The organism is Streptomyces sp. MNU76 (assembly GCF_020982545.1).
In the GTDB taxonomy this organism is placed as follows: Bacteria; Actinomycetota; Actinomycetes; order Streptomycetales; family Streptomycetaceae; genus Streptomyces.
In genome coordinates this window covers 56120-105939 of the sequence record NZ_JAJKLK010000011.1, presented here as the reverse complement: position 1 = coordinate 105939, position 49820 = coordinate 56120, and the positions used below count along the sequence as shown (strand labels likewise).

At 70.7% G+C, this 49820-nt stretch carries 44 protein-coding genes and 2 pseudogenes (1 of these 46 cut by a window edge); 41 read left to right on the top strand and 5 right to left on the bottom strand.

From position 1 onward, the window contains the following. The first annotated feature begins 805 nt into the window (after positions 1–805). From E4N62_RS25295 to E4N62_RS25215, 17 genes are all read left to right on the top strand, one after another. A complete protein-coding gene (locus E4N62_RS25295) occupies positions 806–1375 on the top strand; it encodes a hypothetical protein (RefSeq protein WP_230218100.1) in 570 nt (189 codons plus the stop codon). A gap of 71 nt (positions 1376–1446) precedes the next feature. Next, positions 1447–1731: a hypothetical protein gene (locus E4N62_RS25290; protein WP_230218098.1), complete on the top strand. Its 285-nt coding sequence runs from the start codon at positions 1447–1449 to the stop codon at positions 1729–1731. 118 nt (positions 1732–1849) lie between these two features. Further along, on the top strand, positions 1850–2494 hold the full coding sequence (locus E4N62_RS25285; protein ID WP_159056182.1) for a hypothetical protein: 645 nt from the start codon (positions 1850–1852) through the stop codon (positions 2492–2494). 247 nt (positions 2495–2741) lie between these two features. Then, positions 2742–6752 (top strand): DUF3560 domain-containing protein, encoded by a 4011-nt coding sequence (locus E4N62_RS25280; RefSeq protein ID WP_230218096.1) that lies wholly within the window; start codon positions 2742–2744, stop codon positions 6750–6752. A 93-nt stretch (positions 6753–6845) separates the two neighbouring features. Continuing rightward, a complete protein-coding gene (locus tag E4N62_RS25275) occupies positions 6846–7103 on the top strand; it encodes a hypothetical protein (protein WP_059084984.1) in 258 nt (85 codons plus the stop codon). A 94-nt stretch (positions 7104–7197) separates the two neighbouring features. Beyond that, entirely contained in the window at positions 7198–8223 is a 1026-nt protein-coding gene (locus E4N62_RS25270; RefSeq protein WP_230218088.1) for a hypothetical protein, read from the top strand. A gap of 132 nt (positions 8224–8355) precedes the next feature. Beyond that, the gene (locus E4N62_RS25265) at positions 8356–9243 is read left to right on the top strand and encodes a methyltransferase (protein WP_230218086.1); all 888 of its coding nucleotides are present in this window, start codon (positions 8356–8358) and stop codon (positions 9241–9243) included. A gap of 93 nt (positions 9244–9336) precedes the next feature. Next, on the top strand, positions 9337–10473 hold the full coding sequence (locus E4N62_RS25260) for a DUF6573 family protein (protein WP_230218084.1): 1137 nt from the start codon (positions 9337–9339) through the stop codon (positions 10471–10473). Positions 10474–10530: 57 nt separating this feature from the next. Then, positions 10531–10815, top strand: a complete 285-nt coding sequence (locus tag E4N62_RS25255) for a hypothetical protein (protein WP_059084982.1) — start codon at positions 10531–10533, stop codon at positions 10813–10815. 94 nt (positions 10816–10909) lie between these two features. Continuing rightward, a complete protein-coding gene (locus E4N62_RS25250) occupies positions 10910–12460 on the top strand; it encodes a ParB/RepB/Spo0J family partition protein (RefSeq protein WP_230218082.1) in 1551 nt (516 codons plus the stop codon). Positions 12461–12542: 82 nt separating this feature from the next. Further along, entirely contained in the window at positions 12543–13166 is a 624-nt protein-coding gene (locus E4N62_RS25245; RefSeq protein ID WP_230218080.1) for a hypothetical protein, read from the top strand. A 37-nt stretch (positions 13167–13203) separates the two neighbouring features. Next, positions 13204–14700 carry a hypothetical protein gene (locus E4N62_RS25240; protein ID WP_230218078.1) on the top strand — a complete coding sequence of 499 codons (1497 nt, stop codon included), beginning with the start codon at positions 13204–13206 and terminating at the stop codon, positions 14698–14700. 140 nt (positions 14701–14840) lie between these two features. Further along, positions 14841–15833 (top strand): hypothetical protein, encoded by a 993-nt coding sequence (locus E4N62_RS25235; protein ID WP_230218070.1) that lies wholly within the window; start codon positions 14841–14843, stop codon positions 15831–15833. 80 nt (positions 15834–15913) lie between these two features. Then, positions 15914–16789: a hypothetical protein gene (locus tag E4N62_RS25230; RefSeq protein WP_230218067.1), complete on the top strand. Its 876-nt coding sequence runs from the start codon at positions 15914–15916 to the stop codon at positions 16787–16789. Next, positions 16786–17991 carry a hypothetical protein gene (locus tag E4N62_RS25225; protein ID WP_230218065.1) on the top strand — a complete coding sequence of 402 codons (1206 nt, stop codon included), beginning with the start codon at positions 16786–16788 and terminating at the stop codon, positions 17989–17991. The genes E4N62_RS25230 and E4N62_RS25225 overlap by 4 nt, the downstream gene beginning before the upstream one ends. A gap of 228 nt (positions 17992–18219) precedes the next feature. Next, entirely contained in the window at positions 18220–19146 is a 927-nt protein-coding gene (locus E4N62_RS25220; RefSeq protein ID WP_230218063.1) for a hypothetical protein, read from the top strand. Positions 19147–19176: 30 nt separating this feature from the next. Beyond that, positions 19177–19437: a hypothetical protein gene (locus E4N62_RS25215; RefSeq protein ID WP_230218054.1), complete on the top strand. Its 261-nt coding sequence runs from the start codon at positions 19177–19179 to the stop codon at positions 19435–19437. A 159-nt stretch (positions 19438–19596) separates the two neighbouring features. Here E4N62_RS25215 and E4N62_RS25210 read toward each other — a convergent pair whose 3' ends face one another. Continuing rightward, positions 19597–19971, bottom strand: a complete 375-nt coding sequence (locus E4N62_RS25210; RefSeq protein ID WP_230218052.1) for a DUF6573 family protein — start codon at positions 19969–19971, stop codon at positions 19597–19599. 327 nt (positions 19972–20298) lie between these two features. Between E4N62_RS25210 and E4N62_RS25205 the strand changes: the two genes are divergently transcribed. The 3 genes from E4N62_RS25205 (at position 20299) to E4N62_RS25195 (ending at position 23557) form a co-directional block, all read left to right on the top strand. Next, positions 20299–21150, top strand: a complete 852-nt coding sequence (locus tag E4N62_RS25205; RefSeq protein WP_230218050.1) for a hypothetical protein — start codon at positions 20299–20301, stop codon at positions 21148–21150. Positions 21151–21237: 87 nt separating this feature from the next. After that, positions 21238–22320: a phosphoadenosine phosphosulfate reductase gene (locus tag E4N62_RS25200; protein WP_230218048.1), complete on the top strand. Its 1083-nt coding sequence runs from the start codon at positions 21238–21240 to the stop codon at positions 22318–22320. A 1-nt stretch (position 22321) separates the two neighbouring features. Beyond that, positions 22322–23557, top strand: a complete 1236-nt coding sequence (locus E4N62_RS25195) for a DNA cytosine methyltransferase (RefSeq protein WP_230218046.1) — start codon at positions 22322–22324, stop codon at positions 23555–23557. Positions 23558–23695: 138 nt separating this feature from the next. Here E4N62_RS25195 and E4N62_RS25190 read toward each other — a convergent pair whose 3' ends face one another. From E4N62_RS25190 to E4N62_RS25175, 4 genes and pseudogenes are all read right to left on the bottom strand, one after another. Continuing rightward, a complete protein-coding gene (locus tag E4N62_RS25190; RefSeq protein ID WP_230218044.1) occupies positions 23696–24142 on the bottom strand; it encodes a hypothetical protein in 447 nt (148 codons plus the stop codon). Positions 24143–24327: 185 nt separating this feature from the next. Then, on the bottom strand, positions 24328–24888 hold the full coding sequence (locus tag E4N62_RS25185; protein WP_230218042.1) for an RDD family protein: 561 nt from the start codon (positions 24886–24888) through the stop codon (positions 24328–24330). Positions 24889–25013: 125 nt separating this feature from the next. Further along, complete coding sequence (locus E4N62_RS25180; RefSeq protein WP_230218040.1) at positions 25014–26480, bottom strand: hypothetical protein; 1467 nt, start codon at positions 26478–26480, stop codon at positions 25014–25016. After that, positions 26480–27911: pseudogene (locus tag E4N62_RS25175) on the bottom strand (hypothetical protein). The gene E4N62_RS25180 and the pseudogene E4N62_RS25175 overlap by 1 nt, the downstream one beginning before the upstream one ends. 705 nt (positions 27912–28616) lie before the next feature. On the opposite strand from E4N62_RS25175, the gene E4N62_RS25170 reads away from it, so the two are divergent. The 21 genes and pseudogenes from E4N62_RS25170 to E4N62_RS25070 all read left to right on the top strand — a co-directional run. Next, positions 28617–29549 (top strand): conjugal transfer protein, encoded by a 933-nt coding sequence (locus tag E4N62_RS25170; protein ID WP_230218038.1) that lies wholly within the window; start codon positions 28617–28619, stop codon positions 29547–29549. Continuing rightward, the gene (locus E4N62_RS25165) at positions 29546–29887 is read left to right on the top strand and encodes a hypothetical protein (protein WP_230218029.1); all 342 of its coding nucleotides are present in this window, start codon (positions 29546–29548) and stop codon (positions 29885–29887) included. Before E4N62_RS25170 ends, E4N62_RS25165 begins: the two co-directional genes overlap by 4 nt. Further along, entirely contained in the window at positions 29884–30459 is a 576-nt protein-coding gene (locus tag E4N62_RS25160) for a hypothetical protein (protein ID WP_230218010.1), read from the top strand. Before E4N62_RS25165 ends, E4N62_RS25160 begins: the two co-directional genes overlap by 4 nt. Beyond that, on the top strand, positions 30456–33140 hold the full coding sequence (locus tag E4N62_RS25155; RefSeq protein ID WP_230218007.1) for an ATP-binding protein: 2685 nt from the start codon (positions 30456–30458) through the stop codon (positions 33138–33140). The genes E4N62_RS25160 and E4N62_RS25155 overlap by 4 nt, the downstream gene beginning before the upstream one ends. Next, complete coding sequence (locus E4N62_RS25150; RefSeq protein ID WP_230218005.1) at positions 33140–33490, top strand: hypothetical protein; 351 nt, start codon at positions 33140–33142, stop codon at positions 33488–33490. Before E4N62_RS25155 ends, E4N62_RS25150 begins: the two co-directional genes overlap by 1 nt. A gap of 1 nt (position 33491) precedes the next feature. Continuing rightward, positions 33492–36266 (top strand): hypothetical protein, encoded by a 2775-nt coding sequence (locus E4N62_RS25145; RefSeq protein WP_230218003.1) that lies wholly within the window; start codon positions 33492–33494, stop codon positions 36264–36266. A 48-nt stretch (positions 36267–36314) separates the two neighbouring features. Beyond that, complete coding sequence (locus E4N62_RS25140) at positions 36315–37424, top strand: C40 family peptidase (protein WP_230218001.1); 1110 nt, start codon at positions 36315–36317, stop codon at positions 37422–37424. After that, entirely contained in the window at positions 37421–38059 is a 639-nt protein-coding gene (locus E4N62_RS25135; protein ID WP_230217999.1) for a hypothetical protein, read from the top strand. Before E4N62_RS25140 ends, E4N62_RS25135 begins: the two co-directional genes overlap by 4 nt. Further along, positions 38035–40665, top strand: a complete 2631-nt coding sequence (locus E4N62_RS25130; RefSeq protein ID WP_230217996.1) for an ATP/GTP-binding protein — start codon at positions 38035–38037, stop codon at positions 40663–40665. The genes E4N62_RS25135 and E4N62_RS25130 overlap by 25 nt, the downstream gene beginning before the upstream one ends. Beyond that, a complete protein-coding gene (locus tag E4N62_RS25125) occupies positions 40656–41570 on the top strand; it encodes a replication-relaxation family protein (RefSeq protein WP_230217994.1) in 915 nt (304 codons plus the stop codon). Before E4N62_RS25130 ends, E4N62_RS25125 begins: the two co-directional genes overlap by 10 nt. A gap of 513 nt (positions 41571–42083) precedes the next feature. Further along, positions 42084–42329: pseudogene (locus E4N62_RS25120) on the top strand (hypothetical protein); the annotation flags it as partial. Between the two features lie 487 nt (positions 42330–42816). Beyond that, a complete protein-coding gene (locus E4N62_RS25115) occupies positions 42817–43182 on the top strand; it encodes a secreted protein/lipoprotein (RefSeq protein ID WP_230217992.1) in 366 nt (121 codons plus the stop codon). Continuing rightward, on the top strand, positions 43176–44060 hold the full coding sequence (locus E4N62_RS25110; RefSeq protein ID WP_230217990.1) for an ATP/GTP-binding protein: 885 nt from the start codon (positions 43176–43178) through the stop codon (positions 44058–44060). The genes E4N62_RS25115 and E4N62_RS25110 overlap by 7 nt, the downstream gene beginning before the upstream one ends. A gap of 108 nt (positions 44061–44168) precedes the next feature. Next, positions 44169–44786 carry an SAF domain-containing protein gene (locus E4N62_RS25105; RefSeq protein WP_230217988.1) on the top strand — a complete coding sequence of 206 codons (618 nt, stop codon included), beginning with the start codon at positions 44169–44171 and terminating at the stop codon, positions 44784–44786. Next, complete coding sequence (locus E4N62_RS25100; RefSeq protein ID WP_230217986.1) at positions 44786–45613, top strand: hypothetical protein; 828 nt, start codon at positions 44786–44788, stop codon at positions 45611–45613. The genes E4N62_RS25105 and E4N62_RS25100 overlap by 1 nt, the downstream gene beginning before the upstream one ends. Further along, positions 45603–47102 carry a CpaF family protein gene (locus E4N62_RS25095; RefSeq protein ID WP_230217984.1) on the top strand — a complete coding sequence of 500 codons (1500 nt, stop codon included), beginning with the start codon at positions 45603–45605 and terminating at the stop codon, positions 47100–47102. Before E4N62_RS25100 ends, E4N62_RS25095 begins: the two co-directional genes overlap by 11 nt. Continuing rightward, complete coding sequence (locus E4N62_RS25090; RefSeq protein WP_230217982.1) at positions 47099–48052, top strand: type II secretion system F family protein; 954 nt, start codon at positions 47099–47101, stop codon at positions 48050–48052. The genes E4N62_RS25095 and E4N62_RS25090 overlap by 4 nt, the downstream gene beginning before the upstream one ends. After that, on the top strand, positions 48049–48933 hold the full coding sequence (locus E4N62_RS25085; protein ID WP_230217980.1) for a type II secretion system F family protein: 885 nt from the start codon (positions 48049–48051) through the stop codon (positions 48931–48933). Before E4N62_RS25090 ends, E4N62_RS25085 begins: the two co-directional genes overlap by 4 nt. Before the next feature lie 44 nt (positions 48934–48977). Then, the gene (locus E4N62_RS25080; protein WP_230217978.1) at positions 48978–49193 is read left to right on the top strand and encodes a hypothetical protein; all 216 of its coding nucleotides are present in this window, start codon (positions 48978–48980) and stop codon (positions 49191–49193) included. A 2-nt stretch (positions 49194–49195) separates the two neighbouring features. Further along, on the top strand, positions 49196–49621 hold the full coding sequence (locus E4N62_RS25075) for a TadE/TadG family type IV pilus assembly protein (RefSeq protein ID WP_374117057.1): 426 nt from the start codon (positions 49196–49198) through the stop codon (positions 49619–49621). Positions 49622–49626: 5 nt separating this feature from the next. After that, positions 49627–49820, top strand: partial view of a TadE/TadG family type IV pilus assembly protein gene (locus tag E4N62_RS25070; RefSeq protein WP_374117056.1) — the start only. The gene runs 259 nt beyond the window's last position; 194 of the gene's 453 nt are visible here — the first part of the coding sequence; the start codon lies at positions 49627–49629; its stop codon lies off the right edge, out of view.

Sequence of the window (49820 nt, the reverse complement as noted above, 5' to 3'; positions counted from 1 at the left end):
ATGGAATTAGCCTCCGGCCATTCCATAACGTGCGTTCCTCCGGAACGAACAGCGAAATGCGGTGTGGGTGTTCCTCCGGAACGTGAATGGGCTGGTTTTGTTTGTGGGGTGATGGTGTGTTGGTTGAGGGTTCGTCATATCCGTTTCCCTGGTGGGAGTTTAGGGAATCTCCGATTCCCTTGAAAACGAGGGTATTTGATTGTATTCCGTGGAGATAAGTAAACCACGGAATACGAGAGAAGGGAAATAGGGCCCCTCCGGGGCCCTGACTCCCCGGGGTGTGGGGGTGGAGGGTTGAGGCTGCCTCCGGCAGGAGGAGACGGAGGAGGAGAGACCGGAGAGAGCTGGACACCGGTACCCCGTCCCTGGCCGCCCCGCCAGCCAGCCACCACCCCACACCAGCACGCACCACAGCCAGGGGCCGCACGGCCCGACAGCGCGACGGCCCCGCCGTCGCGCGACCAACACCAGGCCGCCCCCAATCCCCGAAGCCGCCGACCACCGCCCCCCACACCCATACCTCACTCATCCTTCAACCGGGGTGGGAAAAGTGGCAGCAGAGGGGATGTCAGACCCCCGACCACGCGCGGAACCCTTGGTTGACCTGTGGATACGTCGCCCGTCCCGGAGAGGCTCGCGCAAGAGAAGTCGCAAGAGAAGGCGCAGGAGTAGCCGCAAGAGAAGTCGCAAGAGAAGTCGCAAGGTTCGGCGTTTCGGGTGCTTCCCCAGACCGGAGAGTGTACTATTGATTTTGCAGTCAGGCGGCAACCTGACTCAGTCTCAATCACCAACACGAGGAGCCCCCTTGAACACGGAAGCGGACACCGTTGACGCGGTAAGCCGACTCACGATTCACCTTGCTGGAGAGCACGAGACCGACACATCCATCGGTCTGACGCTCATTCCCCTTCTGAAGATCCCCACGGCAATCATCGAATTCCGGCACCCTACCGGCGCGCGCGTTTGGTGGGAAGGCTGGTGCGAGGCCGCCGAAATGCTCGACCGGATCTTTCCCGAGCAGGTAGACGCGGGAGAATTGCGCGAGCCTGAACTCACCATCAATTCGTTTGTGATCCTGGACGATGCGCCCCGCCGCGCCAAGGTCCGGGCCCGCAGCGCCGCAGTGAGCCCCGACGGGATCGGCGCACTGTCCGTCACCGTCGGAGGTCTGACGATCGCGTGTGCGTCGCGCGCGGCAGTCGAGTGCCAGGTGCGCGGGTGGCGCGAGGCGTACGACATGTTCGCCCGCGACGGAGGGTTCGGGCTGCCGTCCGCCGACGAGGTGGCCGCCCGCGTACGCGCCGACCACGCCCGCAACGGGGCCGCCGAACTGGCGACAGCCGCCGAGGAGCAGCGGGCAGGCCGGACGCGGTAACGCGCCCAGGGTGGGGCGGCCACCGGCCGCCCCACCCTCCCGGAGTCGCAGCCACCAGAGAAGAGGACAGCATGACCGCCACAGGACCGATCGCCCAGGGGCAGCGGGTACGCGTCGAGCGCCGTCCCACCCGGAGCCTGGCCGCCCACGCGCGCCCGAGGACCGCGCACCGGCCCGCCCCGTGGCCCGAGGTGTGGGAAGGCACGGTGTTGCAAGTGACGTACGACGAAGGCGAGTTGACCGACGTCGAGATCTACGGCAAGCGCGAGAGCACCAGCGAGACCAAGCGCGTCGGGTTCAACTTCGCCCGGAACCCGTTCTTCCGTACGACAGTGACGCCGGTGGAGTCGCCGTAACTCGGCACGTCCGGGGGGTGATTGAGGGTTGAGATCACCCCCCGCAAGAGCGTATTATTGATTCTGCGGGTGAGCGGCAACTCACCCGCCGCCAACTCACCGACCCTAGGCAGGGGACATGAACGAGTACCGAGACCACATCCGGCAGACCCTCGAAGGGCAGAACGTTGACCCGAGCGAGGATCTCGGCATGGACGCGATGCGGTGGGCTCCCGCACCGGCCAGCGAGGACGTGACGGACGAGGCGATCAGCACCGCCGCCGAGACCGCGCACGCGTTGCTCGACCGCGCCGCCGACGCGTACCTGTCTCTCCTGAACGCTGTTCTCGGCGACGGGACGCACAACATGGTGGCCAGCGCCCGCACCCCGCACGGGGAACTCATCGAAGGCCAGCAGCTCACCATGATGGGTGACGCCCTGATCCTCAACCAGGAAGCCTCCATGCGCGTCTGCGCTGTGATCGCAGCGGGCATGGTCGGGTGCGCCTCCGGTGGACTGGTCGTGCGCACCTTCGGCCCCAACGGGTCGGAGTCGGTGCGCGGCTGGACGGTCCGGAACTTCTGGCTTCGGCCGCTCACCGCGCGGGAGATCCGGGAGGCGTACACCGTCGACCACGTCACCGGCGCGCCGGTGGCCCCGGAACCGGGAGTGGAGTACCGGCAGGCCGAGCGGGTGCCCCGCCCGGACCAGGCCCAGACGGACGGCGAGAGCGCCAGCCGCACCGCGCCCCGGGACAACCGGCCCCCGAACCGCCGCAACTGAGCACCACCCGCCGGGGCCGGTCGCCCGACCGGCCCCGGCGAACGCCCCTGCCTGCCCTGCCCTGCCTCCCGGTGTGAGCGGCAACTCACCCGGCACCAACCCGACCAGGAGTGACCCGACATGACCGCGACCACGCGCCCCGCCAGCAGCACGAGCGCCCCGCCCAGGCAGCCAGCCCCGGCCCTGCCGAAGTGCGGCGCCCACCGCCCCGCCCGCCGAGCAGCCCCACGCGGCGGACGCCCGAGGGGTGGCCCTGCCCCGCAACCTGGCCCGCCTCACCGCTCAGGCCGAGGAGGCCGGATGGACGGCCACCGTCCAGACGCAGCCCGGACACTGCGCGCTGCTGCTCACCGCCCGTCAGGAGGCCGGGGAAACCGTCCTGCGCTGCGTGTGGCGGCTCACCGCCCGGGGGCACCGCTGGGACGGCGCCACCCTCACCCGCTACGGCCAGACGGCCGTCCAGGGCATCGCATGGCGCGCCGTCGCGGACCTGGTGACCGCCGAGGCGCCCACCGCCCCCACACAGCCGACCGCGCCGGACCGGGCGGACGCTCCGGCGCCCGGTCCGGCCGAGACCGCGGCGGAGACTTCGGCCCCCCGGAAGCGTGACCGTAAGTCGCCGTCCGTGGCGGAAGTCGAGCGCGCGCGTAGGGCGGCGGAGGAGTGGCCGGAAGCGATGGAAGCGCGGTCGCTGGGCGACCGTTACGAGGGGGAGTTCCGGCACTCCGACCTGCTGTCTGAACTGTCCGTGTGCGGTGAGCGGTTCCCGTTCCGCTTCCATTTCAAGTCGGGCGGCGGACACACCGTGACCCTTCCGACGGGGGACGTACGCGGTACGTGGGGTGAGGTCACGGGGGCCGCTATCGCGTACGTGATCGCTGAGCGTCCGGCGGCGGTACTGCGGGCGACGGCCGAGACGGCGCGCGTGTACGGCATCCATGCGGAGCGCGCGGCGGAGAAGGCGGAGGAGCATGCACAGACAGCCGTGTCGGTCGGCATGGCGCGCGCTGCCCTGGACACGGTCCGTGCGTTCGCTCAGCGCATCGATTGGGACGGGCTGACGGACGAGCAGTACGACAGCGCCCGGGGTGCAGTCCGTGAGGCCGAAGAGTGCGCAGAGGGGGCAGAGTCCGCGTACGGGCTGGGCGACGTCGACACGGCCCGTTGGGAAGCGCGTGACTCTCTCGCCGTCGTGCGCTGGTTCGGGCTTGACGTGCCGTCGGCTCAGGAGTGCGCGGAGCGTGCGCCGGAACCGCGCGCGGTTGCTGGGCGGGTGCGGCCCCAGGCGTCGGCGTTCCTGCTGCGCATCACCCGCCCGGGGTGGGAGGGGCCGGCCGAGAAGACCGAGGCTCCGGCCAGCGACGCTCCAGCCGGAAGCGGCGTGACACCGGACGTTCCGGCGGAGGGGAACGAAGTCAAGAAGACCCCGGCGGTGTTGCCCGACGTCGTGTCGGACCCCGGCGGGGTGGACGGGTGGGAGACCGACGGGGGCGCGGTTGAGGTGCTGCCGGTGATCTGCCACGGCAACGGGGGCGGGGTGTTCCCGGCGGCGTTCCGCGGCCCCTATGAGGGCACGGTGCGGGTGTCGCGGGCGTGGCTGACGGAGCGCGCGCGCCGTCGGCTGATCGTGGCGCGTGAGCGGCTGACGGTGGCGGAGGAGCACGCGCAGACGTGCGCGGCGTGGCGGCGGGATGCGTACGACCTTCACCAGGAAGTACGCCGGTCGGCTGGTGTGCTGGGTGAGTGGGTGGTGGTGGATTACGAGACGTCCGGCGGGTGGTCGGAGCGTGCCCGTAAGGCGTCGTGGGCGGCGGATGAGCGGCGGATGCATGCGCGGAATGCGGTCCGGCGGTGTGAGCGTGAGCTGTCCGGCTTGGAGGTGGAGGCGGCGGAACCGGCGCGCCGGTCGGAGTCGGCGCGTGTGTTCCTGGCGTGTGCCGTGTCCGGGGATGTTCCGGCCGGTCGTGGGGCGTGGGTGTCCGCCGACGGCGATACGGCGGTGACGTTCGAGATTCCCGCAGACGTCGACGTGAACCCGGACGTGAGGCACGGGGAAGCGAACGAGCAGCGTCGGGCATTCGTCGACCTGTTGGCCGATGCCGTGGCCGCGCGGGATGAGGGCCGCGCGCTGATCGGCCGTGACCTCCCGTCGAAGAAGACGCACGGCCGTACGGCCGGGGTCGAGAAGGGGCAGGCGTCCGCCTCGGTCAAGGGGCTGGACGTCAAGCCATGGAAGGCTCCGAAGGTTCCGGCGGAGGGTTCGCCGCTGGATACCGAGACGCTCGCCACGTGGGACACGGTGGGGGATGTCGTGGCGGAGACTGAGGCGGCCCCCGGGGTGTGGCTGCCCATGGCTGCCGTGTCGTTCGCGGAAACGGCCATGGCCAACGGGTGGACGGTGGCCATGCAGCGCAGCACTGACGGGGGCACGGTCGCGGTGCGCGTCGCCGGTGTCGCGGTCAAGGACGGTGAGCCGCTCGCCTATGAGTTGCTCGCGGTGTGGGACTGCGGGGCGTTCCGTGAGGACCGTTCGGCGGTGTGGGTTACGGGTCGGCGGGTGACGGGCAAGGGCACCCCGTTGTGGTCGGCGCCGGTCCGGGTGGGCCGGTCGGGCAAGCACCAAGATCCGTCGATGTTGGCGACGGTGCAGCATGCGGCGGAGCCGGGCACGCTCGCACGGGTCGCGCTGAGCAGCTCGGCGCCTGCCCCCGAGGGCGTGAGCGACCCCGGCGGCATGGACGGGTGGGAGGGCGAGGGCGGAGCGCTCGCGCGGGATGATGACGGAGAGCTCCTCCCGCCGGCAACCCGTGACGAGCTGCCCGCGCAGGCGGTTGACGTGGTGTTCGACCCGTCCGGGGCGGACGTGTGGGAGGCAGAGGGCGGCACGGTGCCGGACGTCGACACCCCGGCCCCCGTTGCGGCAGCTGTGGCGGTTATGCCGATCGACTGGGCGAAGCCTGCCGGGCGCGGTGACTGCGCGGCGGCGAACACATGTGGCGGGTTTGGGGTGCTGCTGTGGGACGTGCCCGGCTGTGCTCTGCGCTGCGCCGAGTGCGCCGCACGGGTCATGGGACACTCACCGGCGGCACTGCGCGCGCTCACCCTGCCCGGGGACGTCGCGGAGGCGGAGGAGGAGGCCGAGGCAGCCGACATCGTCATCCGGCACACCCACGAAGACGGCACCACCGTGGAGGGCTCCGCCAAGGGTGACGGGGTGTGGGAAGCGTTGCGCCCGCTGGGCTGGACCTACCGACGTAACCCGGGGATCTTCATCCGTGGCAGCCGCTACAAGGGCGCCGACCGGTGGAAGATCAACCGGGCCGCAGACGCGGTGCGCGCACTCGGCCTGTCATGCGCTGTGGTGATCGAAGAAACCATGTCGTTCGCCGAGCGGGAGGCCGCCCGCGTGGATGCGGCCGAGGAGCGGACGGAGCGGTACGCGGGCCGGTCTGGACGTGCGGCGGCATCCTCGCAGTCGGCGCGGGAAGCCTCGGACCGGATCGGCGAACGGTTCTGGATGGGTCAGCCGATCCTGGAGGGCCACCATTCGGAAGGGCGCGCCCGCAGGGACCAGGAGCGCATGCACAACGCGATGCGCAAGAGCATCGCCGAGGGCGAGCGCGCGGGCTACTGGGCATCCCGTGCGGCGGCGGCGGACGCCTACGAGCGGTACCGGAAGAACCCGGGGCGCACGCTGCGCCGTATCGAGAAGCTGGAGGCGGAACGGCGCGGCGTTCTGCGGGAGCGCGACGGCGTTGACGACAAGGGCCGCACGGCTGATGTGTGGCGACGCGAGCCGTCCGAGGCGCGCCACCAGGAGCTGACGCGCCGTCTGGCCGAGTACGACGAAGAGCTGACGTACTGGGCGGAGACGATCAAGGAGGCGGAGCGGCGCGGCTTCAAAGTGTGGGGACGGGCCGACTTCATCAAGGGTGATTTCGTGCAGTGGCGGGGGTCCTGGTACGAGGTGACCCGGGTCAACGCCAAGACGGTGACCGTGCCGCACATCCACGCCGCGTTTGACGGCGGCGCCGTCGGCGCCGTCGGCGGCTGCCGCGTGGTCACCCGCGCGGCAACGGCGGAGACCCGGCACAAGGGCAGCACGTACACGCTCCCCTACAACGAGGTGAGTGGGCGCATGTCGGCCGAGCAGATGCGGGCCGCCCTGGCGGGCGAGGCGATCCCAGCCGACCCGCGCGACATCACGCCGGAGCCCGCCCCGACACCGGGTTCATTGCCGCCGTCGCCGCCGGCCTGACCGTCACCACACCGCCCCCACCGCCTGATCACCCCATGGCCGGGCGCCCACGGCACCGGCCGCCTCCCAGAATTCCTCAGAGGAAGCACAGCTATGCGACTGAGCAAGCGCCGAGCGACCACCCTGAACCGACGTGCACGGTTTCTGCACCAGCACCGGAAACAGCGGGGCACGTTGCCGTGCCTGGAGACCGGCGGAACCCAGGTCTACGCCTATTGGAGCTGCGGTGAAGGCCTGGTGGTGTCCGTCCATCTGGACACCGGCGAGGTACCCGGCGACCTGATCAGCCCGGATGGAACGATCTCGATCCGGATCACGGTCAACGGTGAATGTGTCTTCAGTGCCGACTGATGTTGAACCCTTCCCCGCAAGGGCGTATTATTGATTTTGCGGGTGCGCGGCAACTCACCCGCCGCCAACCCACCTCGCAGCAGAAGGACAGGGCATGGACTACATCGACACCAAGGACGTGGCCGCCGAGCTGCCCACGAGGGCGCGCACGCTGGTCGAGGCAGCGACGGCGAACGGGTGGGACGTAACCGTCACTTCCCAGGGCATCGTGGAAGATGCCCACGTACGCACGATCAACCTGACCGGTGCATTCCCGACGCCGACCACGATCGCTGAACTCACCGCCCGGTGCGTGTGGTACGGCTCCAGTTACTGGGCAGAGGTGTCCGAGCGCAACGGCCGCTATGCCGGCGGTTTCGGCGAGTTCCTCGCGTGGGTGCGTGACGCGCCCGCCATGTGCCGAGCGGACAAGGAAGCGGGATGGATCCAGCCCGGCAGTCCGCTGCCGGGTACAGAGCTGGAGACTGTGCCGCTGCCGCAGTGGTACGACGGCGCGCCCCGCGAACGCATCGTCGTCCGCGACGCGCGGATGTATGCGCGCTACACCCAGACCATTCACCACGACGACACCGGCACCCCCGTGCGGGAGGCCCCCGGATACGGTCAGCCTCACCTCAGCGGCGACGCGGTACGCGCATTCCTCGGCGGATCACTCGGATTCTGGCTGTCCAGCCAGGCCACCATCACAGACGACGAAACGATCATCTACCGCCAGACCAACGGGCATTCAGCACTCACTTTCACGCCGGACCGCGACTCCGGCGTCATCATCACCCACCCGGAGCGGTACATCACGGCCGACGCGTACCGCGTCACCGGGCACGGCCGCGTCCCGCAGGTCTGGACGCAAGCAGCCGTCCGTGAGGCAGTTTCCGAAGCCACGCGCCCGGGCCCAATCGACTGGCCGGACGGCTGGGCACTGCTCATGCCCGACGAGTCCGTGAGGTTCACTCCGGGAGGCTTCCCCTGGAAGTCCGCAGACGCGTACATCGCCGAACCCAGCGCCGCACCCCAGGCATGGGGGCCACGGTGCGGGACGTGCGGTTGGTACGTGACGGAGCACGACCCCGCGCGCGGGTGGGGCCGTTGCAGCAGCTTCCAGCCGCCGACCGACATCTGACGAACGCCTCCTGCTGGCGCGCAGCACGCACGCCGTAGCCATCACTCCCCATCGAACACACGACCGCGCCGGAGCGGTCCGGACAACCGCGTCAGAACCCCTCCCACACACCACCGCGAAAGGCGGCATGTCATGGCCGGAAAGCTCAGCAAGGAGCAGACCAAGCAGCACAACCGGGCGCGCGAACTGGTCGACATGGAACGGGACTTGACCGAGGAGGAGCGGGAATTCGTTCTCGACCACTTCCACGAGTCCGCGAACATGGGCCGCACCCTGGACGGCGCGTTCTTCACACCGGCCGAGCTCGCTGGCGAACTTCACCACGTGATCCCGGGTGACCGCATCATCGACCTGTGCGCGGGCATCGGACGCCTGGCCTGGCACGCCCGCGACTACTGGAACCGACGCTGGGAGCGTCTGCCGCCGCGCGAGATCGTGTGCGTGGAGAAGGACCCGGAGTATGTGCGGGTCGGGCGGCGCGTCCTGCCGGAGGCAACGTGGATCTGTGCTGACGTGCTCGACGTGCCGGGCATGAACCTCGGTCCGTTCGACTGCGCGATCAGCAACCCGCCGTTCGGGCGGATCAAGCGCAGCGGCAACGCCCCCGGGTACCGAGGGCCGCTGTTCGAGTTCCACGTGATCGCGGTCGCCGAGACGCTCGCCCGGCGGGGGGCGTTCATCATCCCGAGGGAGTCAGCTCCGTTCCGCATCGAGACCGGATTCGTGTCGCAGGACTCGCCCGCGTACGAGCGCTTCCACCGCGAGACCGGGATCAAGTTGCGCCCCAACCCCGGCATCCCCACGGACCTTTTCCGCGACCAGTGGCGGGACGCCTCACCGACCGTCGAAATCGTGGTGCACAACCGCGACGAGGACGAGTTGGAGGCCCAGGCCGAACAGGCCGCGCGCGCCCGGCAGTCGGCGAGCGTCCGGGTCCAGCGGCCGAGGGTCGCTGCTGGCGCCACGCCTAATGCCGCACGGGACACCCGGATCACGGAAGACGCGGACACCTTGTTCTGAAAAGGCTTGATCACCACCCGTGAGGGTGTATTATTGATTTTGGAAGTGAGCGGCAACTCGCTTCCACCACCGACTCCCACAGGAGGACGCACGATGACCACGATCCGCCGCAACTGGACCAACCGCGTTGCACAGATCCGCGCAGCGGCCCGGTCCTGCCGCGCCTACGACTCCGCGACCGGCAACATGGTGCCGGTCGACCCGGCGCGCGCATTCGAGGTATGGGAGACCAAGTCGCGCGCCCGGCTCACGGAGGACGCTCCCGGGCAGAAGTGGACCGTTCACATCCACTCGAACGAGTTCTACACCCTGACCGCCGAGGCGCCCGCCACGTCCGAGGTGGGCCCCGTGCCGACCGACGAGACCGCCGCCCCCGCCGGGGAGCCCAGCCCGGCCGGGGTGCAGGACCACCGCGCGGCCCGCGCCGTCATGCGCCGCAGGCGGACTACCGAGGAGCGCGACGGTCTGCCCGGCCATGTGTCCGCCCTGGCAGTCGATCTGGTGGGCAAGACCGTGCGCGTCAAGCTCGCCCGGGGCTACAGCCACGAGCAGATCCGGGACGAGTTCGAGCAGGAGCGCGCCGAGGCCGAGGCTGCCGGGGACACGGAGAGGGCGAACGGCCTGGCAACGATGCTCGCGGTGCACGCCGTGATGGCCGAGGAAGCCGCCGCCAACGTGCCCACCGGCCCCAGCTCCCCGCAGCAGCGGCCCGCGTCCCGGCGCGCGGCGCGCGAGGATGACGTGCTGTCGCGCATCGACTCGGTTCTGCATGACGCCGCCGTGACCGACGACCCCGACGTCAGCGACGACGCCATGCGGTCCGTCCCGCTGGCCGACCCGGGCGAGATCATCCACGCCTACACCCGCGCTCAGGCCCTGGCGGATGGCGTCCTGGTGGCCGCCGACGCCGAGTTGGCCCGCGAGGCCGGCTTCCGCGTTCCGGTCGCCCTCACCAGCGCCGTATGGGAGGGCTGCGTGGCGTGGAACGAGGGCGACAGCGAGCGGCAGGTGCCGCAGGACGAGCGCGGCCGCATGTGGGACGTGCTGACCATGACCCGCCACGCGATCCGGCGCAGCGGCGGGGGCGGTGGCCGGGTCACCGTCGACCTGCGTCGGGTTCCGCGCGACGGCCGCACCGAGCAGGCCCGCCCGGTCCAGCTCGCCTGCGCGATCGGTCCCGGCGACCAGGGCGAGCCCGTGATCACCATCATGGAGCCCGACGAGGACTGATCACCCCGCCCGCCCGGGGCGCAACGCCCCGGGCCCGCCCCGAAAGGACCGCCGCCCATGACCACCCCCGCAAGCGTGGCCGCCCGCGTCGCCGAGATCCTCGGCGACGACTGGAAGGCCGACTCCGGGCCCTGGGAGACCTACGGCCGCCTGGACGCCCCCGACGCCGACACGTACACGCTCCACGTCGACGACCACGGCGAACTGTGCCTGTGGGCGAACCTCGACCCCGGCGAGATCGCCTCGTTCCGCAAGGTGCACACGCCCGAGGGAATCGAGGCGATCGCCGAGGCCATCGCGGAAGCGATTCGCCAGCACCACACCGCCGCCGACCAGGAGTAAAGGCCCTTGCCCCCAGCCCAAAAGAGCGTATAATTGATTCTTGAGAGCAAGCGGCAACTTGCTCGACACCAACCGATCGCACGAGGAGCAATCCGTGAGCGACATCGCAACAGCAACGGCACCGATGCAGCGGGTCACCCTGCGTCTGGGCCAGATCCGCGTCAACGAGAACAACGTCCGCCAGGACCTCAACCTGGACGAGAAGTTCCTCAAGTCCGTCGCGGCCAATGGCGTGAAGGTCCCCGTCGTGGTCCTCCCGCTCGGCGAGGAGACCTACGAGCTGAAGATGGGGCACCGGCGCTACTTCGCCGCCCGGGCCACCGAGGAGACCGAAGAGGAGCAGGACACGATCGAGGTCCCCGCGTACGTGCTCGACCCCTCCCTGCGCGAGGCGGGCGAGGACTTCATCGACCAGCTCATCGAGAACGACGACGACTACCGCCGGGGCCTGACCGAGCTGGAGCAGGCCGACGCCCTGTTCGGCGCGGTCGGCGCGGGCATGAAGCAGGCGAGGGTGGCCCAGCTCACCGGCCGCTCCCGCAAGGACGTGTCCCAGGCGGTGAAGACCGCCAAGTCGGTGGGCGAGCGGACCCGTTCGGCACTCGCCGAGACCGGCACCTATGACCTCGACCTCGAAGTCCTCGGTGTGCTGGGCGAGTTCGACGACGACGGCGGCGCCGTAGACCGGCTGCTGGAGGCCCACTCCAAAGGCCGCTTCGAGTTCCAGGTGCAGTGGGAGCGCGACGACCGCGCCGAACAGCAGGCCCGCGCCGAGGTCCGCCCGCAGCTCCAGGCGGCCGGGGTGCGGCTGGCCGAGGACTCCGACGCCCTTCCGTCGACCGCCGAGCAGCTCGCCGAGTTGGACGGTCCGGACGGCGAGCCGCTCACCGCCGAGGCCCACACCCGGTGCCCGGGCCACGTGGCGACCTGGGCCGAGAACCCCCAGGAGCCCGGCGAGGTGGACTACTTCTGCACCGACCCGGACCGCTTCGGCCACCGCCCGCCCCAGGAAGACGCCGTGGAGACGGACGACGAGGCAGACGTACAGCCGACCGAAGCGGTGGAAGAGGCCAAGTCGTCGGAGCCGTCGCGCGAGTACATCAAGGCGGGCAACAAGGCCTACCGCGCCGCCGAGAAGGCCCGGCAGGCGTGGCTGAAGGACCTGATCGGCCGCAAGACCGCGCCGAAGCCGCTCGCCGCGTTCATCACCGAGCAGCTCCTGACCTGCCCCAAGCCGGTGGCCCAGTGGTCGGGCGACGTCGGCCGCCACAACCTCATCAAGGAGCTGACCGGCTACAGCACCCTTACCGAACGCGCCAAGACGGCGACCCCGGCCAAGCTCACCCTGCTCAACTTCGCGGTGCTTGCCGCCACGTTCGAGAAGCGGATGAACGAGGTTCGGACCTGGCGCACCGACCTCACCGCCCGCTCCGCCGTCCACGAGCTGCGCGAGATCCGCGAGGACGCCCGCACGTGGCTGACGTTCCTCGCCGAGATCGGCTACCCGCTCTCCAGCATCGAACAGGCCATCGTCGACGACGAGCCCTACCAGGAGGGCGAGCCGGACGCGGACGACACCGACGCCCAGGCCGACGAGGACACCGAGGACGGCGCGAGCGCCGAGGACACCGAGGACGCGTCCTGACCCGCTGCCCGGGCCGGACCACGTGGTCCGGCCCGGGCCCCCTCCCCTCTCTCTGCGTGCCGCCCGCCCGGAAGGCTTCGCCATGCTCCGCTCCGAACTCCGCCTCCACACCCCTCTGTTCGTCGCCCAGGCCGCCGTCAGCAACCACACGGGACTCATCGCCCGGGCCGGGCTCGCCATGCCGGCCGCGCCCTTCGGATCCGCCGCCTGGCAGCTGCCCGCGCTGGTCGCCTACCTTCACCGCCTCCATCAGGACGAGGAAGACCCCTCCCCCGAACTCTGGCGCGCGCACACCGAACGCCAGACCGGCCCCGTGCCCCGCCCACAGCGCCGCTATCACGGCAACGGCCTGCACGACCCGGACGCGGTGTGCGTGCTCGACATCCAGCTCGGCCCGCGCGACGAGGAGACCGGCTGGCCCGCCGCCGACCTCGCCGTCATCGAACAGGAGGAAGGCGCCTGCCCCTTCGGGCGCGTCACCCGCCGCCACGGCACCGAGGCGATCGCCGCGTACACCGCCGAAGAGCTGATCGCCGAGCACGCCCGGCTCGTCGACCGCGCCCGCCAGCACCAGGACGCCTCCTTGGTGCGCCTCGCCGACCTGGCGCAGCGCGCCGCCGACTGGGCCGACAAGGTCCGCGCCGCCGCGCGCGCCGACGCCGTCCACGTCCAGGCCGAGAAGGCCCGGGCCCGCATCACCCGCTGACCAGCACCACTCACCGCCGCCCGTGGAGGCCTGCGCCATGTACGAGTTCGAGCCCGTCTCTCCGACCTACGGCATCTCCGAGGCCGTTGTCGCACACCGGCTGCGCGGCGGCGCGCGCCTTCGCGCCGACCTGCCCGGCGGCTACCGCCTGACGCTGCGGACCCGCGAGCTGGGCGGGCCGGTCCAGGCGGCCCTGGCCGCGCCGTCGCCCACCGGGCCGGCGCGGATCTGCACCGCGCGCATCAGCGCGCACATCCCGACGCCCGCCGTGTCGCGGATCCTGGACGCGGTCACCCGCTACGCCCCGGCCCTGCCTGATGCCCGCGACGCCCAGCCGCCCCGCGAGGCTGTGGCCGGCCTGCTCACCACCGGCGCCCCGTTCCGGCAGCCCGGCGAGCCGGGGCTGTTCGTCCAGTTCGGGCCTGCGCAGGCCTGGCTGGACGGCCGGCGGCTCAGCGTCACCCTGGGCGCCCCCGGTAACGGGTTGAGCCTCATCCTGGGGGGTCCCTGGGACGCGCCGTCCACCGCGCGTCTCACCGCCGTCGTCCTGCGTGAGCTGACCGACGCCGAGGAGCTCGCCGGCCACGTCGCCTCGCTGCTGCCTCCCGGGCCGTGGCAGGTCCTGTCCGACCAGTGGCACCCCGACGCCGCTCTGGTCCTCCCCTCGTCCCCGCGCTGGGACCCGGGAGACCCGCTCGGCCGCCGCGTCTCCCGGGCCCTGCGCGAGCTGCAGCACGGACTGCGCGCGGACCGGCCGGACTGGGACTTCCAGGAGCTGATCTCGGCCGAGGGGTCGGCCGTCGCCTTCCGCGTCACTCCGCGCGATCGCGCCGTCCCCCGCCTGGTCCGCAGAGTGGTGGGCGACGGCGCTTTCGGCTCGGGGGAGTTGGGGAACACCCGCACGACGTTCCTGCCCACCGACCTTCCGGCGTTCCCCTGCCTGGCGCCGGATCTGATGCCGCGCGCCGTCACGTCGCCGCTGGACCTCTACGTCGCTCCCGAGCCCGAGCGGGACATGTACGGCGTGAAGCTGGAGCTCGGCGGCTGGCGGTACGTCCTGGACGCCCAGGCCGTGTTCTACGGGCCCGGCTGGTACCCGTTCCACCAGCACGTGACGCGCCGGGAGAAGGACCCCACCGCCCCGCTCAACGACCGCTTGGTGCCCACCGGGCAAACGGTTCCTGCCCCGGTGCGGATCTCCCCCGACGTCGAAAACCGCTCCTGGCGCAACGAGTACGTACGGCTCACCCCCGTCGACCACCGCGTGGAAGCCCGGCTCCAGCTGTACGCCGGGGATGAACAGGGATGCCCTCTCGTGCGCACCGTCACGCTGCAGATCGACCTGGGGGCGAGGCGGGTGACGCTCCCCGACCAGATCCCCGCGGGCCCGCTGCGCCACCAGGCCGCCGTCAAGGGCGAACGGATCCTCGCTCTTCTGGCAGCCGCGCTGCAGGAACGCGGCCACGGGGCGAGCGAGCCGCGAGCGGTCCTCGGGCCCTGGGATCGCGGCGACCCTCCCGGCACGGATGCCTGACGCCGCGCGGACGGGCGCGAGCCTCACCGGCTCGCCCCGCCGCCACGGCAGCGCCCGGCACTTCGCATCACAGCCGGTCCAGGGGCGGCAACCCCTGGACCGGCCCCGCTCACCAACTCACCCACCCCTGAGGAACTCCCGTGAACGCCGTACTCACCGCCCCAGCCCGCCGGATGCCATCGCCGCAGGCAGACGCCCTCTTTCCAGAGACGTGCACCTGCACGCCCGCCGTCCGCTACGCCTGCGGCCACTGCTACCACGATCAGTGCCTGGACTGCGGGTTCTGCACCATGGGCAGCTGCGTGTGTCACTGCGAGTACGGCCTCGGCTTCCACCCGGGCGACTCGCCGGCCGAGGGCCCGATGTTCTGGCTCGGCGGACATCACGCCAAGTCGCTGTCCACCTGGGGCGTGCCGATGTGCGTCTCACGCTCCGCGCTGACCGGCCGCGCCACGCTGCCGCGCGCCGCCGAGGACTGGGTGTACGACTCGGGAGCCTTCTCCGAACTCGACAACCACGGCGGCTGGACGATCGGCCCGCACGCCTTCGTCCGCGAGCTGCGCCAGTTCCGCGACGGGATCGGCCGGCTGGTCTGGGCCGGTCCGCAGGACTGGATGTGCGAGCCCGACATGATCGCCAAGACGGGGCTGTCCGTGCGCGAGCACATCGACCGCACGGTCGGCAACTTCGTCGACGTGATGGCCGAGGACCCGGGCGTCGACATCATCCCCACCGTCCAGGGCTGGCTTCCGGCCGACTACGAGTTCTGCCTGAACCTGTACGACAAGCGCGGCGTACGGCTGGCGGACTATCCGCTGGTCGGGGTCGGCTCCGTCTGCCGCCGCAAGTCGGTCAAGGACGTCGAGGCCGTACTCGCGACCGTGGCCGCTGCTGGGCTGCGCCTGCACGGCTTCGGGCTGAAGACCCAGGCCCTTCAGTCGTGCGCCGAGTACCTGTCCTCCGCCGACTCCCTCGCCTGGTCGCGCGATGCCCGCTGGAACGACCCGCTGCCCCAGTGCGAGGGCAAGCACAAGAGCTGCTCCAACTGCGTGCACTGGGCGATGCGCTGGCGCGAGCGCGTCCTTCACGTGCTCCACGCTCCCCGTCAGCTGATGCTCCCCTCCGCGAACTGACCCTCACCGACTGCCGGTCCGGGGCGGCAACCCCGGGCCGGCCTCCCTCACCAACCGACCGCCCCGAGAGGACCCCTGTGATGTCTGTCTACGAACAACCGCCGCTCGATCTCGGCGCCGTCTGCCAGCGGTGGAGGAACCGCCGGCACAGCTGGAGGCCGACCGGTGAAGGCGGCTTCGACCCCGCTCGCTACCGCGTCCGCGAGATGCCGAACGATCTGGTCCGCACGGCGAAGGCCTTCGTCCTCGCCCACCACTACAGCGGCTCGTGGCCCGCCGTCCGCTTCGCCTACGGTCTCATCGACACCGCCGCGCCCCCGGCCGGGCAGTTGGTGGGGGTGCTCACCCTGGGCGTCCCGACCCAGGCCGCCGTACTCACCTCGGTGTTCGGCTGGCTCGCCCCGTATGAGGAGTCGCTGGAGCTGAACCGGCTGGTGCTGCTCGACGACGTACCGGCCAACGCGGAGACGTGGGCACAGGAGCGCGCTTTCCAACTGGCGGCCGCCCGGGGCATCCGCGGGGTCGTCGCGCACAGCGATCCCGAGCCCAGGACACGCCTCACCGCCCAGGGGCCCGAGACGATCTTCCCCGGCCACTACGGGACGATCTACCAGGCCAAGGGGATGGACTACCTGGGCAAGACGCGCCCGCGGCGCCTGACCATGCTGCCCGACGGCTCGGTCCTCCACGACCGCGCGATGTCCAAGGTCCGCAACAACGAGCGCGGCCGCGGCGGGGTCGAGCGGCGCCTTGTCGCCCTCGGCGCTCGCCCCCGTGACCCGGGCGAGCCTGGCCGGACGTGGCTGACGGAGGCCCTGCACACCGTCGGCGCGCAGGGCGTACACCACGGCGGCCACCACCGCTACGCCGCCTACATCGGACCGCGCACCGGCCGCCGCATCGCCGTCACCTCCTACCCGTACCCGAAGGCCGACCAAGGGGGTGCGGCCGCATGAACGCCACCGCCCGCGTCCCAGCCGGCCTCGGCTTCGAGGGCATCGAGCTGGTCATCAACTGGGGATTGGGGGTCGACTCGACCGCGTACCTGGTGAAGATGCTGGAGGACCCGGCCGCTCACGGAGTCGACCTGGCCCGCACCCTGGTCATGCACCAGCTCACCGGGGACGAGTGGCCAGCCACCCGCGCCCACGCCGAGGAGTTCGTGTTGCCGCTCCTTCGCGAGCACCGGGTCCGGCTTGTTCAAGTCGCCCGGGCCAGCCGTGCGTTGGAGATCGCGGTCATGGACGACTCCCGGCAGCCCGAGCGGATCATCGAGCGCGGGCCCTGGGCGCTGTGGGACGAGTACGAGGCGGGCGGCACGGTTCCCCAGCAGGGCGGCATTCGGCTCTGCAGCCTGCACGCGAAGGGCGAGGTCGGTGACGCGCTGATCGCCCTGGGAATCGGCGACCGGCCGTTTCGGCAGGTGATGGGGTTCAACGCCGACGAGGCCGTCCGCAGCCGTCGGGATGCGGCGGCGAGCAAGAATCCGCTGCGCCAGGGCGTGTATCCCTTGATCGACTGGGGGTGGGGGCGTGATCGGTGCGAAGCGTTCCTGTACGAGCGGTTCGGCGTGCGGTGGGAGAAGAGTTACTGCAGTTTCTGCTGTTTTCCGGTCTCGATGGGCGCCATGGCTGACCACCTGGACCGGATGCGCGCGCACCCGGAGATCGCCGGACGCGTGCTGCGCCTGGAGTACACCTCCGTCAGCCTCAACCCCCAGGCGAAGCTGTTCGGCCGGCGCAGCCTGCTGGAGCAGTTCGACCCCTGCCGGGCCGCGGACCGCCCCGTCCTCGCCGCGTTCGAGGAAGAGCTCAGCTGCCCGTGGGCTCTGTATCACGTGCGGAGGATCCTGCCGGTCGCGAAGGCGGACCCCACCCGGCGCGGGCGGCCGATGCGCTCGGTGGAGCGGGTCCACGTGGGCCGCGCCTCCGCTCTGGGCCGGAGGCTGCGCACCGTCTCGGAGCGGCACGGCTACCCCGTCGAGGTCGACGAGCGCTACGGGAGGGTGCGGACGTGGATGCGGCGCCGGGAGGCGGAGCTGCCGACGGTCGAGGAGCTGATGGTGACGGCTCCCCATCACGTCCGGGACAAGCAGGTTCCGCGCTTCGAACGGGAATGGAGGGCGCATTCGTGGCGGGGGGTGGGCCGGCGAGATTGACAGCCACCCATCAAGAGCGCCATATTGATTATGCGAACGCGGCGGCAAAAAAGCGGTGGGCGGCGGAAGGCACCCTCTTACGAGGGTGTCGACCCAGGGCGGCAACCCCGGCCGAACGTCCCGCCGACCACCTTCACCAACTCGACTCGCCCGCCGGCGCGTGAGCACCGAAGGAACAAAGAGGAGCAGGCCCTCAGTATAGGGCCGCAGCCAGAACCGGAGAGTGCAATGACCAAGGCCCTGAACCCGCAGCGTCGCCTCGTCGGCGGCCGCGCCGTGGTGAACCGCGACTGGATCCGCGAGCTCACCGGCGCCAGCGTCGGGACCGCGGCCCGCTGGTACAAGGTGCGCGACGAACAGCCCAAGGAGCACCGCCACCCGGAGAAGGAGCGGATCGAGGGGACCGACTTCTACGACGAACAGCAGTTCCGGGACTTCTACGCGTGGTTCCAGGAGGAAAAGGCAAGCAAGGTCCTCAAGGCCGACCCCGAGCTGTACGAGCTCACCCCGGAGACCGTCGTCTCCATCAACAAGGCCGCCGAGCTGCTGGGCTTCGCCGGGGCCTCGACGATCCGCAAGTACCAGCAGGCGAACCCGGGCTACTTCCCGGCCTCCGTCGGCGAGGTCGAGGGTCCCACCGGCCGCATGATCCAGGCCTTCCGCGTCGGCGACCTGCAGGACTTCGACAAGAAGCGCACCGGGGAGAAGCTCGGCAAGGCCGGCCGCCGCCCGGGACCGCAGCCCGAGGCGCCCGTCGGCCGGCCTTCCGCCCTCGAGGAGGTCCTCGCGGCCGAGCTGAGCGCCCACGCCGGCGGTGAGCCGCTCACCGCCACGCAGCTCGCCGAGCGGTTCGCCGCCGAGGCGATCGAGCGCGACGGCTACCGCCCGGGCCTGGCTGCGGAACTCAGCGTGCAGTACGGGGGGCCGCAGAGGTCCTGGGAGTGGGTCGTGCGCAACGCCCTCGAGCACCGCCCGGTCACCGCGCCGGCCCGCACGGAAGCCGACCGGCGGGCGGCCGTCGCCCTGGCCGCCCTGCGCGAGCGCGGCGACGTCCGGGGGCTTGCCGCCTCCCTCGCCCGCGAGCACGGCGGCAGCCCCGACGTCTGGTCGCGCGCGGTGAACGCGGCCCGCCGGCTCACCGACCCCACCACCTGAACGCTCCCACCAGCCGGAGGACGACCTGCCATGCCCAGCTATCAGCTCCGCGACACCGCCACCCGTCGGCTCCTCGCCTGTGGCCTGGCCGACTACGCCGCGGCCGAGGCCGCGGCGGACCGCCTCGACGACGAACTGGAACGCGACCTCGCGGCCAACGGCGAAGGCGCCGGGCGCATCCGGCTGCGCCTCGACGTCGAGAAGGTCACCGCCGGCAGCACCGAGGCCGTCGGGCACCACGTGCTCCTCCTGGGCGTCGACGACCCCGCCGACTCCCTGCCCGCGCTGTAGCCGAGAGCGCTTGCCCACGACCCGCGATACGCCGATCGAACACCGGGTGCCTCGCTCCTACACGCTGCGCCGCGCTGCCTCCCGGCCCAGGCCGGCGCCCGACTGCCGCCGTCAGGACGATCGCCGGACACGGACGCAGGCTGGGCAGGTAGCCCGCGGTCACATCTCGTCGGGGAGCATCAAGGTCATGACGGGCTCGCCCGAATCGCCGGGCTCCGTGATGGCGATGAGCCGGTCGGCGCCAGTGGGCTCCTGCCCGGAGGGCAATTCCCCGGCTGGCACCACGAAGCAGATCTCGTCCGCGGGCGAGGCTTCGACAGCCCTTGCCACCGCGGACAGCACCGTTCCCAGCCGCCCAGCCTCGCCGCCATCGTTACCTGCCACGAATTCCTGCCGCGCGCCTGCAGTGATGATCAGCGGCATCTCGATGCCAGCGGCCGAGGCCGCCGCGGGCGGGACCTCGACGAAGGTGCCGTCCTCGAAGGCCTCTGCCCGCGTGTAGGAGAAGACCTCGGGCCCGTATTCATCATCCATGCCACATGCCCCGATCCATCAACTCTCGGCTGTCCAGCGTCCTGTTGAGCTTGCCGCCCGTGCCCCACGACCGCTGCCCCTCGTTCGAGTGACGACGCCCCGCCCGTCACAACCCCAGCGCCTCACAGGTCTCGCGGTCCCGCGTACACGCCGACCGGCACCCCGGCAACCAGCCGGAGGATCACGGGCTCGCGGCCGCAGCGTGAGCGGGGCTGTGACCTGCGCAGCCTTCCCTTAAGGGGGTTGCACCATCCCAGGAAGGGTGTATAATTGATTTTACGTTCTAGGCGGCAACCTGGAACGGTCACCAGCCACTCAGGAGCAGCCGTGATCACATTGCCTCTCACCCCCGAACAGCGCACCGTTTACTGGACGGTGACTGTCCACGACACGTACGGGTCCACGCACCAGTCGACCGGCCTGCACGCATCGGCCGTTCGCCAGCAGTACGACTTCTGGACCGCGAAGCCGTCGACGGCCCGCATGGAACTGACCGAGCACACACTCGTTCAGGCCCGCACGATCACCACCCTCGAGGACCTGCCGGGCGAGGGCGAAGCAACGCCGCTGCCGGGTCTCCCGGCCGACGCGCACGAGGTGAAGCGGTTCTTCAGGTTCACCCGCGCTCGTGAGGACGGTTCCCTGACCGGCTTCGGCCCGGCCGTTCTGCGCACCGGCGACGACGTCCGCCGCTTCTACAACTGGACCGTCAGCACCCAGGACCGCGCCCAGGCCGTCCACGTCGACGTCTCCACCCTCCGGGTCCTCGACATCACGCTCACTCACCTCACCCGTGAGATCCAGCTCGCCGAACTGCCCGACGACTTCACCGTCTCGCTCATGCGCCAGCTGGAAACGGAAGGCCTCTGCGGGGTCCCCGTCCACGGGCGCACCGGGACGTGCCTGCGTGTCCGCTTGGCCGACGGCTCGGAGATCACCATCAGCCCCGCGGCCGCCGACGGGCGCGAGGCCGGCTCCCAGCACGCGGTCGGCGCACTCGGCGGCTGGCTCGCCGTGTGGGGCGACGCGAACGACGCCGTCGCCGAGGTCTACCGCTCCCGCCCGGGCCTGGCCCGTGCCGCGAACACCGCGGCTCTGGCAGACGCGGTACTCAAGTGCGCCCGCAAGCACGGCGGTGGGCCCGTCCTCCGGGACAAGCCCCGGCAGCCCCACGCCTGAGGCGCCAGTTCGATCCTCACCCTGTCGGCCGGGCGCGGCAACGCCCGGCCGACAGGCCACCAACTCAGCTCGCAAGGAGACGTCCTCATGAACCGCGATCTGCAGCTCGGTCTGTTCCCCACCGAACCGGTAGCCGACCCCATGCCGGACCTCGTCCCGGACGAGGTCGACATCTACATCCTCAATCTCTCCGGCGGGAAGGACGGCCCCCGCGCCGCCGCCCTGGCCCTGGACACCGCGCGTGCCGTCGGCGTCGAAGACCGGGTCTACACCATCCACGCCAGTCTCGGCCCGCTGGAGTGGCCCGCCGTCACCGTCGACGGCGTCCGCTACCCCGGCAGCAGCGAACTGGCGGCCCTTCACAGCCGGGCCCTGGGGGTGCCTCCCGAGCGGCACATCGAGGTCCGCCGGACCCACGAGCTGCAGGGCGAGCGCGTCCCCTACGACCTGTTGACCTACATCGCCGAGCGCGGTGACTGGCCGTGGAAGGGGGTGCTCCCCTGCCGGAGCGACTGGAAGACCGGTCTCATCTACGGCGCTTTCAGCTCCATGGTCCGGGCCCGCAAGAAGGAGCTCGGCCGTCCGGTGGTCTGCGCGAACGTCCTGGGGATCAGGGCGGACGAGAGCCCGGACCGCAAGAAGCGGCCCGCGCTGCGGACAACGACGGACAACACGGCCCGTGTCGTACACGAGTGGTCCCCCGCCCACCAGGTGACCACCCAGGAGGTCAAGGACTGGACAGACGAGCAGGGTCTTCCTCACCAGTGGTGCTACGACTCCCACCCCGGGGCGGGAGATTGGAAGGGTTCCAGCCGCTGCTCCTGCTCGCTGTGTGTCCTCGCCAACCGGCGAGACCTGCTGCTCGCCGTGCGGCGCCGGCCTCGGCTGGCGGAGCTGTACGCGCTCGTCGAGCGGGTACGCGGGGTCCCCTTCAACCCCAACACCAGCATGGCGGAGCTGATCGAGCGAGCTGCCCGGCCCGGAGCACCCGATCCGGGGGTGGTCACCGAGGACGAGGGACCCGAGTTCGACGCTCTGGAGAACGCCGTCCAGGCCGCGCTGAAGAAGCCTGCCAAGCGTGCCCGCTACGTCCGACCCGTACCCGGGGCAGACGCCTTGCCCGGCAGCTGCGACGGCTGCGCGTCTGCCGGGCCGGACCAGGAGGCGTGACGTGTACACCACCGGTTTCCTGTTCAACGGAGGCTGCGGCGACATGCGCGGCTTCGCCAACGCCGGATTCGACCCGCGGTTCGGTGCCAACCACGATGCGGCGAGCGTGGCGACGGCGCGCCTGAACTGGCCCAACATCTATGTGCGCGAAGCCGCCATCCAGACGATCGACATGCGCACCCTGCCCTACGCCGATGTCCTGGGCGGCTCACCGATCTGCTGGGAATCCGCCCCCGCCGGCGGCAACAGCCAGGTCCGTGTCCAGGTCGAGCTCAGCGCCGACTCGACCGACAACGACGAGTCCGCCCGTTGGGAACAGACCCGCATCACCGCCTGGGAACCCGTGCGCTACACCGAGGTGCACAAGCCCCTCGTCTACGCCGGCGAGAACGTGCCCCGCTTCGCCACCGGAAACCGTCCTCTGTTCAACGCCTGGTTGCACGTGTGGGACGCCCTCGGCTACTACCCGGAGTTCACGTCCGTCAACTCCGCGCACATAACTGTCGAGACCCCTGACGGCGTCCTCGGCCCGCTCCCCCAGTACCGCGACCGGCTCGTGTGGGTGATGGTCCGCAAGGACATCGGCAAAGTGCCCGACCTGCGCCCCCGCCCGCAGTCCATCTGCCGGGAGTGCGGCCCGGTCAAGGGCGTCCAGTTCTGGCCGGGCCACACCAGCGGCCGCGGACGCCGTATCGGTTCGTACCTGCACAGGATGGCGAGGAGCGGCACCTCCAGGGCCAAGACGTCGTACTACTACGTGTGCCCCACCGAGCGATGCCACCAGCGCGTCGAACCGGTGACCCGCGGAATCGGCAGCGTCATCAACAAGAGCGTGCGCGGGCACCGGTTCGGCGACGGCCGCCAGGACCGCAACGAGGCGTACGGGAAGGCAACCCGCGCCCGGATCGCGGCCGGCATCGCGACGTACGGCGGTCAGCCGTTCATCGTCACCCTGCGAAACCATTGCACCGCGTCCTCGCTCGACGACCCGATCGGCACCATCACCGCCCAGGGCGGCGCCCACCACTACTTCGTACGCCCCACCGAGAGCCTCCTCGTCGACGACTGCGAATACCGGTCGCTGACGGTCGAGGAGAACGCCAGCGCTCAGGGCTTCCCCGAACGCCATCGCTTCGCCGGAAAGCCATCCGAGATCAAGTCTCAGGTCGGCAACGCCGTCCCCGTCACCGTCGCCACCTGGGCGGCGCTGGAAACCATGAAAATCATGCCGCCGTGATGGCACCGTTCAGGTGAGCGTGTCTCGTGCACGGCAGTCAGCAAAACGTGCGGCGCCCCAGGTAATTTCCTGGGGCGCCGCGCCGCGTGCATCAGATGGTGTTGCAGGCCGTGGGACGGCCGGGCGCCCTCCGGTCGGCTACTTGATTGTGTAGCTGCAGCCCTTGGTGCTCTTGCCGCCGTTGTTGTCCGCGACCTGCTTGCCGTCCACCTTGATCACGCACGGTGCGAACTGCAGCAGTCCGTCGGCGTCGGTCACCGTGCCCGGGATCACGGAGACCAGGTACCCCACCTCCTGGTGGGCTTCAGTGAGTTCGACCGTCTCCGTCTTCGTCCACGGCAGCGTCTGGTCCTCGAACCCGTCGGTCGCCGCGTGGTACATGACCCGCGTCGTCCCCTCACCGCTGACTTGCAGGGTGACCTCATGGGTCTCTTGGCCCGATTCCTTCTTCGGCGGTGTGCTCGGCGACGCCGAGGCCTTGTCACCCTCCGCGCCAGCGTCGGCGGAATCGCTGTCGCTGCCGCATCCAGTGAGCAGCAGTACGGCCGTGGCGAGCGCGGCCGCGCCCTGAAGCGTCCTTCGCATGGTCCCCGTTCCTCGTTTCCTGTCGTGAATGATCCGACGCCCGCGAATCCAACCACGGGGGAGGACTCCCGTGAGCGAATGAGGGTGTTCGAAAGCCGGTGTGGTGATCGTGCCTCCGCCGCGCCCGGCCGGGCCGCCCGTTGCCGGGGCGGTGCAGCAGTGAGGAGCCGGAACTCGGAGCCGCCTCATTCCGTACGTCCGGATGAGTTTGTGACCATGGTGTCGGCGGTCTTGTCGTGGAGGCACTGCCGGTAGGGCTTGTCCCAGCAGCACCACAGGGGGTTGAGCAGGCTGAGGACCGGGATGATGAACGCGATCAGCCAGAACAGCTCCCGGCCGAGTGCGCGCCAGAATCCCACCGGGTGAGCCGTTTCCCGGCGCACGATCCGTACCCCGCACACCCGCTTGCCCAGGGTCGCGCCGAACTTCCAGACGGCGAAGGGGAAGTAGAGGACGAAGGAGACGGCGAGCCAGGCGAGCAACACCGTTCGCGCGGTGGTTCCGCCACCCCCGTCGATCCACGTCATGACCGGGATGGCCGGGATGAAGTAGAGGGCGTACCAGAGGATCACGTCGAGCAGCCGGGCGCCGAAGCGCGCTCCGAGCCCGGCCAGCCCGGCCGGCTCGGTGGCCGGTGCGAACGGCATGGCGTACCCGTATGCCGGTCCCGGGTACGGGCGGAACTGTGCGTAGGGCGGCGGAGTGGGGTCGGCCGGGTGATGGGTGTGGTGCGGCTGGTCAGCCATGGTTCCCTCCGGGGGGTGCGTCTGCACGGTTCGCGGTCGGCCCGCGTGTGCGGAGTCGACGGTCGTCTGTCGGTGGAGCAGTCGGCGAAGGTCGGCCCACACGGCGCGTGGTTCGTAGCCGAACATCAGCGGGCTTCGTCGTCGGTCAGGGCGGGCAGCAGGTTGTCTCCGGGCCACAGGTCGCGCTCGGCCACCAGGCTGGTGAGGACGGCGTCGATCTGGGTCAGGACTTCGTCGCGCTGCGTCGGTCCGTGGTCGACGCGTTCGCCGGACGCGGGATTGAGCGTGCGGACGTGGCCGTGGGGTCCGGTGCACATCAGGGCGCGCGCGATGTCCGGCAGGCCCAGGCTCAGGGCGTCGCAGCCGTCCGTGCGGACGAGGCGTACCAGGTCGGTGGTGACACGCTGCCAGTCGCCGACCCTCGGCCAGCCGTCGCCGCCATCCAGCTCGTGGGTGAGGGTGGCCAGCGGGACGATCTCTCCCGCCGGCCGGCGGTGGGTGAGAAGGGCGTGGATCCGGGCGCCGTCGGGCTGGCGCACCCGGCGGTGGAGCAGCGAGCTGGCGGCGACGACGGTGGTGTTGACCTCCCGGCTGCCGGGGCCGGGGTAGTACGGCTCGTGCGCGAAGAGCAGGTAGACGTCTGCGGTGGGGTCCGCGTTGTCGGTCTGGGGCTGGGGCATGGGGCGGTATCCCTTCAGCGGTGCGGTGCTTGGCGGTCGTCGAGGTCCTGGCCGTGCCGGGCGAGCGGTGCCGGGCGGGTATGGCCCCAAAGGGCGAGCCGGTCGGCTGGGCGCGTCTGCTGCGTGGGAGCAGGCCTGGGTGCGCGTGCGTTTGAGGGCCTGGTCCGCGTGGTCGGCGAGGCGGACCATCAGCCGTTCACGGTCGATGAGTTCGGCGGAGACGGAGCGGGTGTCGGTGGACTGGAGCAGTCCTGCGGCGTCCCAGAGCAGGTTCTGGCCGATCTCCGCCGAGCGGTGTAGTTCGTGGTGGTCGTTGTCGGCGGCGGCCTGGACGAGGTGGGTGTGCAGGGAGGCGAGGCGGTGGAGGTAGTGGCTGGCAGCACCGTCCTCGACGCTGCGGACGTGTCCGTATGCCCGGTGGTCGAGTCGGCCGGGCAGGTGCTCGGTGAGCAGTGGGGCGAGCAGCGCCGCCGGCAGCACGACGTCGGCGGCCACGCCCAGGCTCATGGCGAGCAGGGCGGCGAACAGGCTGACGGCCGCGACGGCGGCCGTGGACAGCCGTACGGACGCGTGGCTCGCCGTGGTCAGGGCGATGTGGTGGGCGGGCCGCCGGGTCAGCCAGCGCACGGCCAGCCGCTGGGTCAGTGTCGCGCCCGGAGGGAGCACGCCCACTCGGTGAGGCCGCTCGGGCAGCGAGCCGTCTGCGGGCACGGTCCAGGTGAGCCATCCCCACTCGGTGCGTTCGTGGACGAGGACTGGCTCGCAGGAGATGGTGCAGACGGTCTCGCGGTAGATGTGTCCGGTGTCCAGCGCGCGGGATCGTTCTTCTTCCCACCGCTGGGGAAGCCCGGCGAAGGGCCGCAGCGGCTGCCGGTGTTGCCTCTGGGGCGGTGTGTGGAGCGTGTGCGTCATCAGGTGCTCTCCTCCAGAAGGTCGGTGATTGCGGCCAGGGCGGACGTGCAGGTCGTGCAGCGGCCTTCGCCGTCGGGGTGGGCGCGCCGGGGAGTGGGCCCCGGGCAGGTGCGGCACAGCGGCCAGCCGAGGCAAGCCGGGCAGAGGTCCTCGCCGGGGGCGGTGCCGGGCACGCCGCAGCCGGCGCATTCGACGAGGGCGCGGTAGGTGAGGGCCTCACTCACGGAGCGCGAGGCCGAGGAGCTGCTCGGACGCGGCGGCGAGTCGTCCCACGTGGGCTCGTCGTGGTGGTCGGCCGCGATGGCGGGCGGGGTAGGCCTGGGCGGCTCGAAGGCGGGCAGCGATGATCGCGCCGACCGTGGTCCGCACTGGGTGGGGCAGGGGCCGGGCGGCGATGACGTGAAGCAGTTGCTCGCGGCTCCAGCCGGACTCCAGCATCACCGTCACGACGCGGCCTTGATCGGTCAGCGCCTGCCCGGTCAGCAGCAGTTCGGGCCGGGCCGCCGCGAGTTCGAGCAGCAGCTGGATCCCTGGGTGCATCTCATCCGCCGCGGGCACGGTCGGCAGGGATGCCGGCGTGCTCGGCTGGTCCGTCCGTCCACGTGCCGGCGGCGCTTCGCCGCACGGACGGAGGGGTCTGGTCTTCTGCTTGTTGGTCTTCTTACTGATGGTGTTCTTAGTGCCGGGATCAGCCAACGTAGGCTCAGCCAATCCTGGAAAACCCGACTCTGGTTGTGAGCTGGGGTTTTGCAGGGCAGGCAGGTCGGTGATGAAGTACAGCGCCTGGCCGAGCGTCCCGTCGGGATTCCGCTCGCGGGTGCGGAAGAGGAATCCGTACCGCTCCAGCTGGTGGAGCCCCGTGGTGACCGCGTCGACGCCTTCGCGGCCGCGGCGCACCAGTTCGGCGACAGTGACCTGCCAGCCGTCGCGGTGCGTGGAGACGTATCCGAAGATCCCCTTCGCCTTGAATGACAACCGGGAGTCCCGGAACAGGCCGTTGGCGATCTGCGTGAACTGATCGCCCGCCATCACACCCCGGCGGACCCCCGCCCCGAAGCCGGCGTCGTCGTCTTCGATCGCGAGGGCGGGGGTGGCTTCCAAAAGGGCGATGTCGAGGGTGGCGGGGCGGTCGGTGATCGAGTAGACGACCTCGCCGAGCGTTCCGTTCGGGCGGCGCAGGCGTTCGCGGATCAGGTAGCCGTACCGTTCCAGCTCCTTCAGGCCGGCACGGATCGCCTCGCGTCCGTCGGAGCCCACGGCGACGAGGTGGGCGAGGGTGACCTGCCAGCCGTCCCGGTGCGTGCTGACGTATCCGAAGATCCCCTTCGCCTTGAATGACAACCGGGAGTCCCGGAACAGGCCGTTGGCGATCTGCGTGAACTGATCGCCCGCCATCACACCCCGGCGGACCCCCGCCCCGAAGCGGCTCACCGCGGTGTCTCCGAGGCGGGCCGCGCGCGGTGTCCAGCGCAGCGCTCCAAGCCCGCCGGGGTGGGGCGGGCTGCGGGCCTGGGTGCGCAGTCGTGCGTGTGTTCCATGCCGTCAGCTCACCCGCCGACCCCGACCAGACCGGCGGCCACGAGCCCCGACCATCGGTCACGATCCGGCAACGCAGCCGTCGAGCTGCCGTGGTCGGGCTCATGGTCGGGCCGACCACGGGCCTCAGCCCGGTGCGCAGTCGCTCGAGATCCCGATTGCGCAGCCCCGGCCGGTGGTTGCGCAATCGGGCTGTGCAACCGGTCGAGGATCGTGCGCAGTCGCCGTGCGCGGTGCGGTTGCGTAGTCCGTCCTGGATCTTGCGATCTTTCTGATGCGCAGGTCCGGGTGCCGCACTGCGCAGGTGCCGATCGTGGTCCGGGAGGCGTGTGTCTGCGCATCGGTTCGCGGGGGCCAGTGGCCGCACGGCGGGTGTTCGCTCAGCGGTCCGTAGCCGCGCCGTGTGTGCCAGCCCCGGTGACCGCTCGGATGTTCGCGGCGAACCCGTGGTCGGGTCTGTGGTCGGGCCGACCATGACCCCGACCATGGACTTCGTGGCCCGTTCGTGACCATGGTCGGGCCTTCATGGTCGGTGGTCGGGTCGGGGTCGGCGGGTTTTCTCAAGGTCAGCAACATCCGTTCTGACCTGGGAGTTTGACCATGTCCCCTGCCAAGCAGGCCTCGGAGAGCGAGGCTGCTGCTCCGATGGCGGCCGGCGCCCGTCTGGAGGCGATGCGGCGCCGCGTACGCCTCTCGCGTCTGGCGGTCTGGACCGTCATCGCGGCCGGCCCGATCGCCCTGTGCGTCGCCGTCGCCTCCACCCCGACCACGGTCGAGGCGGCCACCCCGGCCAAGCCCACCGCCGTGCGCACTTCGGCAGCCGGCGCCGACCCGGGCGGCTATGCGCAGCTGTTCGTCAGCGCGTGGTTGCGCAGCAGCGCGGACGACGCGACGACTGCGCAGGCGCGGCTTGCGCAGGCGCTCGCGCCCGACGTCGAACTGCCGGACCCGGCCGCGGGTGCGCAGTCGAAGCCGCAGTCCGTGACGGCGGTGCGCAGTGCGCAGCGCACCGGCGGCACGTGGTCGGTGACGGTGGCTGCGCAGTACGCCGACGGACGGTTGCGCTACTACGCCGTGCCGGTTGCTGCCGGGGGCGCGGGCGCCTCGTTCGCGGTGACCGGTGCGCCCGGCGTGGTGGCCGGTCCGGCCCGGGCCGAGGTGGCGAAGTCGTCGTACGGCGTGAGCGTCCCTGAGGGTGATCTGTCGTCCGCGGTCGGGGAGTTCTTCGCCGCGTACCTGACCGGTTCCGGAGAGGTGAGCCGCTACCTGGCTCCCGGTGTGACGCTGTCGGCTGTCTCCCCCGCCCCGTACACGGCGGTCTCCGTCCAGCAGGTGTCCGCCGTCGAGGAGGCCGCGTCCGCCGAACAGGTGCCGGCCGACGGCACGAAGGTGCGTGTCCTCGTCCAGGCGGAGGCCCGGGACGCCGACGGCCGGTGGCCGCTGGCGTACGAACTCGTGCTCAAGGCCCGCTCGGGCCGGTGGGAAGTCGCAGCGCTGGAGTCCGGCACGGTCCAGGACGGCGGTGCGCGGTGAACACGGTGCACAACCTGATGCTCGCCGGGCAGCTGGACGACCTCGGCAACTCGTGGATCAACATGTTCAAGAACTGGGCGACCAAGGGCCTGCAGGCCGGTCTGCTCGTCCTCGTCGTCGTCACCATGATCCAGAAATTCTCGCTGAAGGCGGGGATCGGCGCCCTGCTGCTGATGGTGATCGCGCTGGGTCTCTACAACTCGCGCGACAGCCTCGCGAACATGTTCGAGGACGAGGTGAACAACCCCTCCAAGGGCGCACCCGCCGTCCCGGGCGTCGTCCAGTCCGAGCTCCCGGCCTCCCGCGTGCACTCGCCTGGCGCTGGGGGCTGGCTGTGACCGCGGCCGCCGGCCGGGTGGGCCGCTTCTACACCTCCGCCCGCCGTCACCCGTGGGTGCTGGGCAAGGTTGCCGACTGGAAGATCCCGCTCGGCCCGTACACCCCCGCGCAGATCGCGGTCGCCGTCGTCGGCGGATTTCTTCTCATCAAGACCATCGGCTGGTGGTCGTGGATGGGACCGTTTCCGCTCGTGGCCTGGCTGCTGACGATCTGGGCCGTACGCCGGCCGAAGATCCGGGGCCGCGCCCCGATGCAGGCGGCGTTGGGCTGGGTGCTGCTTACCTGGCAGCCCCGCGGAGGGCGCATCGGTGGACGGGCCGCGCGCGACCGCGGGTCCCGTCCCCTGCTCGGCGGTTTCACGATCGAGGATGCGCCCGCTCTCGCCGCGGCAGCCGCACCGTCCCGTCCGGATGTGCAGCGTGCCTCCCGGGCAGCGCACACGGACCCTGCCGCAGGTCGCTCGTCCACGCGCCACCACGCGGAACCGGCTGCTCCCGCAGTGCCGGCGCCTCCGGTGTCGGGTGTGCAGCAGCTGCTCGCCCTCACCGGGCAGGACGGAGGTGCGCGGTGAGGGTTCCGATCCGTCACATCGCCGGGCACCTGGTGTGGTCGACGCAGGGCAGCGTGTGGGCCCTCTACCGTCTTCACCCCGGCCCGGACGCGCAGGGACGGGTGGAGGAGACCGTCCAGGGCACGTACGTGCCCGCTGCCGTCCGTGACGAACAGCTCGCCAAGATCACACATCTGGTGCGGTCGTTGTCCGGGGCACCGCGCCTGTTCGGGATCTGCGCACAGGTCGACCCTGGCGAGGTCGCCCTGCGCATGATCGAGGGCATCGAGCCGGCCGAGCAGGCACCCGGTGCGGGCCGGCACCCGTGGGTGGAGAACGTCGAGGCCACCCTGGACCTGCTGGACGACCAGGAGATGCACCGCCGCACCCTGTGGCTGGCGGTGCCGCTGCAGACCGAGAGCGCCGGCCTGCAGGTGTCGGCGTCCCTCGGCGCGGCATGGGCCGAGCTGTCCCCGATGCTGGGCATGCGGCCGGCGCCGGTGGCACGGCGCGAGGTGACCGCCTACCGCGAGCAGGCCTCCCGCGTGGAGGCCGCCCTCGCCGGCGGCATAGCCTTCCGCCCCGCCCGACCGGCGGAGATCGTGTGGCTGATCCAGCACGCCCTCCACCGCGGCCTCGCGGAGCCGCTGCTCGCCGAGGCCGAGAGCAGCGAACTGTACGGCGGGCGCATCCGGGACGGCGTACTGCGCTCCCCCAGCTACGCCGACCTCGGCCAGGTCCGCCTGCAGGAAGGCGGTATCGACCCCGAGCTCGACGACGTCGACGAGCTCAAGAGCGCGGGACAGCTCACGCGGTCGGGTCGCAAGGCCTGGTGGCGGCTGAACACCGGCTCTCCGCTCGGGCGGCGCTGGCTGCAGGTCGAGACGGACGCCGGGGTCGGCTACCAGGCGCAGTTGGCGCTGGCCGAGTGCCCGCCCGCCGTCGGCCAGGACGCCGCGGATCTGTTCGCCCAGCTGGAGCTGCTGGACTTCCCCGTCGACTACACCGTCGACCTCACGCTCGTGCCTGCGGAGAAGGCCCGCGACCAGGTCCGGCGCAAGAAGAACGAGTTGATCGACCAGGCCGACCAGTACGACGCCCGCCCCACCGGCATGCCCGCCTCGCTCACGGAGGCCGCCCGCGACCTCGGCGAGCTGGACGCCCGTCTCTCCCGCACCAGTGTGGAGGTCGAGGTCCAGTCGGTCACCGTGCTGACGGTGTGGGGGCCGACCGCCGCAGTGTGCGACGCCCGGGCCCGCGCCCTGGCCGCGCTGCTCGGCGGCGCCGACTACCGCGCCGTGCGCCCGGCTGGCCTGCAGGAGGCTCTCTTCACTCTGGGCCTGCCCGGCACGGTGCGGCCCGGGGTGGTGCGGGAGTTCACCCAGCACCAGATCAGCGAGGACTGGGCGCTTTCCGGGGCCTTCACCGCCGCGGAGGTCGGCGACCCGAACGGGATGTTCCTCGGCATCGACCTGGACAGCGGCACCACACGCCCCGTGATGATCAACGTGGCGGACGCGCCCAAGGTCGACGCGTCGGCGTCGATGGGCATCGTCGGCGATCTCGGCGCGGGCAAGAGCGTGCTGCAGAAGCTGATCGCCGAGGCCGTATGGGCGCGCGGCGGCTGCGCGATCTGCATCGACCGCACGCCCGTGCGCGAGTGGGCCACCTTCGCCCGGACCGCCGCCAAGGGCCGCGTCCAGATCATCGACGCCGCGCAGGCAGAGGTGTCCATCGACCCCCTGCGGATGTTCACCGGGCCCGAGGGACGGCACTACGCCCTGTCCTACCTGACCCTGCAGCTCGGCATCGGCCCGATGAGCACAGGCGGCGAGGTCCTGCACCACGCAGTGGAGCAGGCCGCCGCCGGCCCGGAGCCGTCCATGCACCGCGTCCTTCGAGTCCTCGAGGAGATGGCCACGAGCGAGGCGGGCAAGCGGCAGGACGCGGCCGCCACTCTCGCCGGCCTCATCCGCGTCGTCGCCACCAACTCCCTCGCCCGGATGGTCTTCGACCCGGCCCTGCCGCCGGTCCGGCTGGACGCCTCCAGCAGCACCGACATGATCGTGATCACCACGACCGGTCTGAAACTGCCGCCGAAGGCAGCGTTCGACAAGCCCGAGGTCCTGCACCAGCAGCCGCTGGAGGCGCTGATCGGGCGCGCGGTGCTCTACCTGATCGCCGCGATCGCCCGGCAGACCGCGTTCGAGGACCCCAACAGGTTCACCGCCGTGGTCCTGGACGAGTTGTACTGGCTCACCTCGTCCGCCGAGGGCACCGCCCTGGTCCACGAGATCCTCCACGACGGCCGCAAGCACGGCGCCGGGCTGCTCGGCGCATCCCACGACGCCGAGGAACTCGGCCCCGACCGGGGCCTGATGGCCTACCGGGCGCTCGCCCGCACCGCCGACCGCGAGCGTGCCCGCCGCGGACTGGAGTTCGTCGGCCTCGACCCAGGCGCCCCGGAGCTGCTGCGGCTGGTGACCACCGGTCTGTCCCCCGTCGGCCAGAAGGGCCGGGAGGGCGAGTTCCTGCTGACCTGCCCGCGGCAGAACACCGGCCGCGTCAAGGTCTCCATCCCCCGCATCCAGCGCATCACCACCTCCATCACCACCACGCCGGGACGCCGCACGAGCGCCGCACCGCGCTCCGCACCCGCTGCCGGTGAGGCCGTGGACGCCCGTCCGAAGGAGCACGTCTGATGACCACTTCGTCCTGGGACCGTTCCCGGCGCGTCGCCGCGGCCGTGAGTGTCCTCGCTGTGATCGCCGTCGTCGCCGGCGCGGTCATCCTCGCTCTCGGGGTGGGCCTGCCGGACGCGTGGTGGCCTCACACCGGGCAGGCATTCGCCGCCGATGCGCGCCCCGTGCACCACGATCCCTGCGCTTTGATCGTCGGGCCGGCCAAGGCGTACTGCGAGCGCGGGGCCACCACCGCCGCCGGTCAGCAGGACACGGCCGGTGCCGCGTGGAGGCTGGTGCCCGCCGGTGCGGGTGTGGCTGCCCTGGTGGTGTGGCGGCTGCGGTCCGCTGCTGGGCAAAGGCGGCGCTGAAGTGTTCCGTCCAGACCGCGCGACTCTGCGTTCGGCCGGCTTCGTGGTGCTGCTCACCGGCGTGTTCCTCCTGGTGAACAGCCAGGTCGTGTACGCGGCCAGCAGCAACAGCGAGACCGGAGACCTGCTCGCGCCGCTGAACATCACCTCCTCCGAGGGGGTGCCGATCAACGGCTACGAGCTGAACGCCGACGGCGGCTCCCTCATTGCCTTCAAGACGCAGGCCTTGGCCTTCGCCCTGTCCGGGCTTTTCACCCTGATCCGGCTGCTGGTCGGCCTGGCGGGGTGGGCGATCGAGCTGGCCTTCCGGTTCCCGCTGCTGAAGATCCTGACCCGTCCGGCTCAGAAGGTCGCCGACACCTACGACAACGTGGTCGTCGACACGCTCGGGCTGAAGGGTCTGCTGCTGGCCTGGGCGTTTGTTTTCGCGGGGTTCATGATCGTGCGCGGTCGTGTCGGCCGCGGTCTGGGCGAGATCTTCCTGACCCTGCTCATCGGGGCGATCGCCGCTTCGGCTCTCATCCGCCCTGACACGCTGCTCGCCCAGGACGGACCCCTGGGGCAGTCCCAGCAGGTGGCCGCCGAGGTCGCCCAGCAGAGCGTCAACTCCTACGACTGGGGCGGCAAGCTCGCCAGCCGTGGCCCGTGCGCCGGCATGGCCGGCATGCAGGAGGTCAAGTGCCTGGAAAGTGAAGGCGACAAGCCTGTCTCCGCCGAAGAGGTGGCCCGCCCGATCCAGGACTCGATCACCAACGCGCTGATCGTGAAGCCGTACATGCTGCTGCAGTACGGGCGCATCCTCGACCCGGCCAAGACCGCCGACCGCAAGGCCTACGCGGTCCACCTGAAATGGATAACCGGCGGGTACAAGGCCGACGGCAAGGACAGCGAAGGCGAGAAGAACAACTGCTCCCTGCTCGACGGCCAGGCGAGGAAGGTCTGCGAGAGCGATACCGACGACGAGGAGAAAGACCCCTGCGAGCTGATCAGAGGCGAGGCTAAAAAGTACTGCGAGCGCAACGACGGCGACACGCCCTCCAGCGACGACCTGCCGTCCCTGACACCAGGCGGCGAGTTGCTGGATGCATCGAATGCGATCGTCACGGACGAGGACCGCGAGTTCTACGCCTTCATGCAGGACATGAAGAAGGCCGGCGACGTCGGCAAAGCGTGTGCCGACTATGCGCAGAAGCCCACCTGGTGGCGCGTCGGCGGCGCCGCCCTGCTGCTCATCGCCGCGCTGTTCATCTGCGGCATGCTGCTCTCCAGCGCCATCGTGCTGCTGGGCACCCAGGGCATCTGCGTGGCGGCCGCGGCTGCGGGTGGTGTCACCTTCATCGCCGGCATGCTGCCCGGGCCCGCACGCCAGTCCGTGTGGAAATGGCTGTCGATCTGGGGCATCTCGGTCCTGACCGTGGTCGGGATCTGCGCGTTCATCCCGTTCTTCGGCATCGCCGTGGACGCCACCATCACCGACGGGCCCGACTTGATGGTGGAGCGGATCCTGCTCATCGACGTCCTGGCCGTCGCGGGCGCGGCCGGGCACCGCAGGCTCCTGACCGGCATCGCCTCCTTCGGGCGGCGTATGGCCATGCGGATGCGCTACGCCAAGGTCGGCGGCACCCACATGCCCGGCGACACCTCCGAGCTCGGCGCCGCGCTCGCCATGAACTCGCCCGTCGGGCTGGGCGGTTACGGCGGGGCCTGCGCGCTTTCACGGGTGGCGGGGCGGCCGGTTCGGGCTGCTCGGCACCCGGCAGCGCCTGATGGGCGCGCTGGCATCGCTGGCCGACGGCGCGGGCATGCCTGTGGACACCGGACGGGTGCTGGCCGATGCAGGCGCCGAAGCAGGGCGCGGGCTCGCCCCGCTCACCGCGGCGGCCGCCGTGGGCGGGGCGGGTGTTCGGCTCGGTGCGAAGGGCGGCCACTGGCTGCTGATCGGCCGCCGGCCGGACAAGGAGCAGCTGGCCAAGTGGCGCAAGCCCACCGCCGACGGCGACCCCGGCGCGGGCGGGCCGTCGGACGGCGGGGATGGTGGTCCAGGCGGTACCGGGCCGCGGCGGCCCTCAGGCCCGCCCGACCGGTACCGCAACGAGCAGGGGCAGGTCGTCGACCGCAACACCGGCCAGGTACTGCACGACCAGAACAGCGACCGGACGCTGCTGTCGACCCGGGCGCACAACCGGCTGGTCCGTTTCCGCGGATACCGCATCCTGAACCGCGGCGGCCGGGCCGCGTACGGGGCCACGGTCGGCCTGCCGGCAGGCGTCCGCCGGGCGCGGTCCGGGGGCTCGCGCTACTCCCAGGACGCTCGCCAGCAGGTGCGGGTGTGGGGCAACACCGTCCGCGAGGACGGCCGGGCCTGGGGCGACACGGGACGTCATGTGTCCCGGGTCATCCGGGAGAACAGCGACGCCGGCGGCCCCGGCCCGTTCACCGGCCGTCGGCTGCCGACCGCAGCCACACCGGCCGCCACCCCCCGGCCGGCACCCCGTCCACGGCCGGCGGCCCGTCCGGCACCCGCCCCTGCGCGGCGTACTCCGCCGACGGGCGGTCCCACGGCAACGCCGCCCCCGCAACCGCTCCCGCGCCGGAACGGCCCGGCGCCGCAGCCTCGGCCCGATCTCGGCAGGCCGGTTCTTCCGGGGGTTGGGCGAGCACGCAACCGGGCGCGCGAAGAGGCGCGGGACCGGATGCAGGAACTGATGCGGCGGACCGCGCCCGAGGCCGAACGCCTGCGCCAGGAGCGGGCCCGGCGGCGGAACGAGGACGGTGAAGACGAGTGACCCGGCCTGGACGCCGCGTCCGGCGGTGGGGATGTGTGGTGGCGCTGCTGATGTTCGCCGCCGTGTGCTGTGCCGCGCCGGTCGGGAACGCGATCAGCGCGTACGTCGCGCTCAAGACCGGTACGCAGGAGGACGGTGGGATCGCCGAGGGCGGCAGCGCCGCGGACATCCCTGCCCGGATGCTGACCGCCTACAAGAAGGCCGTCCAGCAGGTCGGAAAGTACGTGCCCAAGTGCCAGGGCATGCGCTGGCCGATCCTGGCCGGGATCGCCAAGGTCGAGTCCAACCACGCCATCGGCCGGAACATCGCCGCAGGCGGCGGCATCATCCCGAAGATCTACGGGGTGCTCCTCAACGGCTCCGGGGCTGGCGGAAACACCACCGTCTTCCCGGACACCGACAACGGGCGCTGGGACGGCACCGCGACCGGGGAGCGCGCGGTCGGCCCCTTTCAGTTCCTGCCCTCCACCTGGGAGTCGATCGGGGAGGACGGCAACGGGGACAAGACGACGGATCCGCACAACGCCGACGACGCCGCGCTCGGCGCCGCCGTGTACCTGTGCGGCAACGGCCGTGACCTTTCCAAGCGCGCCCAGCTCAGGGCCGCGATCCTGCAGTACAACCACTCGGACGAATACGTGACCAACGTGCTCGGGTGGATCGACCAGTACACGGCGGCAGCCAAGGACCCGGACCTGAAGAACGTCACGGGCAAGGTCCGCACCGTCATCGAGGCTGCACTCTCCCAGCGGGGTGTCCCCTACTCCTGGGGCGGCGGCAACGCCAGCGGCAAGAGCCACGGGATCTGCTGCTCACCCAATGGTTCTAGCGGCACGAGGATCAAGGGTTTCGACTGCTCCGGGCTGACCCAGTATGCGTACGCGAGGGCCGGTATCAGCCTGCCGCGCGTCGCGGCCTCCCAGGCTGGTGTCGGTCAGCGGATCCCGGCCAGCCTCGGCACACTCGCGCTCAAGCCCGGTGACCTGGTCTTCTTCGCCACCGCTCCCGGCCGCGATTCCACCATCTATCACGTCGGGATCTACCTGGGCAGCGGACAGATGGTCAACGCCCCCCGCCCGGGCACCGTGGTGCGCCAGGACGCCGTCAACACGATGTCCGGCTACGCGGGGGGAGCACGACTGCTGTGACCACCACTCCGCGCTCACCGCGTCTGCTGTTGCTGAGCACCGTCATGCTCGCCGTCGCCGGCATCGCCTTGCTGGGCGTGCCGAACGGCCAGAAACCCCCGCCCGCGGCAACGGCCTCGCACGCGACTACGGACCCGTCGTCTGCGGCCGCTGTACCTCCTGCCAGCAAGCCGGCCACCAGCACGGCTCCCTCCACGAAACCCACCGCATCGACACCATCGGGCCTCGAGTCCGCTCTGCCGCCGCACGGCGAGGGCGTCGCCGGCGACCGGGCTGTCCAGCAGAACCTGGAGGACGCCTGGCCCGCCGACCTTCCCGCCGATGACGAGCGGGAGTTGCTCACCGCTGGCCGCGCGCTGCTGCGCGCGGACGCCACCGGAGTCGGCCGCACCAAGTGGCCCACGATCTTTCCCGACTCGGACCAGGCCGTGGCCCCGGCGTTCGCCACCGCCCGTTTCCGCATCCAGGCCGCCATCGCCCGCCGCGACGGCGGCCGGGACAAGGCGGTGGTCCACCTGGTGTGGGCCGGCACGGACCGCGGCGGCACCTTCACCGACCTCCGCATCACCGACTGGCACTTCACCCGCACTATCAAGAAGGGAACAGCTACGTGGACTCCGCAGCCCCGCACCTGACGGACCGGGCCGATGACACGGCCTCCGGGCAGGTACTCGGCCTGCTCACCGGCCTGATCGACACCGTCGACTGGCTCTACGACCACTGGTATCTGCTCGCCGGGGCCATCGCCGTGTGCTGGGGCGTGGGCGAGTGGGTGGTCCGTCGGCTCGCGGCGCACGCCTCGGCCGAGCGGATGGCTCTGGAGCTTGTCTCCAACAGGCACTTCGACCCGGGCTTTGAGGAGATCTTCAGGCGCGGTGTCCAGCTCGCCCGCGCGTCCACGGCGATGCCCTGGTGGGCGCCGCGCCGGGCGAAGACCGTTCAGATCCGGCTGCGCGCGGATGGCAGTATGCCGTTGCGCTACCGCGTCGAGGGACCGGCAGGCGGTGAACGGCTGCTGTCCATCACCCCGTTCGGGCCGGACATCACCGTCAAGCGGGCCCGGCCGATTGTGGATGAGCCCCGGAAGCACACCGTGCGAGCCGAGTTCATCCTGCGCGGCAAGCTCATCTCTCCGCTGCGTGAAGTGCCGCTCAACCCTGACCCTCTCCAGCCGCTCGTCGACGCGGTGTCCGACCTGCGGGCCGAACTCGGCGACCTCGCCGAGATACGGCTCGACATCCAGCGCGCCCCGAAGTGGGCCCTGAGGGCGCGCCGCCTGCAGCTGATGAGCGCCGCGCGCCGGTCCGAACGCCGGGAGGCCCAGCGGGCCGCGCGCTGGCTGCGACAGGACGCCAGCGGCATCGAGGACTCCTGGAGCGGGCAGCTGCAGCAACTCCTCAGCGACCGACCCGGATCAGGTGCTGGGCGGCGGCTGGTGATGCCGCCGGTGCCCCGCCGGGTCGAGCCGGCCGAGGCGCTGGGCAAGCTCGCCGAGGACGACCACCTGGTGAGGGTCCAGCTGCTCGTGATGTGCGCCTCGAACACCGAGGGCCGCGCCCAGGCGAGGCTCGCCCAGCTCCAGGCCGCGTTCGATGTGTTCGGCGGCCGCTCCCGGTGGGCCATGCGCGGCTGGAGGCTGGGACCGTGGCGGCTCGGCGCCGACCACTGGCCCACCCGGCACGGCTTCGAGCGCCGCTGGAATCTGGGGCACTGCCAGCCGCCGCGCGCGAACTGGGTGAGGCTGGAGGAGTTGTGCGGCCTGCTCAAGCCCCCGACCGTCAACTGCCGTCTGCCGGTGCACGCCGGGGACCTGCCGACCTTCGAATTCGGCGAGCCCGAGTTGCTGCTGCAGGGCATCTACCGCGGTCCGGACGGCCGGGAACGGCTGGTCGCCACGTACGCCGAGGAGACCCTGTTCGAGGTCGGGACGGGAAAGGCGGGTGGCGGCAAGACCGAGCGCGCCCTGGCGCAGGCGATCGCCTGGGCGCACGCGGGCGGCGGGCTGGTCTTCGTCGACCCGCACCGCGACTCCTGGCCGCGGGCCACCGCATTCCTGGCGCACGACCAGCTGATGCCGCGGATCGCGCTGGTCGACCTCAACGGTCTCGGTGCCAACCCGCGGGTGAGTTCGTGGAATCCGCTCGGCATGCACCACGGGCAGCCGGCGCACGAGGTCGTCGAGGCGATCGCCGACGCCTACGCCTCCGCACTGGCCTGGGACGACGCGACGGCTCCGCGCGCGCTCACCATCCTCACCGCCGCGCTCACTGTCCTGGTCGCGGTGAACGAGGCGGCCTGTCAGGCCGGCCAGCCCGAGGACCAGGCCACGATCTTCCACGTACGGGCCCTGCTCACCGACGCGTCGTTCCGCAAGGCAGCACTGGCCGCGGTGGCGGGCCGGCTGGATGAGGAGAGCCGCTCGTGGTGGAAGGCGGTGTTCCCGACCCTGCCGCCCGACGCGTTCGCCGTGGTCCTCAACCCGATCGCCCGCCTGGCCGCCAACCCCGTCACCCGCGCCTTCCTCGGCCAGCCGGTCGGTGTCTACAACATCCGCGCGGCGATGGACTCCAAGATGATCGTGTGGGTGTGCCCGGGCGGCAACGGACCCACTGACCGCCTGCTGACCGCGCTGCTCGCCCGCGACCTGCTGCGGGCCGCGCGCTCTAGGCGTGACACGCCCGAGGAGAAGCGGGTGCCGTTCCGCCCGTACTTCGACGAGCTGATCACCCTGACCGGCGCGGCCCCGGAGACCATCGCCGCGATGTTCGAGGATCTGCGCAAGTACCGGTGCCACGTCCACGGCATGACGCAGCTGCTGTCCCGCCTGCCCACACCGGTGCGGCTGTCCCTGGTGCAGAACGCGTCCACGCTGGCCACGACCGCCGGTTCGAAGTCGGCGATCGCGCCGATCACCGCCGAGTGGGGCGACAACCCGAGCCCGGACCGGGTCGCCACCATGGAGCGGTTCGAGCACTACGTCTCCATGAACGTGCGCGGCCGCCGTGTCGGACCCGTCCAGTTGCGCGGCCCCCATATCGACGACATCTTCGCCTCCCAGGCCCGCCCGAAGCAGGTCCCCGCGCTGGAGCGGGCCGCGCAGGCGAACGCCCAAGCGCTCCCGCTGGACCAGCTCACTGACCGCGCCGCGAAGCAGCTCGGACGGGTCGCCGCCTTCCTCGCCGCGCACACCCCTGCCGGCGCCGCTGTCCACCTGTCGAAAGAGGAAAACGAATGGAACTGACCACCGCCCAGCCCAAGGACCGGACGCCGGCGGGCTTCACGCCCAGCCCCACCGAACCACTCAAGCATCAGCTCCTGGCCACACTCGCCCAGCACCGCATGGCCTCCACGAACCAGTTGCACGTCCTGCTGCGCCCCGACCGCTCCCGCCAGTCGGTCTCGGAGCGGCTGAACGACCTGCTGGGCGAGCACCTGGTGGACTTCGTCGTGTTGCCGCAGTCCCATCGCACCCGGGTCTGGTACCTCACGCCGAAGGGCGCCCGCCTGACGCGGGACTGGCCCGCGCTGCGGGGCCGTCCGCCGTACCCGATCACCTCGGCCACCGCCGCCTCACTGAAGACCCCGCACACCCTCACGGTCTTGCGGACGCACCTGGCGTTCGTCGCGGATGCCCGCCGCCGCGGCGACGAGCACGGTCACCTGGACTGGACTCCGGAGGCGTTCCACTCGATCGGCGACGGCGAGAAGGTCGTGGCCGACGCCGTCATGCACTACACGCTCATTGAGGGCCAACAGCGGCGCAAGCTGCGAGCGTTCGTCGAGGTCGACCGCGCCACCATGAGCAGCGAGCGCTTGGCGGCGAAGCTGATCGAGTACGCGAGGTTGTGGACGTACGAGCCGCAGCCGATCGGTCGACGCCGGCAGGCGGGCGGGCCCGGCTGGCTGCGCTGGTATCCAGTGTTCCCCCGGGTCCTGTTCGTGCTGACCGGCGCTGGGCGCCAGGCGATGGACAACCGGATCAGCGACCTCAAGGCCATGGTCGCCCATCATCCGCTCGTGGCCGAGTTCGCTCGCGAGGTGCCGCTGGGGGCGGTCGTCCTGGAGGACCTGGACGAGTACGGCCCCACCGCTGACGTGTGGGTTCCGCTGGCCGGCGACAAGCCCCGCCCGTGGACCGAGCTGTGACACTGCGTTCGCAGTGGCCGAATGTCGCAGCCTTGCAACTGCGCCCCAACCTCTTGAGATTTGCTCAGGTGAACATATAGTTTACTTCTGCATAACGAGGCCTCGCCTTGAAACCTCCCTGCTGTGCACCGATGTTAGGGGACGTCACATGTCGCACGCGGCTGGCCAAGTTCGCAGTTCAGAAACGACATCCGATGACGGGTGGCCCACCCGGACGCGGGACGTCTCGTACGTCGGGGACGCGTGCACGGCCCACGGGAACGGCGACTTCGACCCCGCCGACCTGAGCACGGTGCGCGGCCGCTTCCCCGGCCGGCACGTCACCCTCGACGATGACGCGATCACCCGGGTGGCCGCCGGTCCAGCAGAAGTGAGGCATCCGGCCTTCCCTCCCCCGTTCGCGACGCCGGGCGCAGTCCCGGCGACGCGATGCCCGTCTCCAGACCCCTCAGCGAAAGGAAGCACTCCTATGCCCAGTAGCCGGGAACGGCGGTCCGGGAGTACGGGTTCACCAATGACCTCGGATCCGCCTCCCACAGCGACACCCTCTCCCGGCAGCGTGCCGTTGCCGTCCAGGGCGTGCTGGCCGAGGAACTCAGCAGCGCGGCGGTCACCTTCGACACACGTGGGTTCGGCGAGCGGAACCCGGTGGCCTCCAACGCCAGTAAGGCCGGCCGCCAGAAGAACCGACGAGCCGAGATCTCGTTCTCGCACACAGCGGACTCACAAGCTCCGTTCGGCTCGACGAACGCGCCCTGATCGTGCACGGACGCGACGAGCGAAGCCACAGAACTACAAATCGACATCCGGGTCCGAAAGTGACCGGATACGTCCCGAGTTGTGTGAGTGAACTCAAATATCGAGCTGGGAAGTTGACTGGCATATGCGTAATCTTGCCGCTACGCAAACGGATCACCGCAGCTGGACCAGGCCGCGGAGCTGGACTGCCGTCCGCCGGCGGCGCAGGGCAGCAGTCAGGTCACACCGCGCCGTACGGGGAGGCATCGTGAAACGTCGCGCACATCAAATCCATCACTCCGCTGTTCACGTCCGAAAGACCGCCGCCTCCATCACGCTGTGCGCTGCCCTCGCCCTGACCGCGTGCAGCTCATCCGACGGGAAGAAGGATGAGGCGACAGACGAGTCCCCGAGCGTCGCACAGTCTCCGCAGTCGTCTGCTCCCGCCGACCCGAAGGAGACCGCGAAGAAGGAAGCAGTCACTGCATACGGGGCCTACTGGCAGGAGATGGAGAAGCTCTACGCCGACCCTACCGGCAAGAGCGCGCACCTTGATCAGTACGCCGCATCCTCCGCATTGAAGAACGCCGAGGCAGACGCCAAGCGCGCTCACGACCGCGGCCGCATCTACACCGGCAGCGTCGCCCTCACCGACCAGACGGTCACCAAGGTGAACGTCTCGGGCAAGATCCCCAACGCGACCGTGTCCAGCTGCCTGGACATCTCCAAGTGGCGGAGGGTCGATGCCGAGACCAAGAAGCCAGTGTCCCAACCGGAGAACCGGCTGACGAAGTACCGGATTCTCAGCACCGTCGAGAAGTATCCGGAAGGGTGGCGCGTCACCCGCGATGAGCCCCAGGGGAAATCATGCTGACGCGCCGCATCGTCATCACTGCGGCAACCGTCCTGGCCACGCTCTCTGTCCCTGTCACCAGCTACGCGGAGGATGACCCCAAGGGCGACGGCGGCATCGAGTGCGGCCTGTACGACTGCGAGGTCGAGGTAGACGTCCCCGGGCAGGGCGGCGGCCAAGCCGGCGGCAGCGGCAGCACGGACGGAACAGGTGGAAGCGGCTCGTCCGACGGTCGCGATCCCACCGATAAGACGGTCTGCGTCTACAAGCTCGCAGACCCGCAGCCACCCGCCGGCAGCTTGGACTGGGAAGGCCACGAACCCGGAGACGGGGCCGTGTACGAACAGACATGTGGCTGGGATGGCGTCGACGGAGACACCATCGTTCGGATGGTCTGGTTGGCCGAGCCGCCGGCGCAAGAGACTGTCGACCCAGCTGTCTTGGCTCAACGGGCCGTCGACTCGATGACTCTGCTTGGTCCAGACATCGCCAGTCCGCGCGCGGCCGGGAAATACACCGTCGGCGTTCCGATGTGGATGTGGGTCAACCAAAGCGCCACAACCTTCGGGCCCAACACCGCTTCGGCATCAGCGGGCGGGATCACCGTCACCGCGACCGCGAAGGTGTCGAAGATCGTGTGGAAGATGGGTGACGGAGCCAGCGTGACGTGCAACGGCCCCGGTACTCCCTACCAGGCCTCCGAGGGCATGGCCCAGTCCCCGACCTGCGGACACGTGTATTCCAAGACCTCAGCCGGTGCCAAGAACGGCAAGTTCCCGGTCACCGCGACCTCGACGTGGACGATCGACTGGCAGGGCGGCGGACAGGCTGGCCAGCTCACCGAGATCCGGCAAACCAACGGGCAGGTGGCGATCGGCGAGCTGCAAGTCGTCAGGTAACGCCGCCGGAAGGACAGAACGTTGAGCAAGACCCAAGAACGTGTAGACACAGCCCCGAACGGAGTCCCTCAGCAGGGGCGCGTGGCCGGACCGGTGGCTCCGCCCCGCGTGTCGGCTCGCAGGCGGCGCCCAGGTGTCATTGCCCTGTCCCTGGCGCTGATCGCCGCCGGAGGGGCTGGTGTTGCCGTCCTGCTGCTGCAGGTTGGCAACCGCACCGAGGTGGTGACCGTCGTCCGGGACGTCCAGGTCGGCCAGGTCCTCACGGAGGACGACCTGGGCAAGGCCTCCCTCGCCTTGGACCCGGCCGTCAAAGCGGTGCGCAGCGACGACCTGGACTCGGTGGTGGGCAAGCGGGCCGCCGTGGAGCTCAAGCCCGGGTCCCTTCTCGCCCCGTCGCAGGTGACGAAGGACTCGCTGGTGAAAGCCGGCGAGCAGTTGGTGCCGATCGGGCTCGAGCCCAAGCAGATCCCGGCCACCGCGCTGGTGCCGGGCCAGAAGGTACAGCTGGTCCATGTCCCGGCCCAGGGTGCGACGGACACCGGCAAGACGTCGGATGCCGTCCCGCAGACCATCGACGGACGGGTCGTGAAGGCGTCCACCGCTGCTCCTGGCACCGGAGTCGTGGTCGTGGACGTTGCCACATCCGCTACGGACGGCCCCACAGCGGCCGCGTGGGTGGCGTCCGGCACGCTGCGCCTGGTCCTCGCTGCCCCGGACGGCAGCTGATGGCTGTCATCGCGCTGGCAGGGTGCAGTGGTGCACCCGGTGTAACCACAAGCGCGCTCGCCTTGCTGCTGTCCTGGCCGCTGGAGCCGGGCCGGCGGATGATCCTGGCCGAGTGCGACCCAGACGGCAGCGCAGTACTGCACGGACTGCTGCAGGGCACGCTCGGCGACCGCTACGGGCTGCGCAACCTCTCGGTCGCCGCCCGGCAGGGCGAACTCGGCGACGCGTTCTTTCGTCAGCTGATCGACCTGAGCAGCGAGGACGGCAAGAAGGAATCGCCGCGCGACCGGCTGCTGCTGCCGGGCATCACCGATCCTGCGCAAGCGGCGAGCCTGGGCTCGGTATGGAAAGCCCTGGGGGTCATCTTCCGCGGCATCGAGGCCGAGCACAGCCACGACGTCCTGATCGACCTCGGCCGCCGGGGTGCTTTCGGGCCGTCCGGAGTCCTGGCCGAGCAGGCCGACGCCGTGTTCATGGTCGTGCGCAACACCCTGCGCTGCTTGCAGGCAGCCGAGGGCCGGGTGCGCGCCCTGGAGGAACGGGTTGGCGACGTCAGCGTGCTGATGATCAACGAGGGTCCGTATCCCGCGGGCGAGGTGCAGCGCGTGCTCCAGGTGCCCGTGGTGGCCACCCTGCCGTACGCCCCGAAGGACGCCAAGGTCCTGTCCGACGGCGTGGAACAGCCTCGTCACTTCACTAAGTCGCCGCTGATGAAGGCCGCCCGGACGGCCACCACGCTGCTGGTTCAGCGGGCCGCAATGCGGCGGGCGCGCCTCGATCCGGGCGGCGTGCGTACCGCAGGGGGCGAGGTGACCCGTGCGCGGTAGGCCTCTGCACACCGATCCCACGGTGGCTTCCCCGCCCGGCCGCCCCCAGCAGGCGTGGTCGCGCCAGGCGAACGGCACACATGCACCGGCCGGTGCCGCCTCGAGTACGCATGTGCTCGGCGCCGCGGCACCTCAGGTCACCGTCGACTACAAGGTCGCCCGTCACATCGCGGCCCAGGTCGCCAAGCAGCGCGAAGAGTTACTGAAGACCACGCCGGACATGGACCGGGCGAGCGAAGAACAGCGCTGCCTTGAGTGGATCAACGAGGCGGTCGCCCTGTGGTCGGACGCCCAGGCGATGGCGCCGCAGGAGGACGAAGCACTGCGGCGAGGCGTCTACGACCTGCTTTTCCGTGCCGGAAGGCTCCAGCCGTACCTGGACGATGACCGGGTCGAGGACATCATCATCCAGGGCCCGAACGAGGTGTGGCTCGACTACGGCGACGGCGAACGCCGCATGGTCGGACCGATCGCCGACTCGGAAGAAGAACTCCTGGAACTGCTGCGGGAGTTGGCCCGGGGCTCCGGGCACAACGAGCGCACCATCTCCACCGCGAACCCCACCCTCGCCCTGTCCCTGCAGGACGGCTCCCGCCTTCAGGCCATCACCGGACTCGGGCCGATGACCTATGCGGTCATCCGCCGGCACCGGGTCTCCCACGCCGACCTGGACGACCTCGTACGGCTGGGCACGATCGACCCGATCCTGCGGGAGTTCCTCGGCGCGTGTGTCCGCGCGGAGAAGAACATCATGATCGCAGGGAAGCAGAAGGCTGGGAAAACAACGCTGCTTCGGGCGATGCTCAAGGAGTTCGACCCCGAGACACGCTTTGCCACCATCCAGACCGAGGACGAACTTTTCGCCCACGCCAACGGCTACCACCGCCAGGTCGTCTCCCTGGTCGGGCGCGAGTCGAACGGGGAGAGGGACGTCACCGGCCGCAGCGCCGGCGAGGTGACGCTCCTGGACCTGATGCACCCGGCGTTGCGCATGTCGCTGGAGCGGATCGTGGTCGGTGAGGTCCGCGGACCCGAAGTCGTCGCCATGATGCAGGCGCTGACGAACGGCTCGGGCGGCAACCTGTGCACCATCCACGCCCGCCGCCCGGACATCATCTTCGACCGGATCGCCGAGCTGTACGCGCTCGCCCAGGACAACCTGTCCGAGCAGCTCGCCTACCGGCAGACCGCGAACGGCCTGGACTTCATCGTGTACGTCGACATGACGGACGAGACGCAGATCGGCGGCCGCCGCCACCGCTACGTCTCTCACGTCCTGGAGCTGACCGGGATCGGCGAGTCCGGCCGCCCTGCCACCAACGAAGTCTTCTCCCCCGGGGCCGAGTTCGGCGAGCTTCGGGCGGTCCCGCGGATGGATCCGGGCTGCGTCGACGACCTGCGGCGTGTCGGGTTCGACTCCGCCCTGCTGCAGCAGCCCTACGGGGCCTGGCAGGCCCCGCTGCCGCTGAAGGTGGGGGCGCGCCGATGACCCTGTTGTGGGGACTGCTCAGCGGCATGGCCGTCGTCGGCGGGCTGATCGGTGTCGTGGCCGGGTTCGTTGGGACAACTGCGCCGCGCCGGGCTCCGTTGTGGCAGCGGTGGCGCTCTCTGGGCGCGGGGAAGGACCAGAGTGAGGACGTCCGGCTGCGCCGGCGGACCCTCGCGGTCGTGGCGGTCGTGGTCTTCGCGGGCGTGTGGCTGGTTTCGGGGAACTTCGTGGGCGGCGTTCTGCTGGGTGCGGCCGTCATCGGCGTGCCCTGGCTGATCACCCCGTCGCAGACTGCGCAGGAGCGCATCGGCCAGCTGGAGGCCTTGAGCGAGTGGACCCAGCGGCTGGCCGGCCTGCTGCGGCTGGGCATGGGCCTGGAGCAGGCGATGATGACCAGCCGTAAGGGCGCTCCCGAAGAGCTTGCCCCGCAGATCATCAACCTGTCCGACCGGCTGCGCCTGGGGTGGCGGCCGGAGGGAGCGCTCCGCGCGTTCGCTGATGAACTGGGCGATGTCACCGCGGACAAGGTGGTTGCCGCGCTCATCCTGTCGGTCAACGACCGCGGCCCGGGCCTGGCGCAGGCGTTGGAGGACCTGGCCGGAACGGTGCGCGACGAGGTCGCGCGTAAGCGCGCCATCGAGGCCGACCGGGCGAAGCCGCGGACCACGGTGCGGTGGATGACCATCATTACCGTGGGCGTGGTTGCGGCCGGGTTCTTCGTACCCAGCTACACCAAGCCGTACTCGACGCTGCTGGGACAACTGGTGCTCGCCTTCCTGACGGCCGGGTTCATCGGGGTGCTCGCCCTGATGCGGCAGCTGGGCTCCTTCCGCCGTACCCCCCGATTCTTGATCATCGACCCCTCCAGCACGGTCCGGCTGCCTGCTCCCGCGACGGAACCCGACGTCCTACCGGTCGCTGGCCGTGAGCCGGAAGGAGTCAGCTCGTGAACCTGTTCCCCGTCCTCCTGACCGGCGGCACGGTCGGCGCCGGCCTCGCCCTGCTGGTCCGGGAACTGCTCCGCCCTCAGCCCGCGTTGGGGCCCGCCCTCGCGCGCAGCGCCCCGGCCACCTTGACGATGCCCGAGCCGGAGCTGGACCGCGAGGAGGTGTGGGGCCGGTGGCTGCTGGCCCGCCTGGAGCGGCTGCCCGGCGTGCGGATCCCCACCACCAACTTGGCTCTCCTCGGCCAGGGGCCGGGTCAGTTCATGGTCAAGAAGGTGGCGCTCGCCGCGCTCGGCCTGTTCTGCCCGGTGATCGCGACGATCCCGTGGATCATCGCGGGCGTCTCCCTGCCGTTCTACGTGCCCGGGGCGGTCGGACTCCTCATCGCGGGGCTGCTGTTCATCACGCCCGATCTCACGGTACGCGATCAGGCCAAGCGGGCGCGGGAGGAATTCGCGCACGCCCTGTCCGCCTACCTGGACCTGGTCGCGCTCAAGCGAGCCGCCGACGCCGGTCCCACCGAGGCCCTGGAGAAGGCCGCCGAAGTCGGCGCCGGCTGGCCCTTCCTGTACCTGCAGGGCGCGCTGCGCCGGGCCCGGCTGGAGAAGATCCCGCCGTATCAGGCACTCACGGAGTTGGCCGCCGAGTATGACCTGCCCGTCCTGGACGACGTCGCCGACATCATGCGGGGCTCGGCCACCGACGGCGCCGCCGTCTACAAGGCCTTGCGCGCCCGTACCGCCGCTCTCAACGCCGAACTGCTGGCCGACCAGGCCGCGGAGGCCAACGCCGCCAGCGAGAAGATGACCGCCCCGGGAGCCCTGCTCGCCGTCCTGGTCATGCTTCTGATGGCTTTCCCTGCGGTCATCCGCATGCTCACCATCTAGACCGTCTCAACTCGGAACCGCTGTAGGAGCAAGGAGCCCAGATCATGAACCACACCGCAGCCCGTACCTACCGTGCGGTGCACTGGCTGACCACGCGTCTGCAGGAGGGCCTGGAGGAAGCCAGGCGCCGTCCGGACCGCGGGGACGTCAGCACCACCACTGTCATCATCTGGGTGGCCGCTGTCACCGGCGCCGTGGTGATCGCCGGGACTATCGCAGTCGTGATCGCCAAGTACAACGGCAAGCTCAGCGGGCTGTAGGGATGTCTCGTCCGGAGCGGCTGAAAGACTGGTGGCGGGGGCGAAGATGGCGCGACGACCGCGGTGACACGTCCATCCAGATGGCGATCGTCTTCCCCTTCGTGCTGCTCGCCACGGTCGCCGTCATCCAGGCTTCCATGTGGTACTACGCGAGGCAGATCGCCCTGACCGCTGCCCGCGAAGGAGCCACCGCAGCACGCGCCTACCAGTCGAGCCCGGCCGATGGTGCGGCCCAGGCGCGGAGCGTGCTGGAGCGCACCGCGGGTGACAGCCTGCGCGGCTACAGCGTCGTGGCCAGCAGCAACGGGCAGCGTGTGCGGGTAGAGGTCTCCGGAACGGCAATGTCGATGATCCCGGGCGTCTCCGGCCTGCAGGTCACCCAGTCGGCGTCCGGGGCCGTGGAACGCTGGACGGTCCCGGGAGGGTGAACCACGTGTGCAACAGGGCCCGATGGGCTCGCAGGCTTCGCAGCGATGAGGGCAGTGCCGCGATCGAGGCCGCCATCATCCTCCCATCTTTGATCATGTTCTTGTGTCTGGCGATCGCCGGCGGACGCCTCGTCACCTCCGGAGCGAAGATCGACTCTGCGGCTGAGGACGCGGCCAGGGAAGCCTCCATTCACCGCAC

Bases quoted from the DNA above. Each gene is read 5' to 3' on its own strand.
- E4N62_RS25290 (WP_230218098.1), top strand. From the start codon at position 1,447: ATGACCGCCACAGGACCGATCGCCCAGGGGCAGCGGGTACGCGTCGAG.
- E4N62_RS25285 (WP_159056182.1), top strand. From the start codon at position 1,850: ATGAACGAGTACCGAGACCACATCCGGCAGACCCTCGAAGGGCAGAAC.
- E4N62_RS25275 (WP_059084984.1), top strand. From the start codon at position 6,846: ATGCGACTGAGCAAGCGCCGAGCGACCACCCTGAACCGACGTGCACGG.
- E4N62_RS25270 (WP_230218088.1), top strand. From the start codon at position 7,198: ATGGACTACATCGACACCAAGGACGTGGCCGCCGAGCTGCCCACGAGG.
- E4N62_RS25265 (WP_230218086.1), top strand. From the start codon at position 8,356: ATGGCCGGAAAGCTCAGCAAGGAGCAGACCAAGCAGCACAACCGGGCG.
- E4N62_RS25260 (WP_230218084.1), top strand. From the start codon at position 9,337: ATGACCACGATCCGCCGCAACTGGACCAACCGCGTTGCACAGATCCGC.
- E4N62_RS25255 (WP_059084982.1), top strand. From the start codon at position 10,531: ATGACCACCCCCGCAAGCGTGGCCGCCCGCGTCGCCGAGATCCTCGGC.
- E4N62_RS25245 (WP_230218080.1), top strand. From the start codon at position 12,543: ATGCTCCGCTCCGAACTCCGCCTCCACACCCCTCTGTTCGTCGCCCAG.
- E4N62_RS25240 (WP_230218078.1), top strand. From the start codon at position 13,204: ATGTACGAGTTCGAGCCCGTCTCTCCGACCTACGGCATCTCCGAGGCC.
- E4N62_RS25230 (WP_230218067.1), top strand. From the start codon at position 15,914: ATGTCTGTCTACGAACAACCGCCGCTCGATCTCGGCGCCGTCTGCCAG.
- E4N62_RS25225 (WP_230218065.1), top strand. From the start codon at position 16,786: ATGAACGCCACCGCCCGCGTCCCAGCCGGCCTCGGCTTCGAGGGCATC.
- E4N62_RS25220 (WP_230218063.1), top strand. From the start codon at position 18,220: ATGACCAAGGCCCTGAACCCGCAGCGTCGCCTCGTCGGCGGCCGCGCC.
- E4N62_RS25215 (WP_230218054.1), top strand. From the start codon at position 19,177: ATGCCCAGCTATCAGCTCCGCGACACCGCCACCCGTCGGCTCCTCGCC.
- E4N62_RS25210 (WP_230218052.1), bottom strand. From the start codon at position 19,971: ATGGATGATGAATACGGGCCCGAGGTCTTCTCCTACACGCGGGCAGAG.
- E4N62_RS25200 (WP_230218048.1), top strand. From the start codon at position 21,238: ATGAACCGCGATCTGCAGCTCGGTCTGTTCCCCACCGAACCGGTAGCC.
- E4N62_RS25190 (WP_230218044.1), bottom strand. From the start codon at position 24,142: ATGCGAAGGACGCTTCAGGGCGCGGCCGCGCTCGCCACGGCCGTACTG.
- E4N62_RS25185 (WP_230218042.1), bottom strand. From the start codon at position 24,888: ATGGCTGACCAGCCGCACCACACCCATCACCCGGCCGACCCCACTCCG.
- E4N62_RS25180 (WP_230218040.1), bottom strand. From the start codon at position 26,480: ATGACGCACACGCTCCACACACCGCCCCAGAGGCAACACCGGCAGCCG.
- E4N62_RS25170 (WP_230218038.1), top strand. From the start codon at position 28,617: ATGTCCCCTGCCAAGCAGGCCTCGGAGAGCGAGGCTGCTGCTCCGATG.
- E4N62_RS25150 (WP_230218005.1), top strand. From the start codon at position 33,140: ATGACCACTTCGTCCTGGGACCGTTCCCGGCGCGTCGCCGCGGCCGTG.
- E4N62_RS25125 (WP_230217994.1), top strand. From the start codon at position 40,656: ATGGAACTGACCACCGCCCAGCCCAAGGACCGGACGCCGGCGGGCTTC.
- E4N62_RS25115 (WP_230217992.1), top strand. From the start codon at position 42,817: ATGGAGAAGCTCTACGCCGACCCTACCGGCAAGAGCGCGCACCTTGAT.
- E4N62_RS25110 (WP_230217990.1), top strand. From the start codon at position 43,176: ATGCTGACGCGCCGCATCGTCATCACTGCGGCAACCGTCCTGGCCACG.
- E4N62_RS25100 (WP_230217986.1), top strand. From the start codon at position 44,786: ATGGCTGTCATCGCGCTGGCAGGGTGCAGTGGTGCACCCGGTGTAACC.
- E4N62_RS25090 (WP_230217982.1), top strand. From the start codon at position 47,099: ATGACCCTGTTGTGGGGACTGCTCAGCGGCATGGCCGTCGTCGGCGGG.
- E4N62_RS25080 (WP_230217978.1), top strand. From the start codon at position 48,978: ATGAACCACACCGCAGCCCGTACCTACCGTGCGGTGCACTGGCTGACC.
- E4N62_RS25075 (WP_374117057.1), top strand. From the start codon at position 49,196: ATGTCTCGTCCGGAGCGGCTGAAAGACTGGTGGCGGGGGCGAAGATGG.